This window comes from Streptomyces sp. ADI95-16 (genome assembly GCF_003721495.1).
In the GTDB taxonomy this organism is placed as follows: domain Bacteria; phylum Actinomycetota; class Actinomycetes; order Streptomycetales; family Streptomycetaceae; genus Streptomyces; species Streptomyces goshikiensis.
Genome location: NZ_CP033582.1, coordinates 1 through 54965, shown reverse-complemented (window position 1 = coordinate 54965; position 54965 = coordinate 1). Strand labels below are relative to the sequence as shown.

At 69.3% G+C, this 54965-nt stretch carries 56 protein-coding genes and 4 pseudogenes; 23 read left to right on the top strand and 37 right to left on the bottom strand.

Annotated features, from left to right (window positions below; all coding sequences use genetic code 11):
- The first annotated feature begins 73 nt into the window (after positions 1-73).
- The 3 genes and pseudogenes from EES41_RS37080 to EES41_RS37070 all read left to right on the top strand — a co-directional run bounded on the left by EES41_RS37080 (position 74) and on the right by EES41_RS37070 (position 2900).
- Positions 74-799, top strand: coding sequence for an NUDIX hydrolase (locus EES41_RS37080; RefSeq protein WP_254211850.1), 726 nt, complete (start codon positions 74-76; stop codon positions 797-799).
- 521 nt (positions 800-1320) lie between these two features.
- A pseudogene (locus EES41_RS37075) lies at positions 1321-2156 on the top strand (IS630 family transposase); the annotation flags it as partial.
- Between the two features lie 387 nt (positions 2157-2543).
- On the top strand, positions 2544-2900 hold the full coding sequence (locus tag EES41_RS37070; protein WP_254211849.1) for a hypothetical protein: 357 nt from the start codon (positions 2544-2546) through the stop codon (positions 2898-2900).
- Positions 2901-3014: 114 nt separating this feature from the next.
- Here the strand turns inward: EES41_RS37070 and EES41_RS41860 are convergent, their stop codons facing one another.
- Positions 3015-3485: a hypothetical protein gene (locus tag EES41_RS41860; protein ID WP_164496165.1), complete on the bottom strand. Its 471-nt coding sequence runs from the start codon at positions 3483-3485 to the stop codon at positions 3015-3017.
- A gap of 759 nt (positions 3486-4244) precedes the next feature.
- Here EES41_RS41860 and EES41_RS37060 point away from each other — a divergent pair.
- On the top strand, positions 4245-4466 hold the full coding sequence (locus EES41_RS37060) for a hypothetical protein (protein ID WP_123083385.1): 222 nt from the start codon (positions 4245-4247) through the stop codon (positions 4464-4466).
- Positions 4467-4667: 201 nt separating this feature from the next.
- Here EES41_RS37060 and EES41_RS37055 read toward each other — a convergent pair whose 3' ends face one another.
- The 9 genes from EES41_RS37055 to EES41_RS37020 form a co-directional block, all read right to left on the bottom strand.
- Positions 4668-5558 carry a glycosyltransferase gene (locus EES41_RS37055; RefSeq protein ID WP_164496164.1) on the bottom strand — a complete coding sequence of 297 codons (891 nt, stop codon included), beginning with the start codon at positions 5556-5558 and terminating at the stop codon, positions 4668-4670.
- A 305-nt stretch (positions 5559-5863) separates the two neighbouring features.
- A complete protein-coding gene (locus EES41_RS37050; protein WP_123082966.1) occupies positions 5864-6631 on the bottom strand; it encodes an SDR family oxidoreductase in 768 nt (255 codons plus the stop codon).
- The gene (locus tag EES41_RS37045) at positions 6628-7395 is read right to left on the bottom strand and encodes a 5-deoxy-glucuronate isomerase (RefSeq protein WP_123082965.1); all 768 of its coding nucleotides are present in this window, start codon (positions 7393-7395) and stop codon (positions 6628-6630) included. Before EES41_RS37045 ends, EES41_RS37050 begins: the two co-directional genes overlap by 4 nt.
- Positions 7392-9668 carry a Gfo/Idh/MocA family oxidoreductase gene (locus EES41_RS37040; RefSeq protein ID WP_123082964.1) on the bottom strand — a complete coding sequence of 759 codons (2277 nt, stop codon included), beginning with the start codon at positions 9666-9668 and terminating at the stop codon, positions 7392-7394. The genes EES41_RS37045 and EES41_RS37040 overlap by 4 nt, the downstream gene beginning before the upstream one ends.
- On the bottom strand, positions 9665-10930 hold the full coding sequence (locus tag EES41_RS37035; RefSeq protein ID WP_123082963.1) for a glycosyltransferase family protein: 1266 nt from the start codon (positions 10928-10930) through the stop codon (positions 9665-9667). Before EES41_RS37035 ends, EES41_RS37040 begins: the two co-directional genes overlap by 4 nt.
- Positions 10927-11670 (bottom strand): polysaccharide deacetylase family protein, encoded by a 744-nt coding sequence (locus EES41_RS37030; RefSeq protein ID WP_123082962.1) that lies wholly within the window; start codon positions 11668-11670, stop codon positions 10927-10929. Before EES41_RS37030 ends, EES41_RS37035 begins: the two co-directional genes overlap by 4 nt.
- 42 nt (positions 11671-11712) lie before the next feature.
- Positions 11713-12471, bottom strand: coding sequence for an NAD-dependent epimerase/dehydratase family protein (locus EES41_RS37025; protein WP_367995814.1), 759 nt, complete (start codon positions 12469-12471; stop codon positions 11713-11715).
- Entirely contained in the window at positions 12468-12671 is a 204-nt protein-coding gene (locus tag EES41_RS44285; protein WP_367995813.1) for an NAD-dependent epimerase/dehydratase family protein, read from the bottom strand. Before EES41_RS44285 ends, EES41_RS37025 begins: the two co-directional genes overlap by 4 nt.
- Positions 12668-14008 (bottom strand): nucleotide sugar dehydrogenase, encoded by a 1341-nt coding sequence (locus EES41_RS37020; protein WP_123082961.1) that lies wholly within the window; start codon positions 14006-14008, stop codon positions 12668-12670. The genes EES41_RS44285 and EES41_RS37020 overlap by 4 nt, the downstream gene beginning before the upstream one ends.
- 544 nt (positions 14009-14552) lie before the next feature.
- On the opposite strand from EES41_RS37020, the gene EES41_RS37015 reads away from it, so the two are divergent.
- The 3 genes from EES41_RS37015 to EES41_RS37005 all read left to right on the top strand — a co-directional run bounded on the left by EES41_RS37015 (position 14553) and on the right by EES41_RS37005 (position 16630).
- Entirely contained in the window at positions 14553-15566 is a 1014-nt protein-coding gene (locus EES41_RS37015; protein WP_123082960.1) for an XRE family transcriptional regulator, read from the top strand.
- Between the two features lie 154 nt (positions 15567-15720).
- Complete coding sequence (locus tag EES41_RS43465; RefSeq protein ID WP_008740849.1) at positions 15721-15906, top strand: hypothetical protein; 186 nt, start codon at positions 15721-15723, stop codon at positions 15904-15906.
- A gap of 370 nt (positions 15907-16276) precedes the next feature.
- Positions 16277-16630, top strand: a complete 354-nt coding sequence (locus EES41_RS37005; protein ID WP_123082959.1) for a PRC-barrel domain-containing protein — start codon at positions 16277-16279, stop codon at positions 16628-16630.
- 213 nt (positions 16631-16843) lie between these two features.
- Here EES41_RS37005 and EES41_RS43460 read toward each other — a convergent pair whose 3' ends face one another.
- Genes EES41_RS43460 through EES41_RS37000 form a run of 3 tightly spaced genes read right to left on the bottom strand, consistent with a single transcriptional unit; the run spans position 16844 to position 17560 of the window.
- Positions 16844-17014, bottom strand: coding sequence for a DUF6233 domain-containing protein (locus EES41_RS43460; protein ID WP_302186200.1), 171 nt, complete (start codon positions 17012-17014; stop codon positions 16844-16846).
- 15 nt (positions 17015-17029) lie between these two features.
- A complete protein-coding gene (locus EES41_RS41855; RefSeq protein ID WP_164496163.1) occupies positions 17030-17194 on the bottom strand; it encodes a hypothetical protein in 165 nt (54 codons plus the stop codon).
- Positions 17195-17200: 6 nt separating this feature from the next.
- Positions 17201-17560 carry a hypothetical protein gene (locus EES41_RS37000; protein WP_123082958.1) on the bottom strand — a complete coding sequence of 120 codons (360 nt, stop codon included), beginning with the start codon at positions 17558-17560 and terminating at the stop codon, positions 17201-17203.
- A gap of 403 nt (positions 17561-17963) precedes the next feature.
- On the opposite strand from EES41_RS37000, the gene EES41_RS36995 reads away from it, so the two are divergent.
- Together EES41_RS36995 and EES41_RS36990 are read left to right on the top strand one after the other, a co-directional pair.
- On the top strand, positions 17964-18719 hold the full coding sequence (locus EES41_RS36995; RefSeq protein ID WP_123082957.1) for a dienelactone hydrolase family protein: 756 nt from the start codon (positions 17964-17966) through the stop codon (positions 18717-18719).
- A 789-nt stretch (positions 18720-19508) separates the two neighbouring features.
- Positions 19509-19784 carry an isoamylase early set domain-containing protein gene (locus EES41_RS36990; RefSeq protein WP_123082956.1) on the top strand — a complete coding sequence of 92 codons (276 nt, stop codon included), beginning with the start codon at positions 19509-19511 and terminating at the stop codon, positions 19782-19784.
- Between the two features lie 266 nt (positions 19785-20050).
- Here the strand turns inward: EES41_RS36990 and EES41_RS36980 are convergent, their stop codons facing one another.
- Together EES41_RS36980 and EES41_RS36975 are read right to left on the bottom strand one after the other, a co-directional pair.
- The gene (locus EES41_RS36980; protein ID WP_008735947.1) at positions 20051-20254 is read right to left on the bottom strand and encodes a cold-shock protein; all 204 of its coding nucleotides are present in this window, start codon (positions 20252-20254) and stop codon (positions 20051-20053) included.
- A 250-nt stretch (positions 20255-20504) separates the two neighbouring features.
- The gene (locus EES41_RS36975) at positions 20505-20843 is read right to left on the bottom strand and encodes a MerR family transcriptional regulator (RefSeq protein ID WP_123082955.1); all 339 of its coding nucleotides are present in this window, start codon (positions 20841-20843) and stop codon (positions 20505-20507) included.
- 916 nt (positions 20844-21759) lie between these two features.
- Here EES41_RS36975 and EES41_RS36970 point away from each other — a divergent pair.
- Entirely contained in the window at positions 21760-22152 is a 393-nt protein-coding gene (locus EES41_RS36970; RefSeq protein ID WP_123082954.1) for an ATP-binding protein, read from the top strand.
- Positions 22153-22280: 128 nt separating this feature from the next.
- Entirely contained in the window at positions 22281-22454 is a 174-nt protein-coding gene (locus EES41_RS36965; RefSeq protein WP_123082953.1) for a CsbD family protein, read from the top strand.
- A gap of 72 nt (positions 22455-22526) precedes the next feature.
- On the opposite strand, the gene EES41_RS36960 is transcribed toward EES41_RS36965, so the two are convergent.
- From EES41_RS36960 to EES41_RS36950, 3 genes are all read right to left on the bottom strand, one after another.
- A complete protein-coding gene (locus EES41_RS36960) occupies positions 22527-22973 on the bottom strand; it encodes a DUF2267 domain-containing protein (protein WP_123082952.1) in 447 nt (148 codons plus the stop codon).
- A gap of 51 nt (positions 22974-23024) precedes the next feature.
- Positions 23025-23420, bottom strand: a complete 396-nt coding sequence (locus EES41_RS36955; RefSeq protein ID WP_123082951.1) for a DUF2267 domain-containing protein — start codon at positions 23418-23420, stop codon at positions 23025-23027.
- Positions 23421-23528: 108 nt separating this feature from the next.
- Positions 23529-23963, bottom strand: a complete 435-nt coding sequence (locus tag EES41_RS36950) for an Hsp20/alpha crystallin family protein (protein ID WP_123082950.1) — start codon at positions 23961-23963, stop codon at positions 23529-23531.
- Positions 23964-24091: 128 nt separating this feature from the next.
- Between EES41_RS36950 and EES41_RS36945 the strand changes: the two genes are divergently transcribed.
- Positions 24092-24751, top strand: coding sequence for an HSP18 transcriptional regulator (locus EES41_RS36945; RefSeq protein WP_123082949.1), 660 nt, complete (start codon positions 24092-24094; stop codon positions 24749-24751).
- A 374-nt stretch (positions 24752-25125) separates the two neighbouring features.
- Here the strand turns inward: EES41_RS36945 and EES41_RS36940 are convergent, their stop codons facing one another.
- From EES41_RS36940 to EES41_RS36920, 5 genes and pseudogenes are all read right to left on the bottom strand, one after another.
- Positions 25126-25560: an SRPBCC domain-containing protein gene (locus tag EES41_RS36940; protein ID WP_123082948.1), complete on the bottom strand. Its 435-nt coding sequence runs from the start codon at positions 25558-25560 to the stop codon at positions 25126-25128.
- 63 nt (positions 25561-25623) lie between these two features.
- Positions 25624-26235: a TetR/AcrR family transcriptional regulator gene (locus EES41_RS36935; RefSeq protein ID WP_123082947.1), complete on the bottom strand. Its 612-nt coding sequence runs from the start codon at positions 26233-26235 to the stop codon at positions 25624-25626.
- On the bottom strand, positions 26228-27061 hold the full coding sequence (locus tag EES41_RS36930) for an alpha/beta fold hydrolase (RefSeq protein WP_123082946.1): 834 nt from the start codon (positions 27059-27061) through the stop codon (positions 26228-26230). The genes EES41_RS36935 and EES41_RS36930 overlap by 8 nt, the downstream gene beginning before the upstream one ends.
- Before the next feature lie 160 nt (positions 27062-27221).
- Positions 27222-28266, bottom strand: a pseudogene (locus tag EES41_RS36925) (transposase); the annotation flags it as partial.
- Positions 28267-28470: 204 nt separating this feature from the next.
- Positions 28471-28635 (bottom strand): hypothetical protein, encoded by a 165-nt coding sequence (locus tag EES41_RS36920; protein ID WP_216827321.1) that lies wholly within the window; start codon positions 28633-28635, stop codon positions 28471-28473.
- A gap of 346 nt (positions 28636-28981) precedes the next feature.
- On the opposite strand from EES41_RS36920, the gene EES41_RS36915 reads away from it, so the two are divergent.
- The 3 genes from EES41_RS36915 (at position 28982) to EES41_RS36905 (ending at position 32316) form a co-directional block, all read left to right on the top strand.
- Positions 28982-29650 (top strand): Abi family protein, encoded by a 669-nt coding sequence (locus EES41_RS36915; protein WP_123082945.1) that lies wholly within the window; start codon positions 28982-28984, stop codon positions 29648-29650.
- Positions 29651-29988: 338 nt separating this feature from the next.
- On the top strand, positions 29989-31068 hold the full coding sequence (locus tag EES41_RS36910; protein WP_123082944.1) for a hypothetical protein: 1080 nt from the start codon (positions 29989-29991) through the stop codon (positions 31066-31068).
- Between the two features lie 687 nt (positions 31069-31755).
- Positions 31756-32316, top strand: a complete 561-nt coding sequence (locus EES41_RS36905; protein WP_174261882.1) for a hypothetical protein — start codon at positions 31756-31758, stop codon at positions 32314-32316.
- Positions 32317-32496: 180 nt separating this feature from the next.
- On the opposite strand, the gene EES41_RS36900 is transcribed toward EES41_RS36905, so the two are convergent.
- Both EES41_RS36900 and EES41_RS36895 read right to left on the bottom strand, forming a co-directional pair.
- On the bottom strand, positions 32497-33600 hold the full coding sequence (locus EES41_RS36900) for a serine/threonine-protein kinase (protein WP_164496162.1): 1104 nt from the start codon (positions 33598-33600) through the stop codon (positions 32497-32499).
- Positions 33582-35288 carry a serine/threonine-protein kinase gene (locus EES41_RS36895; protein ID WP_164496161.1) on the bottom strand — a complete coding sequence of 569 codons (1707 nt, stop codon included), beginning with the start codon at positions 35286-35288 and terminating at the stop codon, positions 33582-33584. Before EES41_RS36895 ends, EES41_RS36900 begins: the two co-directional genes overlap by 19 nt.
- A gap of 257 nt (positions 35289-35545) precedes the next feature.
- Between EES41_RS36895 and EES41_RS36890 the strand changes: the two genes are divergently transcribed.
- Entirely contained in the window at positions 35546-36073 is a 528-nt protein-coding gene (locus tag EES41_RS36890) for a hypothetical protein (protein ID WP_254211848.1), read from the top strand.
- An 833-nt stretch (positions 36074-36906) separates the two neighbouring features.
- Here EES41_RS36890 and istB read toward each other — a convergent pair.
- Positions 36907-37701 carry an IS21-like element helper ATPase IstB gene (istB, locus tag EES41_RS36885; RefSeq protein WP_123082940.1) on the bottom strand — a complete coding sequence of 265 codons (795 nt, stop codon included), beginning with the start codon at positions 37699-37701 and terminating at the stop codon, positions 36907-36909.
- Between the two features lie 902 nt (positions 37702-38603).
- Between istB and EES41_RS36875 the strand changes: the two genes are divergently transcribed.
- On the top strand, positions 38604-39212 hold the full coding sequence (locus EES41_RS36875) for a hypothetical protein (protein WP_254211847.1): 609 nt from the start codon (positions 38604-38606) through the stop codon (positions 39210-39212).
- 9 nt (positions 39213-39221) lie between these two features.
- On the opposite strand, the gene EES41_RS36870 is transcribed toward EES41_RS36875, so the two are convergent.
- The 3 genes from EES41_RS36870 to EES41_RS36860 form a co-directional block, all read right to left on the bottom strand.
- The gene (locus tag EES41_RS36870; protein WP_164496160.1) at positions 39222-40253 is read right to left on the bottom strand and encodes a hypothetical protein; all 1032 of its coding nucleotides are present in this window, start codon (positions 40251-40253) and stop codon (positions 39222-39224) included.
- 515 nt (positions 40254-40768) lie between these two features.
- Entirely contained in the window at positions 40769-41089 is a 321-nt protein-coding gene (locus EES41_RS36865) for a helix-turn-helix transcriptional regulator (protein ID WP_123082937.1), read from the bottom strand.
- On the bottom strand, positions 41086-42159 hold the full coding sequence (locus EES41_RS36860) for a tyrosine-type recombinase/integrase (protein ID WP_123082936.1): 1074 nt from the start codon (positions 42157-42159) through the stop codon (positions 41086-41088). Before EES41_RS36860 ends, EES41_RS36865 begins: the two co-directional genes overlap by 4 nt.
- A 364-nt stretch (positions 42160-42523) precedes the next feature.
- Between EES41_RS36860 and EES41_RS36855 the strand changes: the two genes are divergently transcribed.
- Positions 42524-42916, top strand: coding sequence for a CPCC family cysteine-rich protein (locus tag EES41_RS36855; protein WP_123082935.1), 393 nt, complete (start codon positions 42524-42526; stop codon positions 42914-42916).
- A gap of 273 nt (positions 42917-43189) precedes the next feature.
- Here EES41_RS36855 and EES41_RS36850 read toward each other — a convergent pair.
- The 4 genes and pseudogenes from EES41_RS36850 to EES41_RS36835 form a co-directional block, all read right to left on the bottom strand.
- Positions 43190-43725: pseudogene (locus tag EES41_RS36850) on the bottom strand (transposase).
- Positions 43722-44260: pseudogene (locus EES41_RS36845) on the bottom strand (winged helix-turn-helix domain-containing protein). The pseudogenes EES41_RS36850 and EES41_RS36845 overlap by 4 nt, the downstream one beginning before the upstream one ends.
- Positions 44257-46092, bottom strand: a complete 1836-nt coding sequence (locus EES41_RS36840; RefSeq protein WP_123082934.1) for a hypothetical protein — start codon at positions 46090-46092, stop codon at positions 44257-44259. The pseudogene EES41_RS36845 and the gene EES41_RS36840 overlap by 4 nt, the downstream one beginning before the upstream one ends.
- Positions 46093-46198: 106 nt before the next feature.
- Complete coding sequence (locus EES41_RS36835; protein WP_123082933.1) at positions 46199-46447, bottom strand: hypothetical protein; 249 nt, start codon at positions 46445-46447, stop codon at positions 46199-46201.
- Between the two features lie 658 nt (positions 46448-47105).
- Between EES41_RS36835 and EES41_RS36830 the strand changes: the two genes are divergently transcribed.
- From EES41_RS36830 to EES41_RS36820, 3 genes are all read left to right on the top strand, one after another.
- Positions 47106-47498, top strand: coding sequence for a hypothetical protein (locus EES41_RS36830; RefSeq protein ID WP_123082932.1), 393 nt, complete (start codon positions 47106-47108; stop codon positions 47496-47498).
- Between the two features lie 512 nt (positions 47499-48010).
- The gene (locus EES41_RS36825) at positions 48011-49096 is read left to right on the top strand and encodes a lytic polysaccharide monooxygenase auxiliary activity family 9 protein (RefSeq protein ID WP_164496159.1); all 1086 of its coding nucleotides are present in this window, start codon (positions 48011-48013) and stop codon (positions 49094-49096) included.
- A 113-nt stretch (positions 49097-49209) separates the two neighbouring features.
- Positions 49210-49419 carry a hypothetical protein gene (locus EES41_RS36820; RefSeq protein ID WP_123082930.1) on the top strand — a complete coding sequence of 70 codons (210 nt, stop codon included), beginning with the start codon at positions 49210-49212 and terminating at the stop codon, positions 49417-49419.
- 68 nt (positions 49420-49487) lie between these two features.
- Here the strand turns inward: EES41_RS36820 and EES41_RS36815 are convergent, their stop codons facing one another.
- Both EES41_RS36815 and EES41_RS36810 read right to left on the bottom strand, forming a co-directional pair.
- On the bottom strand, positions 49488-49748 hold the full coding sequence (locus tag EES41_RS36815) for a hypothetical protein (RefSeq protein WP_123082929.1): 261 nt from the start codon (positions 49746-49748) through the stop codon (positions 49488-49490).
- A complete protein-coding gene (locus EES41_RS36810; RefSeq protein ID WP_123083383.1) occupies positions 49748-49981 on the bottom strand; it encodes a hypothetical protein in 234 nt (77 codons plus the stop codon). The genes EES41_RS36815 and EES41_RS36810 overlap by 1 nt, the downstream gene beginning before the upstream one ends.
- 325 nt (positions 49982-50306) lie before the next feature.
- On the opposite strand from EES41_RS36810, the gene EES41_RS36805 reads away from it, so the two are divergent.
- On the top strand, positions 50307-50606 hold the full coding sequence (locus EES41_RS36805; protein ID WP_123082928.1) for a hypothetical protein: 300 nt from the start codon (positions 50307-50309) through the stop codon (positions 50604-50606).
- A gap of 456 nt (positions 50607-51062) precedes the next feature.
- On the opposite strand, the gene EES41_RS36800 is transcribed toward EES41_RS36805, so the two are convergent.
- A complete protein-coding gene (locus EES41_RS36800; protein WP_030299464.1) occupies positions 51063-51266 on the bottom strand; it encodes a cold-shock protein in 204 nt (67 codons plus the stop codon).
- Between the two features lie 233 nt (positions 51267-51499).
- On the bottom strand, positions 51500-52450 hold the full coding sequence (locus tag EES41_RS42485; protein ID WP_164496158.1) for a hypothetical protein: 951 nt from the start codon (positions 52448-52450) through the stop codon (positions 51500-51502).
- A gap of 757 nt (positions 52451-53207) precedes the next feature.
- Between EES41_RS42485 and EES41_RS36785 the strand changes: the two genes are divergently transcribed.
- Positions 53208-53666: a hypothetical protein gene (locus EES41_RS36785; protein ID WP_164496157.1), complete on the top strand. Its 459-nt coding sequence runs from the start codon at positions 53208-53210 to the stop codon at positions 53664-53666.
- Positions 53667-54965: the final 1299 nt, after the last annotated feature.

Genomic DNA, 54965 nt, shown 5'->3' with positions numbered 1-54965 from the left:
CTCCATGGGTAGGTTGCGCTCCGGGTACGCCGTACAGAGATGGCACCGCAAGCCCTACCAGAGAGGATGGACTGTGGGCGCTGCAGAACGCCGGGCTCTCCGCCTTGCCGCATATCAGAAGCTGGTGGAGGACAGACCTCACCTTTTCACCAACCCCGACGACGCGCCGTTCCGTATTCTGCTCGACCCGGCCGTTCAGAACCAGGTCGCCGACGCTGCCGCAGCTTCCGCACGCTCCCAGGGGTTGCCGGAAGAGTTCGGTGACATCGGCGTCGTATACCAGGACCGTTACGTGACCGTGGTCCGGGATGCCGTTCTGTTCCCACCTGGAGTACCCGGAGCCCACGTCCGGATCTGCCCCACGTCCGACGGGATCGGAGCCGCTGTCCTGCCGGTCCTCGAAGACCAGCGAACCGTGCTGATCCACCACTTCCGGCACTCCGACCGGCAGTGGCACTGGGAGATCCCGCGAGGCTTCGGAGAGCCAGGGGAGAAGGGAGACAGCACGGCCCGGCGCGAGGTCGAGGAGGAACTCGGCTGTCCAGTGCGCGAACTGGTTCACCTCGGTGCGATGGAGGCCGACAGCGGGATGGCGGCGACCCGGACCGAGCTGTACCTTGCCCGCCTCGACGAGGCTCGGTTCCGCCTCACCCCGTCCGGCGAGGCGACGCGCGAGGGCATCAGCACTGTCCGGGCGGTCGACCGAGTCACGCTGGAGGAGATGCTCGTGCAAGGGCAAATCACGGACTCCTTCACGCTCAGCGCGCTCGCTTTCGCCCGAGTGCGCGGGCGGTTGTGACGGCTCGCTCTGCTGTCCCCTTGCCCAGCCTGCGGAACCTCGCCCGGTCGCGCAGCCTTCCGCGTGGCGACGGCCTGTCGCACAGCGGTCAGGCTCAAGTGCGATCTCACGGGTTCGGAACCGTGGTGTCAGAGACAGCGAATTGTCTGGTGGGCCTGTAGCAGGTGAATGGAGGGTAGGCCGCCCCACCCCTTCAGGAGCACGCTGTGGCGCGTACCGCCGACGCCCGCCTCCCCCTCCGAAGAGGGCCTGCGCCTGCTCGCCTCCTGGGCCGGGACCCACGAGATCGGTCTCTCCGCTCCGCGAGCGTCCGGCTGACCGCTTCCGAGGCTGGCCACACTATGGATGGCAGGAGAGAACCCCCGCTTCTGCCAAAGGACGACGTGGCCCGTCGCCGGGCACCCCAGCGACCACGGAGTGGAAGCAGGAGGCTTGGTGCCCTAGTGCTGTGACCGGGAACGTTCGCCGGGTTGCTCGTGGTGCTGGTTGGAAATGCTCTCCCGGACCAGTGGGGAGGCGGGATGGCGCAACCGGTTCGGGTTCGCGGGCTGACCGAGCAGGAGGGGCAGAAACTCCAGTACATTGTCCGGCGGGGCAGTACCAGCTCGGTGCGGTTCCGGCGGGCGATGCTGTTACTGGCCTCGGCTGGTGGAAGCACGGTCCCGGTCGTAGCCCGGCTGGTCCAGGCGGACGAGGACACCGTCCGCGACGTGATGCACACGTTCAACGAGATCGGGCTCGCATGCCTGAACCCTCGCTGGGCGGGAGGCCGTCCCCGCCTTCTCGATCGTGACGACGAGGAGTTTGTCGTCCAGACGGCCGCCACCCGCCCGTGCTGGGCAAGCCCTTCTCCCGCTGGTCGATCCGAAAGCTCGCCGATCACCTTCGGCGCAACCGTGCCCGCCCCGTCGTCATCGGCCGTGAGGCCCTGCGGTGCTTACTCGCCCGCCGCGGGATCTCCTTCCAGCGCACGAAGACCTGGAAGGAGTCCCCTGATGCGGACTTCGACGTCAAGCTGGCCCGGATCGAGTACGCGATCAATGAGCGGCCGGACCGCACTTTCGCGTTCGACGAGTTCGGACCCCTGGGAATCCGCCCCACCGCCGGCTCCTGCTGGGCCGAGAAGACAAGGCCGGACCGTCTGCCGGCCACCTACCGGCGCACCCACGACATCACCTACTTCCACGGCTGCTACTCCATCGGCGACGATCAGATGTGGGGGATCAACCGGCGCCGCAAGGGCATCGACCACACCTGGGCCGCCCTGAGAACGATCCGGGCGGCCCGCCCGGACGGCGCCCCGGTCTACGTGATCCTCGACAACCTCTCCGCCCACCTGAACTGGAGAATCCGCAGGTGAGCGGCCCGCAACAAGGTGCGGGTGGGTGCCGGCTGATGCCGGTCGAGCAGGGCGCCGACTTCCGCCAGCCGCCCGGCGAGACCGAGCCCGAGCCCGCACCCGCCCCAGCCCGACGTCCGCTCGCCCCCGGCGGCCTCACCTTCTCAGACCCGGACCGCCATATCTGAGCGCTACCACCACGGGTTGCGCCACGTCCAGGACCAGCTCACCACCTAGCCCCACCGCCCGGTGTGCCAGCGCCTCCACCTGGACAGTGGTCGTAGCCGGCCCGGCTCCCGCCTCGGATACCGTGTTCCTCTACGGGGTGCCATAACGGATGTGACGCCCCCCACCGGAGGTAGTCAGCGTATGAGTTCAAAGCGCAGCAAGAATCCAGCCCTGCCCGTGCTTGACGACGCATTCCGACTCGCGTCGGTCAAGGACGCCGAAGAGTCCACCCGTGACTTGGCCGCGCGGCTGGCCACCACCGAGCTGCGCCGCGTTTCCCACCCGGGCCGGGTCACCTGGGAGCCCACCGATCAGGCCGAGCCCGTACCGGTCCCGCCGACTGTGGTCGACGGTGACGGGGACCTGTGGCTGCGGGACCGGGGCACTGGCACCTGGACCATGCCCGAGTTCAACCCGAAGGAGTTCCCGGCCCGCTGTGGCGAGGTTCTGACGTGGAACCAGCTTGCCCGCGAGTTCGGCCCGCTGACCGCACTGGCCGACGACCGCCGCATCGGCGGCGGCCGGCGTCGCTGACCGCGCAGCCTTCTGGGATGACCGCGCCCCTGAAGCGCCCGTTACGGGTAGCTGGGAGCTCCAGCTCACCGCCGAGCTCGACGATGGCGGCGAGCAGGTGAGCGTGGTGGTCGGTCACGATTTCTCCATGTTGCAGCCGGATACGTCGTCGCTGTCCGTGGGGTCGGGGTGGAAGAAGCGGGTGTAGCGGAGTCCGGTCTCCGGAGTGATGTTGAACACCGCGCATAGGTGCTGCGGGTCAGCGCCGGTGACGGCGGCCTCTTCGAGGATTCGGTCCTCGCGAAGTTGCTGGGTGGTGACCGGGAGGCCGCGCAGCAGCGGCTGCATCCAGCAGGTTGTGACCGGGGCCCGGGTGTGCGCGGTCTGCGAGCTGATGAACAGGTGAGGGTTGCGGGTATGTGGCCAGCGCTGGTGCCGGAGGTGGATGTAGTCGACGGCGGCCTGCCGGGTGAAGGCGTCGAGGGGGTGATCGATGTCGCCGAGCGTGAGCCGGCCGAAGTCGATGGCGGTCAGGGGCAGCGCTCGGGTCTTCCGTCCGGCCGACCCTGCGTTCGAGCCTAGGGCGCTCGCCCGCGACCGCCGCACGGGCGGGAGTGCTCGCAGGTCGCTGAGCGCGGGCCTTCTCCGGTTCTCGGACCATGAGGTCCTCTGGTCTCCTCCAGGAAGCACGAAGCCCTCGGGCGCGGGTCGGAGGGCGGGTACGGAAGGGCGTGTGCGGTGAACTCGGGTTACCGGCGGGCTGGATCGTGCTCGGCGTCCGGTGGTGAGTGAATTGGTGACTCACCGGTGCGTAAGGGCTGGTGAGTGGTGACCGAATCGGTGAGTCACCGGTTGCGTGGCGGCAGGGCCCGGAGAGCGGTGACATTCGCTTCCGATGCGGGGCCGCCTCCCGCCTGACTGGCACCTGAGAAGAGAGTCGGGCCGCTGCTCCCGCCTGCGGGACGTACCGCTGCTCGACCCCCCCCTTTTTGCACGGAAGCCGGTGTCCCGTGTCGGGCGATGGACGCCGGCGACCACAGGGGGTGGAGCGTCGGCTGCGGCCTCCAACGACACCGTGGCCGCTGAGGTCTGCGAGGCGCTGAGGGTGGCGACCGAGCCGCGCATCGTCACTGCTGGGCGCCTACCGGTCATGGAGATTGCCGGGGTGCCGCACGAGCCGATCCGCTGGACCCGGCGCAGCGACCAGTTTGCCGCCTGCCGTTCCGAGCGGGAGCACGAGTACGTCACCGCCGTCGACGACGATGGCGGGCTCCGCTTCCTGCCCGTGGTCTCGGATAGGGCGCGCGTCAGGTTGAACCGGATCGCCCGGATGCCATGTGCTTTGTCCCGTCGCACGCTGGGGGTATGGAGTATGCGCCGATCCTGGTGCACCGGATCTCCCCGACCGGTGGCCGGCGGGTCGTGATCCGGATCTGCGGCGTCGACACCGTCCTCGGGGTGGCGTTCTCTGATGCGGATCTGATCGAGTTCCTGCGGCGCATCGAGATCCCCGACCCAGACGAGCTTGTCCTCGGCGATTCCGAAGTCATCGCTTGGCAGGGCGGGCAGCCACACCAATACGAGTAGGCGCGGTGGACCCGGGCCGGCCGTCATGGGTGGGGTCTCGCTGGGCTTGGCGGGTGTGTACCACGGGGGTGAAAGAAGGAGGGAGAGATGGGGGGTGAGATCGGGGGAGAGGTGGGGGGAGAGATGGGGTGAGTCGGTAATCGCGTCCCAGCCGCATCGTGCCTGGTCAGACCCCAAAGTGCAGCCGGTGACTAGCCGGACTTATAGGTAGGAGGGGGTAGGGGAGCGAAGAACGGCTGAGGGGGTGGAGCGGCTTGAAAGGAGGCGTAAGGGCGGGGGAGGGACTGAGAAGAGAAGGAGGGGACGTGGCGGGGGAGAGGGGGAGGAGGAGTGGGCTGGGTGGAGGTCGGGGCTGAGAGGGGATGACGGGGGAGGGGGACACTGTTCTGGCCGGCGGGCCTGCGGGGTGCCGCCTTGCAGGGGTTGGCGGGGGTGGTCCGTCACGGGGTTGCATACGGCAGCCCGGGGCCGGAGTGCGCATGTAAGCGGCGCGACTGTGGCGGCGTCGTCCGAGATGGGGAGGCCTTCGAAGCGGCTCATGGAGACGAAGGCGCTGGCGCCGGCGAGGACTCGGTCGACGAGGTCGTGGTGCCAGACCGCGCCGAGCCAGGTGACGTTGTCGGCGATGCCGAGGGTGGTGGCGAGGGCACGCAGGGGGATGCTCTGGCCGCCGTCGCCGATGACGACGAGCTGGAGGTCGGGGTGGGTTCGGTTGAGGTGGGCGTGGGCTCGCAGGAGGGCGTCGTGGCCTTTGTGGGGGTAGAGGCTCTGGACGGCGACGACATAGGGACGATGCTTGGCCCAGGGCTGGTGGTGGTCGGGTTGGACGGGGTCGCGGGGTTCGATGGCGTTGGTGAGGGTGGTGACTTTGTGGGCGGGGGCTTGGACGTCGTCGAGGAGGAAGCGGGTGGAGCGGCCGCCGACGGCGACGATGGTGTCCTCGCTGCGGGTCAGCGCGCGGTCGAGGGCGTTCTTGGCCCGGGTGCGCAGGTGGGAGTAGTCGGAGTGGCAGAAGCGGATGACCCGGTGGGCTGAGGTGAGGGCGGGGCGAATGCTGGGGTAAAGGCGGCCGTCGCCGAACTGAAGGAGCACGGTCGTGTCGCGGACGAGGTGGTGCAGGTAGGCGGGCGGCGCGCCTGAGGCGGTTCCTCGGGGCAGTGACGAGGCGGGTGCCGGGAGGCAGTTCGTGGACGAGGGCGTTGTCTCGGCCGGGGTCCAGGACGCAGACGGTGAGGGTGTGGCCGGCGGCGGTCAGGAGGCGGACGTGGGAGAGCAGGACGCGCTCCAAGCCGCCGACGGTGAAGTGGCGCAGGATCAGGACGGTGTGTTTCGGCATGGGGGTTCCTTCGGCGCGGGTCCGGCGGCCGCCCGGGCGGCCGCCGGAGTGGTGTGGGTGGTCAGGCGGTGCGGTGGACCTTGTGCTGGGCGGCCTGGGCGACGGGACGGACCATGAGCAGGTCGATGTCGACGTGGGCGGGGCGGGTGGCGGTCCAGGTGACGATGTCGGCGATGTCGGCGGGGGTCAGGGGGGCGTCGACGCCTCGGTAGACGGCGTCGATGGCGGCCTTGTCGTTGTGGAAGCGGGCGCGCATGAACTCGCCGCCGTCCGCGTAGCCGCGCATCATGCCGGGGGCGATCTCGGTGACGCGGATGGGTGTTCCGCACAGTTCCAGGCGGAGGCTGGAGGCGAGCGCGGTCAGGGCGTGCTTGCTGGCGGCGTACCCGGCGCCCTTCTCGTAGGCGACGTGGCCGACGGTGGAGCCGATGACGACGACGTGCCCGCGGTTGGCCTCCAGGTTGGGCAGCAGGGCCTGGGTCATGCGCAGGACGCCGAGGACGTTGACGTCGTAGGCGCGCTGCCATTCGGCGACGTCGCTGGTGGCGATCGGGTCGGGGCTGGTGGGGATGCCCGCGTTGTTGACGAGGAGGGTGAGCGGCTCGTCGTGGCCGGCGATCGTCTTGGTGAGGGCGGCGACGGAGGCGTCGTCGGTGACGTCGAGCTGGTGACTGGTCAACTTCCCGGGACGCGGAGTTTGGGTGGGCAGGCGGCGGGCGGCGGCGATGACGGTGTACCCGGCGGCGTGCAGGGCGTGGGCGGTGGCCTTGCCGATGCCGGCGCTGGCGCCGGTGACGACGGCGAGGCCGCGCGAGTTGCTGGTGTTCATGCGGAGGGTCCCTTCGGGGTGGTGGTCTCGATCCAGGCGTGGGCGGGGTCGGTGTGGGTGATGAGCTGGGGGTCCTCGCCGGTGGCGGCCCACAGGTAGTGCAGGTCGTGGCCACCAGCGGCGACGAGGGTGTGGTGGCCGTGGTCGACGGCGGCCAGGGCGCGGTCGGTGATGACGGTGGCGGTGGCGTCGGCGACCTGGTGGTCGTCGTCGTAGGCGAGCAGGACGGCGAAGCCTGTCGGCGGGTTCAGATGGAACGCGAATGCCTCCTGCACCGCGGTCTCGTGGGGCGGGTTGCTGGTGTCGTGGCGGTGGGGCGGGTAGGTCGACCAGCGGCCGTCGCGGGCGAGGGTTTCCCCCAGCTGCAGGCGGACCGAGAGCGGCGGGGTGATCAGGGTGGTGACTTCCCGCTCCCAGGAGTCGTGCCCGCGCGCCTCGACCACGGCGCCGGGCCCGCCGAGGAGCACGGGGGCGCTGTCGGTGGGCGGGGTGCCGGGCGGGAGTGGGCTGGAGACGTACGCGATTCGTGCTCCGGTCTCTCCGGCGGTGAACGCCGCAGTGGTCCCGGCGGGCAGGTACCAGCCGCGGGCCGGGCCGCTGAACGGGCTGTCGCGGTTGATCGTCCCTCCGGCGGAGGTGAGGGTGCCGGCCAGCAGGACGAGCGCGTGCTCGCGGCCCGGGTCGGCGCCGGTGGTGTGGGGTTCGTCGGGGGCCAGGGTGGTCAGGGTCAGGGTGAGTCCGTTGGCGGTCGTGCAGGTGGTCATGGGCTGTCTCTCGGGTCGGGGACGGGCAGGCGGTGGCCGGAGGCCGCGGCCTGGGTGAGGGTGGCGCCGGTGGTGACGGCGTGGGCCGCCTCCAGCGCGGTGGCGAACCCGGGGCCGGAGCCGAGGACGGCGGCGGGGAGGGCGGCGAGCATGCGGGCGTCGGCGCCTCCATGGCGGCCCTCCTCCCGCGCCAGGACCTCGGTGGTCTCGGCCCGGGCGGGGTCGGTGAACTGCAGGCGGATCGCGGGGTCGCCGTGGTGTGCGTTGTAGGTGACGGTGGCGCGGCCGCGGGTGCCGTGCAGGGTGCAGGTGTAGCCCGCGGTCGGTGAGCTGGCGGTCAGGGAGTAGTGGACGGGGACGGGCCCGTACTCGACGAGGGCGTGGATGCTGTCGTCGATGTCGGCGTCCGGCGGGACGCCCGGAGTGCCTGCGGGCCAGAACACTCGGCGGGTGCGGGCGGTGACGGCGGTGGGCGCCGTATCGAGCCACCAGGCGAGGAGGTCGAGGTGGTGGACGGCCTTGGTGATCTCCAGGCCGCCGGAGTCGGCGCGGCGCCGGTGCCAGCGGCTGAAGTAGGCCAGTCCGTGGCCCGGGTTGAGGGTGTAGTCGAAGTGGCCGCCGGTCACGGTGCCGATCGCGCCGTCGGTGAGGAGCCGGCGGACCCGGGTGTGGAGCGCGGTGAAGCGCAGGTTGTGCGCGACCAGCACCCGCGCCCGGCCGGCTGCCTGTTGTTCGGCGGCCAGGATGCGGGCCGCGTCCACGACGGTGGTGGTCAGGGGTTTCTCGACGAGGACGCTGACCCCGTGCGCGAGGGCGGTCAGGACGTGGGGGGTGTGGGTGGCGTCGGGGCTCGCGACGATCAGGAGGTCGGGCCGGGTGACGGCGAGGACCTGGTCCAAGGCCTCCGGCCGGGCGGTGAGCACCGGCTGGCCCTGCGGGAGGGCCGCGAGCGCGGTGGTGAGGGCGGTCGGGTCGGGGTCGAGGACGGCGACCGGCCGGGCGCGGGTACCGGTGTTTGGGGGCGGGGTGGCGAGCCAGGGCAGGTAGGTGGTGCGGGCGCGATGTCCGGCGCCGACGAGGACCACCCGCAGGTCAACGGCATGAGCACCGCCCGGGAGCGGAAGGACCCACCTGCCTGAGGCGAGGACGGCGCGGACGCGAAGGCCGGGGTCGAGGAGGACCAGGTCGCCGTCGGCGCCGAGGTGGAGGCTGCCCTTGCGGGGATAGAGCCCGGCCGTACGGGCGGGGGTGGCCGTGGCCATGGTGATCACGTCCTCGACCGGGGCGCCGGTGGCCTTCCACATCCGGCGAAGGCCTTCGGCGAGCGGTGCGGTGGCCCCGCAGAACGCCGTCTCGTCGGCGGTGGTGGCGTAGCCGTCGGGGTGCACGATCCCGGTGGAGGCGCCGGTGGCGAACCGCGCACCTGCGCGAAGTTCGGCGCCGGCGGTGGCGTCGGAGATGAGGCAGATCCGGTCGGCGCCCAGGCAGCGCCACGCGATCCGCAGGAGTTGGTCGGGCAGGTGCTGGCCGTCGGCGATCACCTCGGCGCTCAGGCCGTCGGAGGCGAGGGCGGCTTCGAGGAGCCCGGGCAGCCGGTGGAGGCGGGGGCGGGTGAGGGCGGACTGGCCGCTCCACAGGTGCGCCACATGGGAGAGCCCGCGGATTTGGGCGGCGGCCAGCTCGGCGGGGCTGGCCGCGCTGTGACCGGCGGAGACGACGACATGGTGGGCGGTGAGGTGGGCGGTCAGCGCGTGGGCGCCGGGGAGTTCGGGGGCGAGGGTGACCATGCGGAGCGCGGCTGGGGGCGGGGACAGCTCCTTCAGGACTTCGCCCGGCTGCCGGAGATGGGCGGGGGCGTGCGCTCCGACCATGGCGGGGGCCAGGGCGGGGCCTTCCCAGTGGACCCCGGCCAGGCCCGGTGCCTGACCTGTGGTGATCAGTGCGGCCGCTGTCTCGGTCGCGGCACGCATCCGGTCGGGGGTGTCGCTGGCGAGGGTGGCCAGGACCGTGGTGGTTCCGGCGTGTTGGTGGGTGTCCAGGATCCGGAGCCAGGCGGCCGGGTCCGGATCGCCGAAGTCGTGGCCGGCCGCGCCGTGGACGTGGATGTCGACCAGCCCGGGCGCTGCCCACAACCCGTCCGCGTCCACGACGGTGTGGCCGGGGTGCGGGCAGTGGGCGGCGATCTTGCCCTGGCAGACCGTCACCTCCCGTACCCCGGTGGGCCCGGGCCCACCGGTGACCCGGGCGCCGCGTACGGTCGCACAGCCGGTCATGCCCAGCCCCCCGGCACCGGCAGAGCAATCTCCTCGGCGGCCGGCATCGGCACGGTGGTGCGCATGTGCGCGCAGCTGCTTCCGCCCTCGCCGGGCAGGTGGCGGTCGTAGGAGCCGCCCTGCCACAGCAGGCGGGATGCGTCCGGGCGCAGCGGATCGGTGAACGCCTCGTGAAGGGCCCCGGTGAGGGCTCCGCAGAGCGCGGCGGTGAGCGGGACCTGCCGCAGCAGGCCGCGCTGCTGGAGACGCTCCGCGTGGACCTGCTGCTCGATCTCTCGGATCTGGCGCGGGATGACGACCGCGTTGGCGTCGGCGGCGAGGATCTCGCCGAGCATGTTGGAGCCGGCCGCCCCGAGCACGAGGTCCGCCGCTCGCATCCAGGTCGGCAGGTCCTCCTGATAGGAGGCGATCGTCACGTCGGGGCCGCCCGGCTCCTGCCCCGCCCAGAAGCGGCGCAGTGCTTCGAGTTCGGCGGGCTCAAGGTAGGGGCCGGGGACCAGCAGGGCCCGGTCGAAGCGGGCTCGGTGAGCGGCGAGCGCGGTAGACAGAGCCCGCCACAGGTCTCCCGCGCCCTGTCCGCCGCCCATCGCGGCGACCACGAGTCGCTCGCCGGGGGCGATGCCGAACCGGGCGCGGGCTTCTCCACGGGTCAGGGGATGGGGCTCGGCGAGGTAGCCGGTGTAGTGCATCCGTTCGGCGAAGGCGGCGGGAACGTCGTAGTACTCCTCCAGCCGGAAGACGTCCGGGTGGGTGTGGATGTTGAACTGGCAGTAGTGGTCGCAGATCCACGGACCCCGGCCCGGGCTCCAGTACTTGCGCCAGGTCTTGGCCCGGTCGAAGAGCACCCCGCGCAGCGTGAGCACGCTGTGCTGTGCGGAGCGCTTCTCCAGGGCGGGGACGAGTTCGTCGTCGGTGCCGCGCGGGATGTGGCTGGAGAGCAGGACGTCGGGACGGTAGGCGTCCAGGAACGTGGTGATCAGGTCGGTGCGGACCTGGTGCAGGGTGTCCTCGGTGATGGCCAGGCGCGGGCGGAGGTTCCAGCCGTCGGGGTCGTCACGGTTCACGAAGGAGGGGATCTTGATCAGGTCGACGTCGTCGGGGAGCAGCTCGAAGCCGCGGTAGGCGCCGGTGACGCCGGCGACCGAGTGCGGGCGGGCCGAGCGCAGCAGGTAGGCGGCGACCTTCGCCGAGGACGAGGTGTGGCCGAGGCTGCGGCCGTTGTGCCAGTACAGGGCGATCTTGCGAGGTTCGGGCTGGGTCATCGGGGTCCCTCGATTCGGCGGTGGCCCGCCTGGGTGGCGGCGTGCTGGGCGGTGCGCGGATCCGCGTCGGTGGCGAGCGCGGCACGGAAGGCCTCCAGGTCCCAGTGGGGCGAGACCTGGATGCGCGGCAGGACGTGAGGTCGGCCGGCATTGGGGGCGTGGCGTTCGTCGGTGGCCAGCGCCATCGGGTAGAGGCGGGCGACCACCTCCCGTACGCGCTCGTCGTGCGCGCCGTACGGGTAGGCGAACAGGGCGGGCGGCTCGCCGAGGAGGCTGGTGAGGACTTCGTGGTCGACGGCGGTCTGCCAGGCCAGCGCGGCATCGGAGAGCGGGGGCAGGGCGGGGTGGGTGTAGCTGTGGGATGCGACGTCGCGCCCGGAGTCCCGCCAGCGCAGCACCTGTGCGGCGTCGGCGAAGCGCTGGCTGCTGTGGGGGGTACGGCGCGGCAGGGTGTCCGGGGAGAGGTACCCGCCGCACACCGCCATGGCCGCGGGCAGGCCGCAGGCGTCCAGGACGGGGAGGGCGTCGGTGATCGTGTCCAGGTAGCCGTCGTCGAACGTGATCAGCACGGCGTTCCGTCCCGGGAGGCGGCCGGCGCGCACCGCCCGGTGAAGGTCGGCGACGGTGAGCGCCCGGTAGGGGCCTTCGGCCAGCAGCCGCATCTGCGCGGTGAACGCGGCCAGCGGGATGGACATCGGGCCGGGCAGCCCGCCGAGCCGGTGGTACATGAGGATGTGCATCTCAAGGCTCCCAGTGACGACGGACGGGCTCGGGCGGCAGGGTCAGGGGCGCGGGCGAGTGCGATGCCAGGCGACCGTGGCCTCCAGGCCCTCGCGCAGCCCGACCGGCGCCACTCGGGGGAACAGGGAGCGCAGCAGCGCCGGATCGGCCTGCGAGTGCGGGACGTCGCCCCGCCGCGGACTTGCGGTGCGCATCGGGACCGGGGCGCCGAGGATGTCGCCCAGCAGGGCGGCCACCTCATTCAGCGAGGTGCGCCCGCCCAGCGCCAGGTTCACCGGCCCGTCATGGGCGACGCCGCGTACGGCGGCGTCGGCCAGGACCGCGCACACGCTGTCGACGAAGGTGAAGTCGCGGGTCTGGTTGCCATCCCCGTACCGCGTGAACTTTCCGCCCGTGAGCACGGCGTGGACCATGGCGGGGATCACGGCCGCGTAGGCGTGGCCGGGCAGCTGGCCGGGCCCGTACACGTTGAAGAAGCGCAGCGGCAGTACCGGCAGTGCGAAGGAGCGGGCGTAGGCGGCGAGGTAGCCCTCCCCTGCCAGTTTGGTCACCGCGTACGGGCTTGCCGGCGCGGGCAGCGCGTCTTCGCGCTGCGGCAGTTGCGGGTGGCGCCCGTAGACCGACGATGAGGACGCCGCGATCACCAGCGGGCCACCCGAGCGGCGGGCGGCCTCCAGCACGTTGAGGGTGCCGGTGACGTTGACCGCGTCCGAACGGGCCGGGTCCGCGAGGGAGCGCGGCACCGACGGCACAGCCGCCAGGTGCACGACCACGTCCGCGCCGGCGACCGCGCTGTTCATATCAGGTCGGCGTCCAGGACGCTGCCCTCACGGACCTCCACGTCAGCGGTCAGGCCGGCCAGATTGTCCGGGGTGCCGGTGGAGTAGTCGTCCGCCACCGTGATCCGGCCCGTTTCCGGCCGCTCCATCAGGGTGCGGACGAGGTGGTGGCCGATGAACCCGGCGCCGCCGGTCACCAGCACGCGCAGCCCGGCGCTCACAACGCCTCCACGCTCTCGCCGAGCGGGAGGCGGCCGCGGCAGTCCAGCACGTAGGAGGCGTTCTCGGCGATGAGGTCGTAGTCGAAGGCGGCGTGGTCGGCCAAGAGCACGAGCGCGTCCGCTGCGGCAACCGTCTCCGCATCAGCCTCGGCCGGCCGGTGCCCGGCGAACCCGGGATCCGTACGCCGGGAGGCCGGGACGTGAGGGTCGGCGGCCCAGACCTCGGCGCCGCCGGCGTTCAGCAGTGCGGCGACCGCGGCCGCCGGACTCTCCCGTACGTCACTGGTGTCCGCCTTGTACGCCAGCCCGAGCAGCAGCACCTTCGCCCCGGCCAGCGCGATCCCGCGCCCGGCCAGGGCCTGCTCCAGGCGCGCGACGACGTAGGAGGGCATCGACTCGTTGACCTCGCAGGCCAGGTCCACCAGCGCGAGACGGCGCCCGGAAACCTGGCCGGCGGCCCAGGACAGATACTGCGAATCGACCGGCAGGCAGTGCCCGCCGACCCCCGGGCCGGGCCGGTAGGCGAGGTGCCCGTACGGCTTCGTCCCGGCCGCGGCCACCACGTTCCAGACCGAGACGCCCAGGTCGCGACAGAACGGGGCGAGTTCGTTGACCAGGGCGATGTTCACCGCCCGGGTCGTGTTCTCCAGCAGCTTGGCCAGCTCAGCGGTCTCCACGTCGGCAACCGGCACCACCTCATCCACCAGGTCGCGGTAGAAGCCGATCGCGGCATCACGGGAGGCGGCGTCGATGCCGGCCACCAGCTTCGGCGTGTTCTCCAGCGTCCACACCCGGTTGCCGGGATCGATCCGCTCCGGGCTGTAAGCGAGGTGGAAGTCCCGGCCAGCGGCCAGGCCCGAGCCCGCCTCCAGGATCCGGCCGACCCGACGGGTCGTGCCCGGGTACGTCGTCGACTCCAGGACGACCAGCGCGCCGGGCCGCAGATGGACGGCCAGCGTCCGCGCGGCCGCCTCGACGTGCCCGAGGTCGGGGGTGCGGTCGGCGGCGACCGGGGTCGGGACCGCGATCACCGCGACGTCAAACCCGGCCAGGGCGGCCGTCAGGTGGGTGGGCTCGTAAGCACCTGCGGACAGGAGCCCGGCCAGGTGGTGGTCGGACACGTCCTCCACGGGCGAGGCGCCAGCGGCCAGCGCGCAGGCCCGGCCTTCGTCGATGTCGTAGCCGATGACCTGGTGGCCAAGCCCGGCTGCCCGCAGGGCCAGCGGCAGTCCGACGTAGCCCTGCCTGACAACGGCCACCTTGCGGACAGCCACCTGGCCGGGCGCCTGGGGCGGTGTGGAGGCCGATCCGTTGCGGCCGAGCGTGAGGGTGGTCATACGGGTCTCCGTCCGTAGGCGGCGGGCGTCCCCAGCGGAACGCCCCGCCACCACTGCACCGCAGCCGGCCAGGTGCGGCCACAGGTGCCGACGGTGCGCCAAGTGCGCCTGGTGCCGCACCACTTCACGGTCTGGGCGCGGGGGCGCTGTCGGTGCGGGGGTGTAATCTCACCCGCTATCCAGCGACGGCCCCAGGGCGCGGAGGCATCGTGACGGGAACCCCTGATCGCCAGAACTTTCGCCTGCAGGCGGCCCTCGATGAAGCCGACTGGGGGCCGGAGCAACTCATCCACCACGTCAACGCCCGACGACCGGAAGACCCCACGCGAAAACGGGCTACAAGTGGCTCAAAGGGGCAACTCCGGGAGCCGTGTCCGCCGCTCAGGCCCTCGCCACCCTCACGGCACGGCTTGGCCGGGCCTTGTCACTGGCGGACCTGGGCTGGGACCCTGACTCACGCAGTCAGCACGCCGCCGGACCGCTCGACAGCCCCTACGACTGCCGGCGTGCGGCGGACCTCCTCCTCGCCGCACGGGGAGCGCCGATGCACCGCCGCCGAACGTTCCTCCTGCTGGGCGGCGCAGCCGTCACGGCTCCCGCTCTCGAACTCCTCCTCGACCGTGAAGCCGCCTATGGCGGCCCCCGCAACGGCGGCCCTCTCTCCGAAGGCGTCCTCCAGCAGATTGAGGGCTCCCTGCACGACATCCGCGTCCTGGACGACGCCCAGGGCAGCGAACACGCCCTGACCTGGACCGACGGCATGTGGCGCAGCACCGCTGAAATGATCACCACCACCAGGGGCACCGCGCCCCTGCGGGCCCGCCTCCACACGGCGTTCATCTCGCTCTGCGAGCAGTACGGCTGGATGCTGTTCGACTCCGACCGCCACGAAGCCGCGCAGCGGGTCTACCAGAGCGGGCTCTCCCTGGCCCGGGAGGCCGAACCCGGCCCCGGCACCGCGGACGCCACCGCCAACCTCCTCGCGTCCATGGCCTATCAGTGCTCCCACCTCGGACAACACCACGAGGCCAGCACCCTGATCAGCGTCGCCGGCCGCCACCAGAGCCTGAGCCCCGGTGTCGTCGCGGTCCTTGCCCAGCGGCACATCGTGATCGCGGGACGCAGCAACGACCCGGACGGCGTACGCCGGGCCCGGGCGACCGCATACGAGTACCTCGACCGCCGTACCACCGAAGACCCCTGGTGGACCCGGTGGATCTCCCCCGAGGCAGTCGACTCCGCCACCGGTCGCGCCTGGCTTGCCCTGAAGAGCCCCGTCCGCGCACGCGATCACCTCGCAGGCCGGCTCGCCATCGCAGACGAGAGGTACCCCCGAGATCGGCTCATCGCCACACTCGACCTGATCGACATCCAGCAGCTCGAAGGCGACGTCACCACCGCGCTGACGACTGGCGAGAGCGTCCTCGCCACGGCGAAGAACGTCTCCTCACCCCGCCTGCACCGCCGCCTGTCCAGCATCGCCACGACCCTCAGCAGGGAACACCCCAGCCTCGCCACCACCACCTTCGCCCAGCGTACCGCTGCCGTCCTCGCATAGGTTCCGGAAACAGACGCCCCAGCGGTCTGTCCATGGGATTGAGGCCCCACGAAGTGATCCAGCCCCCGCCATAGAAACGGGCAGCACTACTGCCCGCCTGCACCGATAAGAAACACCTAAATTCCGTGCGCATGTTCGGAACGCGGTCGGGCAGATGGTGCTTCGGAGGTTGATAACTATGGTTCCCCTGCTTCTCGTTCTTCTACTGGCTCTGATTCTTTTCGGCGCGGGTTTCGCGGTGAAAATCCTGTGGTGGGTCGCTATCGCGGTCCTGGTTCTGTGGCTCATCGGATTCGTCGCCCGACCTAAGGGTGGGAGCGGGCGCTGGTACCGCTGGTAGACAGCCGGTCCTGACGCAGCTCAGGCACGGTCCGACGGTGGCCTGCCACCCCCGGTCGAGGGGGGGGCAGGCCACCGTCATGCCTCCAGGCCGGGATCCTTTTGCGTCTACCGGGTGAAATCGGATACCGGGGGTACTCGTAGGATGCCGGGTCGGCTGCCGTGACGCAGCAGGGGACCTGCTCACCTCCAAAGATCGGCGGCCGTCCCGGCCCGAATCTGATCTCGGCTGTGTAGCGGCACAAATGTGGGGCATGCGGAGGTCAGAACGGAACGCAAGTTCCACCATGTACGTAATACGGAAAAACGGAAGACCAGCGGGGAACCTCATTTCCCACTGTGTTCCTGCTTTACCGGAGGAGTTGTTTCGCATGACTGCAAATGTGTGGGGTTACCGTGAGACGTCCGGCCATCTGGCCGGTGCAGATCTGACCGGGTACAAGGTCGAGGCGACAGACGGCTCCATCGGCAAGGTCGACAAGCACTCCGACGACGTCGGCTCCGCGTACATCGTGGTCGACACCGGGCCGTGGATCTTCGGCAAGGAAGTACTCCTGCCGGCCGGCACGGTCAGCCGCGTCGACGCCGACGACAAGAAGATCTTCGTGGACCGGACGAAGGAGCAGATCAAGAATGCTCCCGAGTTCGACAAGGACAAGCACCTCGGCAACGCCGAGTATCACAACCAGGTCGGCGGCTACTACGGCGGCCAGCACCGGGGCTAACGCACGCGGACACCGGTGCCCCGGGGCGGGCCGGCAGCCATGTGGCTGCCGGCCCGCCCCGTTGCTGTGTCTTGAGCTGGTCTCACCACCGACACCCGGCTGTGGGACACCGCCGCCCTGCGCCGCCGAGGCTGGCTGTTCGGAGCTTCCGAACGGTGGGGTGGTGCCCTGATGCCCGCCCCCGATGACCGAAGCCGCCCGGGGCCGTTGCGGTTACCCGTCGAGAAGGCCGAGCTCGCTGTCGGGCCGGCACAGCGGGCAGGCGATGGCCGACGGTACGGTCCGCAGCACCTCCAGCACCGATTCCCGGGTAGCTGGCTTTCCCCGGTTGGTGATCGTGCAGGCGCCGGTGTGGACACGGTCGGGCCGACGAGAGACACCGATGCCGTACTCGATCCATCACCGCGGCGGCTCCGGCGGCGGCCGGCGGCGGGCCCGCTGTTCCTCTGCGGCCCGGACGGCGCCGATTCGCTCGTCGACGCGGGCGAGGGTGAGCTCCAGCCAGCGGCGTATGACCAGGAGCTGGTCCAGGGCCGGAGGCAGGGGCAGAAGGGGGTCCGGCATGGCGGGCTACGCCGCCTCGGTCACGTCGCCGGGCTCCATCGGGCGGGTCTGCTTCTTGAGCTGCATGCGCGCATCCACCACCGCGTCGCGGGCAACCGTCGCCCAGTAGGGGTGGTCGACGACGGCGATCGACAGCTCCCGGATCTCGGCCCGCATCCGGTCGACCGTCTCCTTCTGCTCCTCGCTCCAGCCGGGGCTGTCAGGGACGTCGCCGCGGTGGGAGAACCGCTCGCCCCGCTCCCAGCCGGCTAGGGGCTCCACGCTCCAGGGAAGCTCGGCCAGGTAGGTGCGGTGCTCGGCGTGGGCGCGGTGAAGGCGCTCCTGGAGCTGGAGGAGGTCGTCGGGGAAGGAGCTCGCGTCGGTCACCCTTGAATCGTAATCCTGTTCGAATTTGGATGGGAAGTCGGCGCTCCGCTCGGTGACCCGTTCGGCGGACCGCCTCGGGCCCGTCGGCCAGGTCGGGTGGTGCGGGAGCGGGTAGGTGCCGTGAGCTGGAAGGGGGCCTCTGGAGGAGGTGGTGGTCGTGGCGCGTCCTGTGTGGGCCGGGAATGTGTCGTTCGGGCTGTGGTGTTGACTGAATCAGTTGACGGATAACCGCCGTTCAGACGGCATTTCTGCTTGCTGCGTCCAGAGCGGTTTCCGATGCCGATCTCTGCACCCGCTGTCGGGCTTGCTCGCGCGGAGGACCGATTAGCGGGATACCCGCGCTGTTCTGCCAGCGGCAGAACAGCGGCCGGACCGGGCGCGACGATCACTACAGTCCCGTCTCATGGTGAAGATCACGACGTGCACACTCGAGTACCCGGCCGATGGTTTGACGATGACCGGGCACCTCGCGCTCCCGGCCGGCAGCGACCGCCGGCCCGCGGTGCTGCTCGGACCGGAGGGCATGGGGCTCAGCGACGTCGAGCGTCGCCGGGCCGATGCTCTCGCCGAGCTGGGATACGTAGTACTGGCTTTCGACCTTCACGGCGGGCGTTATCTGGGCGACCCCGAGGAAATGCTCGCCCGCTGTATGCCGCTGCTGTCCGATCCCGACCGGATGCGGGGCATCGGCCGTGCGGCGCTCAACGTGCTGCGCGCCGAGCCGCGGACCCACCCCGACCGGATCGCCGCCATCGGCTACGGCACCGGAGGCGCCATCGCGCTGGAACTCGGGCGCGATGGCGCCAGCCTGCGCGCGATCGGGACGGTCAATGCGACCACCACGGGCCGACCAGGCGAGGCAGCGCGCATTGGCTGTCCGGTGTGGGCCGGCGTCGGGTCGGAGGACCCGATCATGCCGCCCGCGCAACGGGAGGCGTTCACCGCCGAGATGCAGGCCGCGGGCGTCGACTGGCGCCTGACGGTCTACGGCGGCGCCTTGCACGCTTTCCACCACCCACCGGTAGACCATCCCACGGTCCCCGGCGTCGGCCACCACCCACAGCACGCACAGCGAGCCTGGCACGACGTCGTCAGTCTGCTCACCGAGTGCCTGCCCGTGACGGAGGTTCTGGGGGCAATGCCACAGACAGGCCCGTAGTTCAGAGAAGGTCAGCCTGCCGGTGGGCTTGCACACGGCCACCCGCCCCGCCCGGCTATGCCGCAGCCGCTTCGCTTCCAGCTGCTCTGTGGATGCACGGTCGAGTGCCCGTGACGAGGGCCGTCCTCGTCGCCTCGCCGAGCTCCGTCACCGTCCAAGGTTGGTCTCTCTCCTCGCTCGACTGCCTGCGGTGTCGAAAGCGGGGCAGGCGCAAAAGAAGGACGGCAGGCAACGCCCCGCTGGCGCCGCTGGCCGTCTCCGCCCGAGCCCGTGTGCAAGGAGACCCGTCATGCACAACGTCCCACCAGAGCCTGAACTTCCGGCACGCGTGCCGGAGAAGCGCGACGCCCATACCCCTGACCTGCCGCCACTCGGCCCGGACGCACCCGACATCCCGGACTCCGCAGTCGGACAGCCTCGGCGCGAGGGCCCAGCGAATAGCGGGCGTAAGGAGGGCGAGCAGCCCGTAGCCGGCCCGGGCAACGCCAAACCCCAGGAGCCAACCGACTGATCAGCGCCCGACATGCATCCGCCGAGCCGTCCCGGCACCGGCTCCTGACTGAGTGTCCTGCGAGTCCTGGACCGCGACGGAGGGTGCGCACCGCAAGGAACAGCGCCCTCAGCGTCCGCCTGCCCGCGCGCAGACCTGGGACGGATTCGCCGAGCCGCCGAAATGTGCGGCCGAGCGGGGGACAGCTGTAGCGGGTGGCGTAGCGACCCGCTACAGAGACGGGCGCAGCGGGCAGTGATGGCGAAGCCATTCCCCCGCAGGTGAGGAGCTGACCGTCCATGTTGGAGCGCACCCGGAGCAAGAAGCAGACCGAGATCACGTTCGTCCTGCCTGCCGGCCATCCGGCCGGGGAGGTCAGTGTGGTCGGCGACTTCAACGACTGGCGGCCCGGCGCCCACCCGATGGTCGAGCGTCCCGACGGAAGCCGCGCGGTCACGGTCGCCTTCCCGGTGGACCAGCACCACGGGTTCCGCTATCTCGCCGACGGCGGCCACTGGCTCGACGAGGAGGAGGCGGACGGCCACGACGGCCGCAACAGCCTCCTGCACACCTGATCCGCCACGCCGCATCTGCTCTGACCCACCCGAGTACGGCAAGGACAAGCACCGCGGCGACGCCGCCTACCGCGACCAGCTCGGCCAGTACTACGGACACGACCACAGCTGAGCGCAGCCCGCCGGGCTGCGTCTCCCCACCACGCACGGGAGCCGCAGCCCCGCACAGGGGCGGCGCGATCGTCGGGCCGAACTTCCTCGGGCAGTAGAACCGGGTCAGCCCGCACGCGCCGAGCGTTGTCCTGCGATCAGGAAGGTGGTGAAGGTCAGGCCGGGTTGATGTTCTCGGCCTGGGGGCCCTTCTGACCCTGGGTGACGTCGAACGTCACGACCTGGCCCTCCTGGAGCTCACGGAAGCCCGAGGAGTTGATCGCGGAGTAGTGGGCGAAGACGTCCGGGCCGCCGCCGTCCTGGGCGATGAAGCCGAAGCCCTTCTCCGCGTTGAACCACTTCACAGTTCCCGTAGCCATGTCTTTTGCCTTCCAGTCGATGAACGCCTCCCGCTCCATGCGGAAGGCGGAGGTGATCGCCCTGGTTCCTGCGGCACAGCACAGCAAAACACCCACGCCGAACGCGTGGGCAATGGGGAACTTCCGAACCACGACAGCTGACGCAGACGCTACACCCCCACAACGGGCTGTCACCAGAGGGAACGAGCACGCGTCACGGCCCCGGCATGCATGGGTGGGCGTGCCGCCGAGACCGGCGGGCACGCCCACCTCAGGCCGCTGTCCGTGGACGAACCTCGGCCGCTGCGCGACGGTACTCGGCGTTGACGCGCTGGGCTTCCTCGAGCTGGTCTTCGAGGATGACGATCCGGCAGGCCGCCTCCACGGGAGTCCCGTGGTCGACGAGTTCACGCGCTCTGGCGGCGATGCGCAGCTGGTGTCGGGAGTAGCGGCGGTGGCCGCCCTCGGAGCGGAGCGGGGTAATGAGGCGGGCTTCGCCGATGGCGCGGAGGAAGCCCTGGGTGGTGCCGAGCATCTCGGCGGCCCGGCCCATCGTGTAGGCGGGGTAGTCGTCGTCGTCGAGACGGCCGAACGAGTCGTCTGCTGTCATCGCACCTCACTGCGAAACAGGTAGAGGAAAAGGGTCGGAACGCGGGGAGGGGCCCTGGTGCGTACAGCACCAGGGCCCCGAAGGAACTGCTACACCATCTGCCGGCCCTAGTCCTGCGCCGGCCTACTGTTTCCGCCGGCCCGTCCGAACGGGGACAGGCTGTGCGGGGATCGCGGTTGCTTGACCGGAGACCACCTCACTATCGATGTCCTGCGGTACCCGGGCTCAGACTTCCGCCCGGGCGATCCTGATGGCGCCTCAACTCCTCCGTTCTTCCCTCGGTGATCAACTGCTACCAAACGGGAGAGACTGTCAACTGCGGGTTTACTGCGGTTACTCCGGTACTGCTTGTACTGCTGATACTGCGTACTGCTGGTGGCCTGACCCAGCGCCACTCTTCGGCAGCCAGCCCCGTCGCCCATCGTGCATCTGCTCTGGCTTAGAACCCCACTGCCGAACTTCCCGGTGCGCGCGCCCGCAGCCGACGCCTTCACCGAGGTGCTGCTCACTTGCTTCACTGCTGGGTACTGCGCACTGCACTTACGGGTACTGCCACTGCGTTGACTGCGGTACTGCTGACGGCGGCCCCTGATCACTGCGGGCCACCCGGTCCGGTCGTCAGTCCCGTCGCCGTCCTGCAACAACCCTGGCTTCGACACTCCACCACCGCACCGTCCTGCGAACTGCAACTACGGGTACTGCTGCCCGGCAGTTCGTCTCTGCCAGGCCCTGCGGTCTCTCTGTGCTACGAGAGAAACCATAACGACCCCACCACTCAATGTCTACTCCGGCCGACATAGATTTTCGTGTACGTACCCCTGAGGTAATCCGGTGTCGCCGGGTTGAACGGCTGCGGGCGGGGGCACAACGACCGGGCAGGCAGGGCCGGACACCGACAACAAACCCGGAGCGCGCGATGACCACGATGAGCGCCGAGCGCACAGCCCTTCGTTCTCTGTCCGCCGTCGCCGAGGCGCGCCGGGCCGCCCGGGCGTTCCTCGAAGCCCTCGGGCAGCCGGCCATCGGCCGCGACCAGGCCGACACGGTCGTCCTCGTCGTCTCCGAACTCGTAACGAACGCTCTGCGTCACGGTGGCGGCGCCTATGCCCTCCGTCTCGCCGCCCACCCCGGCACGATCGAGGTCGCCGTCGGGGATCCCAGCCCGCGGCTGCCGCGGATGCGGACCCCCGACCTCGTCGACGGGACGGGTGGATTCGGCTGGCACATGGTCAACGACCTCGCCCACCACGTCGTCGTCACGCCCGGGCCCGAAGGCGGCAAGACCGTCCGCGCCCTCCTCCCCCGGTAGCGCTCCGACCCGTACCTGCGGGCCTGGCAAGCCCGGGTAAGCCTGTTGCGGTCGCCCTGTTTACGAGGACTGTCAGCGGCCATACGGGGTCTCGTAAGGCGTTTCCACCCAAGAGGAAGTGAGCAGCTGTGTCTGGTGAGCAGAAGGCCAAGGCGAAGGTCGAGCAGGCCAAGGGCAAGCTCAAGGAGACCGCTGGCCGCCTGACCGGCAACGAGCGGCTGACCGCCGAGGGCCGCGCCGAGCAGGCCAAGGGCGACGCCCGGCAGGCCAAGGAGAAGGTCAAGGACGTCTTCAAGCACTGACCGACATACCTCAGGGCCGGAACCGCAGGAGCGGTTCCGGCCCTGAGGTATGTCCGCGCACTCCGGCCCGGGTCAGGCGGCAGCGGGCTCAGGCCGGCGCAGTTCCGCCTGGCCGAAGAGGAGGGCGTAGCCGCCGGGGAGCCGGCGCAGGATCCGGCCGAGGAGGTCGGGTCCGGCGAGGGGGGTGACGACGGCGAGGACGGCGCCGGTGTCCCAACGGGCGACGGCCGGGGTGGCGCCGGTGCGTGCGGCCAGGTCCTTGACGAAGCCCCAGCCGGTGAGGTGTCGCGTGTCGGGGAGCTGTGCGGTCAGGGTGAGGGCGGCCTCGACGGGGAGGCACTGGGCGAGGTCGACGCGTTCGTCTCCGGTGAGCTGGCGGCCGAGGGCGGCCAGGACGTTGTGGACGGCTTCCGCGGCGCGTTCGCGGGTGGGGTAGGCGCCTTCGTAGCGCACGCGTTCCAGCATCTGGTCGAACGTCATGGCGTGATGGGCCGGGTTCGGTCGAGGCTGGTCGTACATGGCTGTGGTTGCCCTTTCTCTGCGAAGGATCCGGCTTTCGGGGCTGGGTGGTCAGGTGGGCTGGGGGTGGCCGAAGAGGAGGTCGTAGCCGTGCGGGAGCTGGAGGAGGACCTCGCGGGTCAGGACATCGCCCGCGGCGGCGGCCACGGTCGAGAGCACCGCGCCGATGTCCCACAGCACGGTCGTCTCGGTGGCGCCCTCGATCCAGGCCGCGGTCGCGCGGACGAACCGCTCCGGCGAGAGCGGCTCCGCGGCCTGCAACGGGTTCAGGAGGATCAGGGCGTACGTCTCGGGAAGCCGCGCGGCGAGCTGCGCCCGCACGCTGCCGACCAGATGTGCGCCCAGTAGGGCCAGGACGACGCGGGCAACGCGGTCGGCCTCTTGCGGGGTTTCGTACTCGCCTCGCTCCTGGACGTGGGCCAGGAACGACTCCCTGCGCATCGTCATCACGTCACCTCCAGAGCAGGTAAGGAGGAAAAGGGGGTGCGGAGGGCGGGGCGCCGGAGGGGATTCGGCTCTCCCCCCGCCCTCCGTGGCCGGCTGATGCTGGAGGACTCAGCCGGAGATCTGCTTGCGGCCGTCGGCGCCGCCGATGCTGATCTTGCGGGGCTTGGCGCGCTCGGCGATCGGGATCCGCAGGGTCAGGACACCCGCGTCGTAGTCGGCCTCGATGCGTTCGGTGTCGAGGGTGTCGGCCAGAACGACCTGCCGGGAGAAGACACCGAGGGGCCGTTCGGAGAGCTCCATCTGCACGTTGTCCGTCTTCGCGGCGGGCCGGCGCTCGGCCTTGACCTTCAGCATGTTCCGCTCGACGTCGATGTCGATCGCCTCCGGGCTCACGCCGGGGAGGTCGAAGACGATCACGTACTCCTCGCCCTCGCGGTAGGCGTCCATCGGCATCACGGACGGCTTCGACCAGGTCCCGGACGTACCCGACAGCTGCTGGACGATCCGGTCCATCTCGCGGAACGGGTCAGTGCGCATCAACATCGCGAAACACCTCCAGTTGGTTCAGGCAGAAACTGCCAATGCGCTTCAACGTGCATCCGTTGTAGCATGTCATCCAAACGATGACAAGTAGCGAGTCATCCGGAGGATGACAAGTAGCGGAGCGTGTCATGAACGAAGCCAGCCAGTCGGCCGCGCCGGTCCCTTTCCCTGCTGCGGCGACAGCCTTGCGGGCCATCGACCAGGCCGTGCGGGACGCGCAGCGATCCTCTGCGGGAATGCCCCCGACCGAGTCGGCCGGCGCGGGCCCGCACCCGGCGCTGGCCGCGCTGTTGATGCTGCGCGAGGTCCGTGAACAGCTCGCCGGCTGGGAGAGCGGCCTGATCGAAACCGCCCGGGAGCAGGGCGCGAGCTGGGCCGAGCTCGCCGGACCCCTCGGTGTTGCCAGCCGCCAAGCTGCCGAACGCCGCTACCTGCGCCTGCGCCCCGGAACCCCCGGGAGTACCGGTGAAGAGCGAGTCCAGGCCACCCGCGACATCCGCGCCGCCGACCGAACCGTCACCGCCTGGGCCCGCGGCAACGCAGCCGACCTCCGCCGCGTCGCCGGACAGATCACTTCCCTCGCCAACCTCCCCGCCAGCGCCCAGGACGCCGTCAGCGACCTGAACCGGGCCCTCGCCGACAACGACGCAGCCCGCCTCCTCCAGCCCCTGACCGACACCCGGCCCCACCTGCGCCCCGAGAACTCGGCCCTCGCCGATCGCATCGACGCCCTAGCCCGGCATGCCGACCGGCTCCGCCAGGACACCCACGACCAGCGCACCGCCTGACCCGGATAGGGCCAGGGGCGCTTTGGACACGGCTGGTGCGCGCCGACCATGGCCGATGCCGGGTGGCTGTGCGGAGTTGGGCAGGCTTGCAGGCTCCTGCTGGGGCTGCTGACCGTCAACGCCAGATGATCATCGATACCGAGGGCGGCGTTGCCGCCGCGTTCGATGAGGCGACGGGCTTGGAGCGCGCCCAGGCCCATGCCCATCTCGGTGCCAGGGTCGTGGCCAGGCCGATGTTCTCCCGCGTCATCAGTGCGAGTTCGTCGTCGTTGCACCCGTTGGCATACGCCAGCAGCGTCGCATTCTGTAGCAGGCCTTCATCGACCCGGAAGGCTAGGGATGAGATGTGTTGTTGTCCGTCTTGCTGGGTGCGGTCACCGTGTGCGCTTGGTGAGGCCTTCCACCCGCTGCTTGAGGCCCTTGTTGAATGCGGCGTACCCGTCGTGTTTGGGCGTTGGTATCAGCCGCCGGGTCAGGGTGACCAGGGCGCCGGAGAACTCCTCGTGGTTGGTCAGGCGGGTGGTGCCGTCGGGGTTGGGGGACAGGACGAAGGAGTGCTTGCCGAGAAACAGCCGCTTCGTGCCGAGCGTGCCGGTCCACTGCAATTTCTGGCCGGGAGTTGCGACGGTGACCGTGGGTCTGAAGGTCATACCCGGCATGCGCATGGTGAGCTTGCTTCCCACCTGGGCGGTTCCCTCGGCTGAGGTGAAGTTGCTCCACTCGCCGTAGGTGCCGAAGTCGGTGAGGACGTTCCACACCGCTTCCGGGGCGGCGTCGATGTCGATGACGGCGGTGAGTACCGAGTCCATGACGGTTTCCGCTTCTGGTGTGTGTTGAGGCGATGGGCTGACGGCGGCGGGTGAGGGTGTGGTCTACCGGTGATGGCCGGCGGGGTCTGTGACGGCGGTGGAATCCGTGACCGTGGTGGCGCGAAGGCCGCGGTCGACGAGGTCGATGAGGTATTCGAAGCTCTCGCCGAGGTCGGTGGACCACTGGAATCCGCCGGACGCCTGCAGGCTGGCGAAGCCGTGGAAGACGCTGCGCACCGCCCGCAGTGCGTGGGTCATCTCCTGCGGGTCGATGTCGTATCCGCGCAGGACCGCTTCGAAGGGTCCGATCCCCCGCCGGGAGGCGAGCATGATCGGGTCGTCGGGGCCCGTCGGCGTGAGGCCGAGGGTGGCCGCGTAGCGGCCGGGGTGGGTGAGCACGAAGTCGCGCAGTGCGCCGGCTGCGGCGGCCAGGGCGTCACGCCCGGCGCGACCCTGGATGGCTGTGCCGATCGCGTCGGCGGCCTCGTCGAAGGCGAGCGCTGCCATGCGCCGGTGGAGGTCGTCCTGGCTGGTGATGTGCTTGTAGAGCGACGGGGCGCGCACCCCGAGCCGTTCGGCCAGCCGGCTCATGGTCAGTTCGCTGAAGCCGATCTCGTCGGCGAGGTCTGCGGCGGCGGCGGCGATGGTGGCCGCGTCCAGGCCTGCCCTAGGCATCGACGCCGGCCAGGAAGGTCAGGACCGCGGTGAGGGTCTGCTGGGGGAACTGGACGTGCGGGTAGTGGCCCGCTCCTTCGATCATCTCCAGCCGGCCCAGCCCGGGCGGCAGGTCAGCGACGATCGCCTCGCCCTCGGCCTGCGGCGAGGCCCAGTCGGGGTCGAGGGTGCCCTGCACGATCAGGACCGGGCAGGTGACGTTGCCCAGCTGCTCACCGGCGTCGGCGGGGGAGATCTTACCCATCGCCTGGAGGGCCTTCATCCGGCCGGGTTCCTCCAGCGTCGCGGTGATCTGCTGCAGACGCGTGTTCCAGTCCGCGGGCTTGGGGCCGGGGTAGGCGGCGTCCAGGTACTTGGCCCACTGCCGGGTGCTGCCGAGGATGGCCATGCCCATGAGATGGGTCGTGCCGCGGCGGTAGCCGGCCACCCTGAAGTCGCCGAGCCGGATCTGCTGCTTGCGGGTGAAGGGTGTGAGCTCGACCAGCGCGGTGACGAGGTCCGGGGCCTTGGCCGCGGCGATGGTGGCCGCGCCGCCGGCGATGGAGTGGCCGACGAGTATCGCCGGCCCGCCGAGGTGTTTCACCAGGGCGATCAGATCCCCCGCGAGGGCGGTGCGGGTGTAGGACGCCCACCCGACACTGGATTCGCCGTGGCCGCGCAGGTCCACCGCGGCAACTCGGTACCCGGCCTTGACCAGGGCGGGCGTGAAGAACCGGTACGCCTCGCGGCTGTCTCCCATGCCGTGGGCGACAACCACCAGCGGGCCGGCGACGCCGCTCACCTCGTACGCGATGGTCCCACCGTCGACGCTCAGGAACTCGGTCACAACTACCTCCATATGGTCCGCCAGCCCGGCGGCTAATTTCATTAACTAAAAGCTATCAACGTTAGCCAGGAAGTCAACCCCGGTCATGGAACTGGAACTGCAAGCAAGACCGCCCCCAGCACAGGGAGAGGGCCGGCCATGCCCTCCCTCAGCTTGTTCTTTATGGTCTGACCTGGTCGCGTTCGGCGATGGTCTCGGGTCGTCTGACGGTCTTGCCCACGTCGTAGCGGGTGGCGGGGTGCCGGTTCTTCGAGCCGAGCGGCCTGCCGGGGCCGGGCCGGTTGGGTTTCGGCGCACGAGCGGGACAGGGCAGGTTCGGGCGGAGGTTCCTGAACCCTCGGCGGACCCGGGCGGGAGTGAGACGGCCGGGCTCGGCTGGCTTCTCCCAGGGGCGGCGTAGGTCCGCGGCGAGGGGCCGGACAAGGCGAAGTTGGGTGTGGGCGGCGACGACCAACCAGGTCCAGCGCTCCGCGGCCTGAGGTGTTCGGAGCTTCGGGCGGGTCCAGCCGAGCGTCTGCTTGATCATGCGAAAGGTGTGCTCAAGATCGAATCTGCGGAGGAACACCTGCCAGCGGACATCGACGTCGTCGCCGGTCAGGCCGGTGGCGGACGACCACAGCCAGACGGGCAGTGGGTCGTGGCCGCCGGGCAGCCGGTCGACCTCCAGGCGGATCAGGGTGCCCTCGATGACCGGGAGTTTGCCGGTGTGGTCGATCCATGCGGAGCGGGTGGTCAGGCGGGGGTGGATACGGTCCCAGGCCATCACGCGGGCAGTGCCGTACCGGTCCGGTGACCTGCACGGTCACGGCATCGGGATCGCCCCAGGTCTCCGGCTTGGCGAAGCGGAATTCCTTGCCGCGCTTGGGTGGGCGCCCGCCCTGCGGTGGTGAGATCCACGGCACTGGGACCGGCTTGCGCATCACGCGGTCCGTGCGCATCCGTCCAAGGACCTCGACGGGCAGTCCGGCCAGGAGGTGGGCCATGCGCGGGGCGTCGTAGCCGGCGTCGCAGACGATCAGGATATCGCGGTCACCGACGCGCCACCGGCCCATGTCGATCAGGTCCTTGACCGCCCGGCGGACCTGGGCGGCGGTGACTTCAGCGACGTCGTCGGCCGGTCCCAGCCGGAGGGCGTCCAGTATCTGACACCACGAGGTCCGGCCCGATTCCAGGGCAGCGACGAAGGAATAGGGCCAGCCGGGGACGACCTGGAGCCCAAGCGTCCGATCAGCTCCCCGCCTGCATCGGCCCTCCGAGCTGCACCGGCAGATCAGCGCCGGCCAGACGATGGCTGGTCTGGCCTGCGCTCCCGTCGCGGCGCTGGGCACGGGCCACGCCGAGCAGCGCCGGGTGGCCGTCACGGACCGCCGCAGTTCGACGAGCCGAAGGCCAGGCGCCTGAGCTTCTGCTCAGTCCGCGGCCCGGCGTTCGTCGTCCAGGTGGCCCATGGCATAGCCGTGTTCATCTGGATGGCGGGCCAGGCGCGCCATCACCCACGCGGTCCGGGCGTCCATCCCTTCGCCGAAGTCGGCGGCCAGGCGCCGCGCCTGCCACGTCGTGCGCGGGGCGAGCACTCACCGTGCCAGCGAGAAACGGACGCGGCCGGTGCCGGACGTCGTCCGGCCTACCCCACTGCGCAGGTCCCTGGAAGCGGGCTCGGGGATGTTCAGGTCGGTCACGATCGCGAGTCTGGCGACGGCCACGCCGCCGCGACGGCCATCGGGCCGGCGATCACTGGAAGGGCGCCGCCGTAACGCCGTCGTTGACGCCAGGGGGAGGCGTAGCGGCAAAACTGAGGGCCCCACCAGTTGGTGGGGCCCTCAAAGTCTGAACCCTGGGGGTATGGCCTGCCCACTTTCGAGGGCTACCAGGGACGATTCCAGGGTCTTCGTCACCCAGTGTACCTACGATGACCCCACTATGCACAGCACGCCGCCCCAGATCATCACGCCGCCCGGCGACAAGGCCGTCATCGAGCTGATCACCCCCGACAGGCTGAACCCCTACCTGGGCGTGTGCGGCGGTGATGACGGCGCCGCGCTCGCGCTGTACCGGTGGAACAGCGATCTCGCAGCAGCGTTCTTCGAGCCGCTGGGCCACCTGGAAATCATGCTGCGCAACGCGGTCGATGCCCGTCTCGTTGCCCGCCAGCAGCGCCGGGGGCGCTCCATGGAGTGGTACGACGACACAGCCCTCCCGCTCAGCGGCAAGGCCCGCACTGACATCGTTCAGGCGCAGCAGCGCGCCGGCCGGGGAGGTACGATCACCCCGCGCGGGAAGATCATTGCGGAGCTGAGCTTCGGGTTCTGGCGCTTCCTGCTGGCCCGCCAGTACAAGACCAGCCTCTGGCCTGACCTGGCAGGAGCCTTCTCTCACGCTCCCAACCGTGCCCTGACCACGGTGGAGGACCCGGTCAAGCGCCTGCACAAGTTCCGCAACCGCATCGCCCACCACGAGGGCATCTGGCACCTGCCGCTTGAGGCCCGCCGTGACGACATTCAGACCGTACTCGGCTTCATAGCTCCCGCCGCCGCGGTCTGGGTGGCCGAAGCCTCGCGCATCGACGACGTCCTTGCCCGCCGCCCCTGAACCTTGCGCGGTCGCATCACGCTGCTCTCACCAGCGGGCGCTGCTCCCGCCCGCTCGGGTCGTGCCGGCGCGTCGCAGAGCTCCGAGGGGCACGTGACCCGCGGCTGCGGGCTGCTCAGGACAGGGTGGTCGGCGTGCGGGGCGGTGGGACGGCCCGGAGTAGCTCCCACAAGGGGCGTGAGCCGAACGCCCGTTCTCCGAGCCTGCGCATACAGCAAACGTTCTGGCCAGGAGCCTTAGCGGATTCAGACAATCTCCGGAAGTTGGATGCTCGTTGCCCACTCACGGACACACTGCGTAAAGCAACCGTCTGACTACAGGTTCTATGGGGGGCCGCTGTGCGCAGGGACGACGTCGTAGCGATCATTTTGGACTCGAAGAACGAGGTGAACAAGTCAGTCGAGGCTCTGGGGCACCGCGTCAACGACCTCGACCAGGAACTCCGGTCTGCGTTCACGGCAGAGTTCGCGGCTCTCCGCACGGGGGGTCTGGCCACGTTGCAGACGTTGCAGCAGGAGACGCGCAGCGGTGCCCATGCGGCGGCCAAACGGGCAGGGGACGTGGCGGGAACCGTCGGTGATCTCGGCAAGGCCGTGGACGGGCTGCGGGGTGAGCTCGACGGGCTGCGCGAGGAAGTCCGGGAAGTGTTGGCCCTGCTCCGCACCCCGGCCCTCGTCACAGAGGCGGATGTACCGACCGTGGTGACGAGTGAGGCCGGGCCTCCAGCTCCGGCACAGGAGGCTCTGGGCAACGAGGAGCAGGTCGCACACGCCGAGGAGGCTGGCGACGGCACCGGGCCGGCGGAAACCGACCCGGCCCTGGACACGGTGCCCGGTATGGCCGAGGGCGCTCTGGTGCCGGATCTTGTATCCGGCACCGACGAGGGCACCCCGGCCGGCGGTGCCACGACAAGCCCAGCGATGGGAGCTTCCGGTGATGACGCTGGAGAGGAGGCGGCACCTGCGGCCGCGCAATCGTTGCTGGAGAAGGAGTCGATGACCAGTACCAGTGAAACCCGCGAGCCCTACCCGATCAGCAGGGCCGGACGCATCTGGGCCATCATGCGTGCCGGAAGGATCGCCACGGCAACGTACGTATGCCACCGCGATGCCTGGGAATTCATCGCCGCCCAGGTAGGGACCCACCCGCACTTCCGGGTTCCAGAACTCCACGAGCGTGACGGGTTGGTCTCCGCGGTAATTTCCGGCCGCTCGCTGGTAGCCGTGCTGCTGACCCTCTACCGCGTCGCCGAAGCCCCTCTGCTCGGAGAAGGCGTGGATGAACTGGTTGCCTACGCTGACTGGGCCATGGCCTGCCAGCTCTACCAGGCGACTGCGGTCGCTCTCGCCAACACCGCCGCTGTCGAAGGGGAGCAGCTCGTGATCACCGTCGATAACAGGATCCCCGCCGTGCGCTAGCCCTGACGCCCACCGCGCTTGTACTCACGCTAGGGCGGCGAGCACCCGGCGGAAGCCGCCCGCCGCAGCTCCCGGGTGCGCACCGGAACGTGGCGGTTAAGGGCTGCCGATCGGCTCTGGACGTTGGCCACAGTGTTCAAGCGGTGCGGTCGAGGAGCCCGGGCGCGGCTGCCGTGGCCTGGCGTGGAAGGGGGGTGAGGCCGGCCTTCTCGGCGCGGGCCCGAGCCAGGGCGCGGGCTTCTGCGGTTCCCCTGCCCCGATCCCGTTCCGTCTGCTCGCAAAGGCGCTGGGCCTCGGCCTGGCCATGAGCGAAGGCGCCCCCGGGCTCGAGGATCCGGGTGCGGATTTGCTCCCGTCCGGCTTGGGCGATACAGGCGTCCACGGGGCCGCTGCGACGGTGGACGCGGTGCTGGGCGATGGCCTCCCGGTAGCCCGCGGGCTGCTCGTAGGGCTCCGCCCGGGGGAGTCGGGTCCGGGTCCGAGGCCGTGCTGCGGAGTGTGTCGGCCGGGCGCAGCACGGCGCCGTCGGCGCCCCCTGAGACCGCCGCCTGAGATCGCGGCCGCCCTCTCTGGCTATACCCCCTTCGGGAGCTGGCTGATCATCTCGCTGACACGGCCTCAGCCCCCGTGGCAGGGTCGGCGGTGATCGGTTACGGCAGACGGCAGGGGGCTCCCGTGGAAGCACGGATGTGGAACGGCTTGGTCGGCGTGGTGAAGGAGACGTACACCGCGGGGCTGGGTGAGGGGGTCGTGCCGGGGCCGCTCATGATGCCGCTGGTGCGCGGCGAGCTGGTCGGGCTGATCTGGGTCCGCCCGCTCCATGTCGGCCAGGACGCGCTCGCCGGGATCGCGGAGCTCGCGAACATCGCCGCGGCGGCCGGCGCGGACGAGGTCGTCCTCGCGTGGGAGACCCACGACGTCGCCACCGCCTGCGAACTGCCCATCGTCGGCCCGGCACCGTGCCTGAACATGGTGCTCGCCACCGCGGCCGGGCACGTCCTGCACCAGTTCCCCTACGCCGAGCAGCTCCTGTCCCGCAGCCCCGAGGGCTGGGCGTCGGTCGCCCCCGACTGGAGGCCGGCTCCCGTACCGCAGCCAGGGGGTGGGCTGGTGCCGCCGATCCAGACCGCAGTGAACTACTCCTTCACCCCGATCAAGCTGGACCACCCGGACCCGTTCGGCGTCACCGTCGTCCTGATGGAAGAAGACGGCTACCGCATCAGCCTGACCGAAGCGTTCGCCCGCTGATCCCATGGCACGCAACCAGTACCCCGCCGACCATGCACAAGTGCGGCCGAAGGGCGCCGAGCAGAAGCGGGGCCACTCCGGCTCCACAGAGGCGTGGTCGCGTACGCCTCCCGAGCCTCATCCCAGTCGAGGCCGCGGGGGGCGAAAGCGCTCCCGCGCGCCCAGCCGCATACGGAAGGACTACGGGGAGAGAGCGATCACGATGACCGCGACAACGGTGATGAGTGTGAGCAGGCCTGCGGCCCCGAGGACGATCAGCATGGTGAGGTTGGAGATCAAACTGCCGGCGGCTTTCCAGCCCTCTGGCGTCAGTCCGGCGATCCGCTGCGTTCGTTCGTGGCCGGGTGCCGGCGGATCGGGGGCGTGCTGGTCCCTGAGCTCTTCCCCTTCGTTCTCGTAGTCGGATATCAGGGCGATCCAGCTGTCAGGCGGCTCGGCTGCGTCTGTTCGGGACGACCGGTGCGCGGTTCCACGCTCGGCCAGTACGCGCAATTCTGCCGGGGTGGGCCGGTCGGCCGCATCGGGGGCCAGGCATGCTGCTGCGAGCGGACGGAGGGGGGCGGGAAGGTCTCTGAGGTCGACCGCTGCGCGGGACACGAGTGCCAGAAGGCGCACCGGGTCGCCGGTATCGGGGTACGGAGGATGACCGGCTGCCAGAGTGCAGAGTGTGGCGCCCAGGGCCCAGATGTCGCAAGCGGCTGTGGCGGGTTCCCCGCGTGCTTGTTCGGGAGCGATGTAGGCGACGGTGCCGAGCGTGACACGGGTGCGGGTCAGGTCGGAGGCGTGAGAGATGCCGAAGTCGATGAGCCGTATCCCCTGGGAGGTCAGCAGGATGTTATGCGGTTTGAGGTCGCGGTGGATCACGCCGGTGGAGTGCAGTTCTTCCAGGGCGGTGGCGCAGTCGGCGACGATGCGGGCGATGGCGGCGGGATGAGCGGTTCCGCAGCGTGCCACAAGATCACCCAGGGAAGGTGCCGCGACGTACTCCGTCGCGAGCCAGGGCAGCGGGGCCTGCGGATCCGCGTCGAACACGCGAGCTGTCCGGAGTCCGGCTGCGCGTCTGGCCATCTTGACTTCGCGGGCGAAGCGGACTCGGTCCCCATCGGTCGTCAGGCCTTCGACCAGAAGGGTTTTGACGGCATAGAGGCCTTCGGTCCCGTTCCGGTTCGCGAGGTAGACGCGGCCCATGCCACCTGCGCCGATGCGTCCGAGAAGCCGGTACGGGCCCAGCGAGGTGGGGTCTCCTCGGTAAAGCGGACGCAGGATCAGGTGGTCGTCAGGCACAATATCCGTCCCCGGTCGGGAAACCTGTATCGGACCTGCGTCTGTGGCGGGCAGGTCGTATCGGACAGTCCGTACTTCAGCACGCGCAGTACTGCGAGGGTGTCCGGGGCCGTATCCGAGCACTGGACGGTCGTGGCGAAGACGGGCTCGTTCCTGAGCGGCGTGACCTCGGTGAGGGCTGCGGGGTCGGGCTGGGCGCCGATCACGCACTCGCCTGGGTGGAAGAGCCGTTCGAGGCAGAGACTGATGGTGGCTGCGCGGCTGGACCGGGTCCAGGCGACCCCGGCGTAGGGGGCTCCACAGCGGTCCGGTATTGCCTGGCTGGTGGAGGCAACGACGCGCCAGTGCGCACCGGGTGCAGCGCAGTCCGTGGTTTCGGGTGAAGTGGCGAGCCAGCGGCCTGCGGGATCGAGGCCGGTCTGGATGCAGTCGCCGGTCCTGATTTCGGCGAAGGCCCGGTCGACCGGCCCGGGCTGTTCGGCCTGCCTGTTCTGGTAGTAGCCGTAGGCCAGTGCGCCGCCCAGTAACAAGAGTGCGAAAGCCATCAGCCCTTGTACGGCCCGCACGAAGACACTCTCACCACGGCTCCGCGCTCCTGTGGGGCGGTCACCAGGTTGCGGCGTCTTGTCCTCAGGGGAGGTGGGCAGGTGTGCCGTCCGCTCTGCGGCGGCCTCTGCGGAGTGGGCCGCTGAGCGCCCGGGGGACAATGGGCTTCCCGACGGTTTCGCGGACTGCTCGGGCGCGGTGCCGACTGCGCGCGGATCGGCTGCGAGCTCGCGGCCCTGGCGTGCGTACGCCTCGATGATCGCGGTCCAGGGACGGGGCAGCCAGCCTTCCGGACCCGCCAGTGTGGGCATCTCCGCCAGTTCGGCGGTGAGGCTGTCCAGCAGGTCCTCTGCTGTCGGCCGATTCCCGGGCCTCAGGGCGAGGCACTCCCGCACCACTGGTGCGAGTTCGCCGGGCAGGCCCGTGAGGTCGAGGTTCGCCTCCGCCACGTACGTGAGCAGTGCCAGCATCTCCATACCGCCCGGGTACGGGGCGCGGCCGACGACGAGGTGGAAGAGGGTCGCACCCAGGGAATAGATGTCCGACGCCGCTGTTGAAGGCTCGCCACGTGCCTGCTCTGGTGAGGTGAAGGCCACTGTCCCCAACGTCAGCTGCGTGCGTGTCAGGTCAGCCGCGTGTGAGATGCCGAAGTCGATCAGCCGTGGTCCGCTCAGAGGCAGCAGCAGATTCTGCGGCTTCACGTCCCGATGCACGATTCCGTGTCGATGGAGCTCTGCGACCGCTTCCACAGCTCCGCGGGTCACCCGCAGGGCCGCTGTGCCGGCCAGCGTGCCGGCTTCTGAGACCAGTTCCGCCAACGAGGGCGCCGGAATGTATTCGGTGGCCAGCCAAGGCCGTTCAGCTTCGGCATCCGCTCCCAGCACGCGTGCGGTGCGTAAGCCTTCCGCCCGCCGGGCCACTTTCACTTCACGGGCGAAGCGCCTGCGGTCGACAGCACTGACTTCAGCCTGCGCCAGGGGAGACTTGATGGCCACCAGCATGCCGTCGGTGAGTGACCGGCCCAGGTAGACCCGCCCCATGCCACCGGCTGCCAGACGACCGATCAACGGGAATCGGCCGAGCCGGGCCGGATCATCGTCCTCCAACGGCTGGATGTCCGCTCCGCTCGACAACTCCCCCACCCCGGGTTCCTTTCGGCGACCACGTGTCATGAGCACGGAAGTGAAATTCTATCCACGGACGGGCCAGAAACTGGTGGCGTTCACCTACAACGGGGGGCGCCGCACCGCTGCAGAGCGGGACGAAGGGCTGCAACTCCCGAACAGAGTGGCGACCGCGTGGCCATGCCGCAGATGTCGAGGGTCGAGCTGTATGCGGCGATCCGGCGGGACCACCACAGCGGCATGAAGATCCGGGCCCCGCTGCGATCGTTGGACGCATGCTCTCTCTGACGATGAATGACACCGCCGCCGAACTGCTCGGGGTACTCAACGGCCTGGAAGCCGTTGAGCCGCCCGGCGGCCTTGCACCAAGCCTCCGTGAGTATGTCGCACAGGGCGTTGTTCGTCGGGGGAATGTGCTGACCTGGGCTTCCTCGGTGGGAAACGCCGCAGATACGCCCTCCTTCTTCAACGACCTCACAGCCTGGGAGTGCTCCGACAGTTCCTTCCATCTGGAGGACTTCGTCCCGGTCGATGTTGTCACCGTTGATGACGCGCCGGTGATCAGCAGCGACGACCAGCGGATACTTCTCATGCACGGCGTCGCATTCGTACTGGAGTTCAGCCGACTGGTCTACGCTCTCAAACCGACCAGCCCCGTGCGCTGCATCGTGGGGGCGAATGACACCAATGCGACCTTCAGGTTCCACCAGATCAGGCCTGGCGAATCGTGGAACATGCCCAACCTCGATAGTTACCGTCTCGACAAGATGATCGTGGCCGATATCGCGCCGGCCACGACCTGACGGATCGGCGCCGGATCGGTTCGCGGCTGCGGACCATCGACGAGTACTTCCAGGTCGAGCGGCCGCTGCTGATGTCCTGCCGGAGGAGCCTGCGTCATTCTCGACATCAGCGGCGTGCTTGATCGAAGCCATCCCCGCGTGCGCGGGGGAGCAGAGCCTCCCCGGTCGAGGGCGGCTTCGCGGATGGGGTTCATCCCCGCGTTGGCTGCGTAGGTTTCAAGCGAGAGCACATGTTGATGGGGTCCGACATCACTCGTGGTCCGGAGAGTGCAGGGATATCGGTGAGAAGTAAGAGCACGTGACGCGGCACGGGCTCGCAGTGATCGCGTGCGGGGATTGTGCGGACCGTGGCAAGATGACGGCATGTTGATCCGAAAGGCCGATGCCGCGTAGGCGTCCGAAGGGGTTGCGCGCGGAGCGTTGGCGGCCCAGAAGAGGTGTCCCGGTTCGCCGGATCCGCGGTGTGTCCGCGGCGACTCGCCTAGCGATCCGGAAGTTGGAAGAAGACCGCCTGTGGCCTGGGGCTGTGGCCGCTGCCCTGGCCGAGTGCCGATCGTATTTGGGGCAGCCAGGGCGCGTTTTGCCGGATCCGGTGATCGGCTGCGACTGCTGTGACCCTTTGGTGGCACGAGACCGTCTGGAGGACGTGCTGCTGTGGCTGCCCCGTGGTGCTCGGGCAGACCTCGGCAGGCTCTTGGCCGGGTTGGACGCTGAGTTCGACCGCAGGGCCGTCTCCCTCAGCTCTCACCTCATGCTGGCAACCCCGTTCAGTGCTTGCGGGTATTGGCGCCGGCGATTCATGGAGAACTGAGGGCCGGGTGGTCTCTCGCCGCTCAGCTGGCGGCCTGCTGCTCAGCGCGGGCGCGGGTGGTGGCGAGGCAGTAGGAGTCGGTGCCAGTCTCGATGATGTTGCCGCCGAAGGTGAGGCGGTCGACGATGGCCGCGCAGAGGCGGGGGTCGGTGAAGGTCTTGGTCCAGCCGGAGAACGACTTGTTCGAAGCGATGGCGACGCTGTTCTTCTCCTCGCGTTCGGTCAGGACCTGGAAGAGCAGTTCGGCGCCGCGGCGGTCGAGTTCCATGTAGCCGAGCTCGTCGATGCACAAAAGATCAACGCGGCCGTAGCGGGCGATGGTCTTGGTCAGCTGCTTCTCGTCGGCGGCCTCGACAAGCTCGTTGACCAGCTTGGTCGCCAGGACGTACTTGACCCGGAAGCCGGCCATCGCGGCCTCGGTGCCCAGCGCGATCAGCAGGTGCGACTTGCCGGTTCCCGAGTCGCCGCTGAGGCAGAGTGGCAGTCCCTTCTTGATCCATTCGCACTTGGCGAGGGTGTGGACCATGGCCGGGTCGATGTTGGGGTTGGCGTCGAAGTCGAACTTGCGCAGTGACTTGTCACGGGGGAAGCCGGCGGCCTTGATACGCCGCTCGGACCGGCGCCGGGCTCGGTCGTCGCACTCGGCCAGGAGGAGCTCGGAGAGGAAGCCGAGGTAGGACATCTGCCCGCGGCCAGCGGTTTCGGCGAGCTCGGGGAACTGGGACCGGATGCTGGGCAGCCTCAGCATTCGGTATGCCTGGTCGATCGCTGCCGTGGCGGCCTGTTCGGCGAGTCCTCGCTGGCGGGGGATGGACACGCTGTTCTCCTTCAGGAGGTGGGGCGGTCGCGGCGGAGCCACAGGAGCTGGTCGTAGTGGGCGACGGAGGGCAGAGGCCGTTTGTCGGGCGGCAGGCGGGCCCGGACGGCAGCCGGCAGCGGGGCGATGCTGGTCCGGTTTCCTGCTGATGGTTCTGGAGCCTCGGCAGGGGCGGTGTCGGCGGCTGTTACCTTGCGGGCTTCAAGAGCGACGGCGTCCGCCGTCAGCGCCCCAGTTCTTAGGGCGGCTGCGAGTCCGGTGACCAGGGGTTCGTGGGGCAGGTGGCGGCCGAGGAGGAGGACCTTGATGAGCGCGCGCGGGTGCCGTCCCGCTCGCCGTGGGCCTTGACGGCAGCGTCCCACCAGGCGCCATGGACGGGAGTGAACCGGCCTGCGGAGCGGGCCTGGTCGAGTGCGGTCGCTCCCGGGCTTGCGCACGAGAGCTTCCAGGTAGTGGTCCAGTTCAAGGCGGGTGCCGCCTTTGGCGATCAGCCGTTCGTGTCGGGCAACTTAGTCCCGGCCGTCGTAGACCACCAGCTTGGAGGCGTGCAGCATTGCGCGGACGTTGCGGCCGATCAGCCGGACAGGCACCGAGTAGCGGTTGGTGCGGACCGATCTGGCCCTCGACGCCGCCCTTCTCGTGGGCGCCGCGGATTCCGGGCTGGCAGTAGAGGGCTTCCAAGCCGATCCTCCGTGAGTTCAGGAAATCTGAAGGCTTCGTAGCGTGAACTCAGGGGCTCCACGGCGGCTCTGCTGCATGAAGGGGTCGGGTTGCCCAGCTGAGAGCGGTTGTGTGCGTCGGCCCATGATCGCGATCCGTCGGCATTTGCGGGAGAATGTGGGGTGCCTACTTCCAGATCGCTTGCATCCTCTGACGAGATACGTGCGTATCTCGTCGATGAGTTGAATCTCGCCCTGCGTCGTCCCGGAATGTTCGGGAAGGAGCCGGAGCTGGCCTTGCGCATGCTGATGGACCACCTGCTGTTCGTGGAGTGTCAGCCCGAGGCCTTGGCCGAGCAGCAGCGCGTCTGGGAAGAGCGCGGCGCCTGGTCCAGTACCGGTGTCGCGGGCGTGTTCCGCGATCTGATCCCGGACCGCTATTACGAGTACGGCATTGCCTCGGTGTATGCCGAGTTCGCGCACCAACGCGGCTGGCTCAAGCCCGACCGCGCACTGGACCGTAACGAGTACGCAGTCCTGCAGGGCGCGGTCCGCCAGTGGGCGGGCGAAGACCGTGTGTGGGCGGACGTCGTCGCCGCGTTCGGTACCCCGTCGATGTTGTTCGGCAGCAACAACCTCTACTACGGCAAGACCCTCGGCTACCTGACTGAGAACCCGGAGGACCCGATGGTGTCCTTCCATCTCTGGAACGGCAGTGCTCCGGGAGGCGAGCAGTCATGGCCACCTGAGCACGAAGAACCGCTCCTGCTTGCGGTGCGGTTCGGAGCGGGGCCCTTCCGCCAAACCGTTACCTTCACGCCGGAGGGCCGGCGACGGCTCCCTGTGGCGTAGAACTCGGGATCAGCGGGTGTTCGGTGCCTGCTGCTCTGATTCCGATTCGGTCACTGCGCTGGTGTAGCGGAGGCTGGCCTTGGCGCTGAGCGAGAAGACGTGCGCGAGGTGGAGGGGGTCAGCGCCGTTTGCGAGGGCCTCCTCGAGGATGCGGTCCTGTCGTAGCCGGTCGACGCCTACGGGTAGGTCCTTGACCAGCTTGTTCATCCAGAAGGTGCCCACTGCTGTCATGGTGGTGGCTGTGTTCCGGCTGATGAGCAGGTGTGGGTTGGTGCTGTTCGGCCAGCGCCGGTGGCGGTAGGCGACGTAATCGGAGATCGCCACGCTGGTGTAATCGTCGAGCGGACGGTGCAGGCCCTGGGGATCGAGTCGGCGTCCAGGTAGATCCACCTGATCCAGCATCATCGCGCGGATCTGGCGGGCGGGCAGCGCATGGATGCCGGACAAGGCCACGACCACGCGAAGGGCCGGATTCTGCAGTGCGGCAATCGCGACGGACTTTACCTCGTCCGCGGTGAGTGATGCGGGGATCTTGATCGCCACCTTGCCGCCTTTGATGCCTCGCATCGGGTTGGCGAAGATCAGGCGTTCGGCCTTGAGCGTGCTAAACAGCGAACGCAGGGCACTGGCGTCGTATGCGCGATAGGGCCGGTCGGCGAGCCAGCTGGTGATGTCGTCTCGGGTGGCCTGCCGCAGGGTTGCGTACTCGCCGGCGCACTCGGTCAGGAACGGCAGGATGCTCCTCAGGTTCGTGACGACCGTCGCGTGGGCACGTGGCCTTCGGCGCGGGGTCCCGTGTCTCAGGACGTCGATCCATGCGTCCAGTTCGGTACGTACATCTGAGGCAAGGAAGGAGAGGTGCTCCTCGCACCATGCGTCGAGCGCGTCAGGCCGGTCGTCGAGGAAGATGTCGAGTTCCTCGAAAACCTCCAGGACATGATTGGCCGGCACTGCGGTGTGGGTGAGCTGCGCGATAGTCGAGGCTCGGATTTGCTCCCCTGGCCGGTGAACCGTGCAGAGAATCCGGATGCCACGTCGCACTGAGCCGAGAGTGCGAGGCGGCCAGCCGCGGAGTTCCGCGATCTGGGCGGCCCGGGAGCTCAAAGACGCGAATAGTTGAGGGTCGAGCGGTGGGGACTTGCTGCTGACTCCGCAAAGCTCGCGCGGCACCTCGAACAACAACAGTTCCGTCCAGCGTGCAGGAACACGGTGCGGCCGCGGTGACCTCGGTTCCGAGGGAACAGGCTGAGGCTGGAGGCCGCCGCGCGGTCGCAGGGTGCCGATGATGAAGAGCTGGTGTCCTGTGCGGGCGGCTACTGTCAGGTCGACGCGGGATTTGTTGTCCGGGCCGGTAATCAGGCTGGCCTGGCGGCGGCAGAGGCGGCAGATTCCATCGATCGCGGCGACCTCGCGTGTGCAGACGTCGCAGTGGCGGCTGGTGGCTTTCGAGGTGAAGCCCCAGCATGCTTTGCAGCGAGGGCGGTCGATCCAGCCCCACCCGAAGCAGTCCCGGCAGCTGCGGGTGGCCCAGGGTCGTGATCGCCGGACGGGCGTGCTCATAGCGGCGGCCCCGAGCGACCCGGTCGGCGCTGGTGCGTGATCGGGCTGCCGCCGACGACCTGCTTCTCCGCCTCCGGTGCCGAGTTCTCCTGCCGAACGTTGGCCTTCTCTGAGACGAGAAGCTCGGCTGTCGTGCAGTCCAGCACCTCGCAGATGATGTCGAGGTCAGCGAGGCGGACGGTCAGTGGCCGTCCGGACCACAGGTGGGACATCTTGCCAGCGGAGATCACCAATCCGGCGTCCGCCAGCATCCGTTGAAGCTCGGATGCCTTCCAGATGTCGCGCTGTGCGGCGACCATCCGCAGGTTCCACTTCATCGGCGTGTCCCTCCGAATCGGGCCGTGGCCCGTTGTCCCGCGCGGATCCAGGCATCTTCGACGTGGGACTTCTCGACGTGTACGTAGATCATGGTCGTGCTGAGCCATTCGTGTCCGAGGATCTCTTGGATGGCAACGACGTCCATGCCGTTGCGGTAGAGATCGGAAGCGGCGAAGTGCCGCAGCACATGCGGTGTGAGCTGGCCGACCTGGTGCGGCAGGTGCCGTGCGACCGCCTCGGCGAGCCCGGTCCGCAGAGCGTCGTCGGTCACGGCCCTGCTGGAGCCGTCGCCGTATCTGCGTTCCGAGGGAAACAGCGGGGCACGGGGGTCGTTGACCTTGTCGTCGAACTCCCAGCGCGGCCCGGTGACCCACCATTCCAGCAGGTCACGGGAGCCGTTGATGAGCGGGACGAGCCGTTCCTTCTTGCCGCGGCCCTGGCTGCCCTTGCCCTTGAGGAGGACCTTGCCGAACCGCCCCAGGTCCCAGCGAACGTCGCCGATCCGCAGCAGGCACAGTTCCGAGATCCGTGGACCGATCAGGCTGGCCAGCCGGGAGGCGGTGTAGTTCCTGGCGGCCGGAGCGTACTTGCGTGCCTCCTCCATGTCGCAGCGCCAGCCGCCGAAGAGCGCGGTGACCTCGGCCTCTGGCGGCGGGATCCGCAGCCTCGCGGAGGTGCCACCGCGGGGCCGGTTCATCTCGTCCAGTGGGGACTCGACGACGAAGCCGGTGGCGGCGTGGATGCCGGCCTTGTGCCGGAGTTCGAGGAACTCGAAGAACACGGCGAAGGCCGCGGCCTGGCGGACCTTGGTGCCCGAGGCTGAGTCGCGGCGGTGCCGCCCGAAGTACCGGTCGAGGTCGTGGGCCTCCATCTCCCACAGAGGCCGGCCGAACCATTCCCGCAGGCCGAGGACGGGGCCGATGTCACCGCGGATGGTGTCGTCGAGCACTCCGGCAGAGGCCCGGGCAAGGACGAACTCAGCCAGCAGGTCCTGCTCGAAGGCCGCGACCTCCTCGGAAGTCTCCAGCCGGAACTCCGGCCGCAGATCGCGCACGACGGCCAGTGCCATCCCGTTCCTCCCCTTCAGCTATCCGACGACTCCGCCATGACAGCTGAGAAGACTTCAGGATTTCCGAGAAATGAGTAGCAATCACCCGATCGTGTCCAGGAGACCGGAAGGGCCAGATCACGCAGCCATCGAGGTCTCTGACGCAGTCGAAAGGGTGCGGGAACCCACGGGAACATGGACATAGTGGGAGCGGAACGCCGTCCAGCGTTCGGCCTCGACGCGATGCCGGGAGAAGCCCAGCACCTGGGCGACCGCGGCCCTAAGGTTGTCCTAGCGGACCTTCCCGGTCGGCACCCCTCTAATATGCGGGTCTCGATGTCAAGCCCGGGAAACCCGCTGGAGCTTCACGTAGGCGTCCGGCAGGATGTCGGACGTGATCCTGAAGTATCCCTGCGTGTGCTGCGGCCACCTGACGATGGACGACGGACCCGGGTCATATCAGATCTGCCCGGTCTGTTTCTGGGAGGACGACGACATCCAGCTGCGCTGGCCGGACTACTCAGCTGGCGCCAACAGGCCTTCCCTGATCGAGGCCCAGCAGAACTTCCAGGAATGCGGAGCATGCGACGAACGGTCCATGGAACACGTCAGGCATCCCGAGGACGACGAGCCGCTGGACCCGAGCTGGCGCCCCATCGACACCGACCGCGACCGCTTCGAGCCCAAGGCCGTGCAGCTAGCCGCCTGGCCTGACGACCGCACTGTCCTTTACTGGTGGCGATATCGAAGCACCGGATTCTGGCGTCCCGCCCAGTGACGTCGTCACCCGGCCTGTTCGTCGAGTCGGTGAAGGAGCCCGTCGAAAATCTGCTCGCGTGCGACCTGCCCCTTGTGTCGGAGGTCAGTTGTCCCTCACTGCTCTCATTCGGCTGGGCTGGCCGATCATCTCGCTGACACGGCATCACCCTAAGTGGCAGGGTCGGCGGTGATCGGTTACGGCAGACGGCAGGGGGCTCCCGTGGAAGCACGGATGTGGAACGGCTTGGTCGGCGTGGTGAAGGAGGCGTACACCGCGGGGTTACTGAGGTTTTCAGGGTGGGGTCGGTGGGTTGATAGCCAGGCCTGTGGCGGTGAGGCAGCCGTCGATCAGGTGTGGCCGGAGCTGGATCCTGCGTAACTCGCGGCGGAGCTTGCGGTCGAGGTCGTCGGGTGTATCGAAAGCGGTGTTGGCCATCGCTCTGCGCACGAGTGACCAGACGGCCTCGACGGGATTCAGGTCGGGTGCATACGGCGGGAGCCGGACGGTGGTGAGCCAGTCGTGCTCGGCCTCGTACTGTTTCAGCCCGGCGGTCAGGTGGGTGTTGAGATTGTCCCAGACCGCCACGATCGGTCCGCCGAGCTGGATGTGGGCCCTCACCAACAGGTCGCGGTAGTCCTTCCAGGAGAAGCTTTTGCGGGCGCCCTTGAGCAGGAGATGGGTGCGGGGCCGGTGGATGAGACGGCTCCTTTCGCCGGGTTTGTAGCAGCACAGGGCGCGACCGAGGTCCGGCGGCGGGACCTGCCCCGGACGCGGATGACGGGGGTGTGTCCGCGCCGACCCCAGGTGCGGGCGCGAGGCGGCGTCATCGAGAATCCGGCTTCGTCCTCGAAGACGATCCAGGCATCGGACGCCGCCGCGAGCCTTTTACCCGGGGCCACACCTCCTTCTTCCAGAGCTCCACCGCGTGCTCGTCGCGTTCGAGAGCACGGCGGGCAGGTGCCTGCCAGGACCAGCCGTGCCGTTTCAGCAGTCGCCACACCGTCGCCACCGACAGTCTCAGCCGCAGACGACGGCGGATCACCGTCTGGACCCGGGCCAAGGTCCAACGCTGATCGTCGAAGCCGTGCGCTGTCGGACCCTTGCCAGTTCTTCCTCGAGTACGGCGAACTGGGCATCGGTGACGGTCGGGGAGTTCGCCGGGCCCGCGGAGTACAAGGCCTCCATGCCGCCCTCGCGCCAGGCCCGGCGCCAGCGTTCCACCGACCGCACACTCACCCGCAGATCCTTCGCGATCACCGCGGTCTTCTCACCCGCCGCGAACCGCTTGCCGGCCTGAAGCCGGATCCCCTCACGAAACGCCTGACGCTCAGCGGTCAGGCCCCCACCCTCCGGATACCTCACCCCACCGGCATACCGCAGGAATCATCAACCGTCACTACCCGACGACAACCCGAAATCCTCAGTAGCTGGACTCCATCGGGCGGGTTCGGGGTGGTGCAGGCCACGATGCGGCCGTCTGCGTTCCGGTGGTCAAAGGCGATCGTGTTGTCCCAGGCGCTGAGTGCGGGGGCGCTGTGGACGCTGGCGGTCTTGACGAGTTGGGCATCGTTCCAGCCGCCCCTGCAGGGGGAGAGGTAGACCTGGCCGGCGCCGTTGTGCGCGGACCACAGGACGCCGTCGAACTCGGCCAGGGAGGGGCCGTATTCGGAGGTCCAGGCGGTAGTGATCTTCTGCTCAGGGATCCACTCCTGGCCGTCGAACCAAGTGTGGTAGAGGTGGCGGTCCCCTCCGGTGTACATGCAGTGCAGCTGGTCGTTGTGGACGGCGAGGGCGGACGGCTGGTCGCTCGCGGCACCCTGGAGGGTGAGCGGGGCGGTCCAGGCCGCTCCGTCGTAGCGGCACCACACGATCCTGTTGTCACCTGGCCGGGAGAAGACGGTGTACAGGTCGCCGCGGTAGGAGGCGATGGCGGGTCTGGTCGTGGTCTTCCAGCCCAGCGGGATCGGCGCACTCCATGCGGCCGCAGACCATTCTGACGGGTTGCCCTCGGCGCGGCTGGTGATCTCGATGTGGCCGGTGGGCCACTTCGGGCGTTCGCCGGTGTAGCGGACGCGGAGTTTGTGGTGGCCGTCCCCGTTGAAGTTCCATTCCAGGTCGGGCTTGTGGTGCAGGACGGCCATGTCGTTGCGGGTGAGGACGAAGGTGCGGCTGCAGGAGAGGTCGTCCTTGTTGCGCAGGGCGTCCATGAGCCCGATGAACACCTTGGCGACCTCGTAGGCGATCGCCACCTCCAGCGGGATGGGATCCGCGATGACCGCGACGGGGTTGTTCAGGAGCCTGTCGATCTGGGTGACCGCGGTGTTCAGGGAGAACTGCAGCTGGTCGTACCACTTGGAGTTGCTCTGGTCGGCTTCCCACACCTGGATGTTGGTGATCATGAGATCGCTGGTGGACTGCTTGTCCAGGAACACCTTCCTGGACGCGGAGAAGTTGCGGGTCTGGTTCTTCTTGACTGCGCCGAACTCCTCGGAGACGAAGCTCTCCCCTCCGTCGTCGCCGCCGACGCTGGAGGCGGCGGTGAAGTAGATCTCGTCTCTGCCGCCACCCTGGTCCCCAACCGCGCGAACGACGTGGAAGTTCTCCATCTCCATCTTCACCCGCCAGGACTCGGCGGCCGGCTTGGCGCCGGCCGCCGCGGCGCGGGTGGCGCCGGCACTGTCGGGGTAGCGGGCCACGCCCGTGACCGCGAAGCCCCGCTCGCCCATCGCCTCCACGAACGCCGGATCCTCCTCGATCCGGCCCGCGGCGATGTCCTCGGCGGTCAGCAGCGACAGGTTCGGCGCCTCGAACGCCTCCTTCGTCAGCTGCGGCATCACCTGCTCCAGGTCCACCATCGAGTACCCGGTCGAAGACGGACGCTTGGTGATCTCCTCCGGCACGATCAGCGTGCCCGGCGCCGCAGTCCGCACCGTCGCCCGGTACGCGGCCCCCCACTCCTTCACCTCCGCCGCCTCGATCACCGTGCCGAGCGCGTCCACGAGCAACCGCTCCAGGTCGGTCAGGGTCTTGGCCTCCCGCACCCGGTCGGCACCGTGCAAGGCCACCCCCAGCAGCAGATTCCCGTAGGTCCCCGACGACGACAGCGCCGCCCCCACGCGGCCGCTCGAACTCTTCCCGGTCAGCAGCGCTTTCAGCCGCTCGATCCGCTCCTGCGACGACTGCGTATCCGCCATGGTCAACTGCCCCTTTCCAAGCGCCCCGGCGCACCGGGCGCGCACTGATAAACGAGTTTGGGCCTCTGCCTGACCGGCTTCCGCGCCGGCAGAGGGGGAGAGCTTTCTAAATCGCCCGACAGTTGACCTTCCGGGCCTCGCCACGGGCGGCGGCCCCGGCCGTGCCGTGGGAGCCGTTGGCTGTGGCCAGGACGAAGGCCGGCAGTGGGACGGCCGGTGTCGGCAGGGGACCGACCAGGCCCATGCCAGCCATGCCCGTGTCGCCGTCCTCGTTGAGCACCCCGGGCCGCAGATAGCGGCTGGCCGAGAGTCCTGCGATCAAGGCGAGCGAGGCGGAGACGATGAGGAGGGTCACGTGTGGATGCCTTCGAGGGGCTGGAATGCGGTCCGGAAAGGCGGCCCATGGGGTGGTCGGCTCCGGGCGGGTCGATGCCGGTGGCAGCCGGTGCTGGAGGGGCAGTTGAGGAATTTCCTGGACCGGAATCCGCAGTTCTACGACGAGGTCTACGGCGGCATCCACCACCTCCCCGTCCTGCTCTGCGGGCGAGCCTTCTCCCGGCACATGAGGGTATGCCGGCGGAAGGGGGCAAGTGGTGAGGGAGGTCCCGGGGATGGTGCTCGGGCCCGCCGGTGGCGCCGATGCTGGCGCAAGGCGGCCGAGTCTGTGCCGGGCCTGGCCGCGCTGCGCGCGGGTGTGGCCTGTGAGCAGAAGTTCGGCGGCCGCCGGGTGTGGTCGTTCAGTGCGTGTGTCTGAATCTGGAAGCCCTGGTACGCGCTGGGGGCCCGTGACCCTGCTGACAGGGTCTTCGCGTCGCCGTTCCTGGGATCACGTGCGTGTTCGTGCTGCTTTGAGTGCGCCAGGCGTGCGCTGAGGGCGCTCGTCGTTCGCTGGCGGGCTGCAGCACCCTTCCAACCAGTGGTTTGCTGGTTACTGTATGAACTCGACCGATGACTATAGGTGATCCTGGTTCCCGCCGCGGTCCATGGGGGATGCGGCGGAGAAGGGGAGCAGTATGCGTACTCGTATCATCGCCCTCGTCGTGGCGGCAGTGGCGTCGGTGTCGGTCGTGGCCGGTACCGCCTCGGCGGCCCCGGCGGATCTGAACGCGCCCTATGCCCGGGCGGCCGCCCGGGTCGCCGCCAACGGAACGCTCCTGGCGACGAAGAACGTCGCGTCGGTGGAGCGGTTCAACGGGCAGCCCACGGGCTATTACTGCGTGCGGGTGTCCGACGCCACCATCGATCTGCGCAACGCGGCGGTGGTGGCCACGGTCAACAACTTCCGGGCCATGATCACCGCCATTCCGAACAGCAACTGCAACGGCCAGACCCGCACCATCACGGTCGTGACGTCCAACTACAACAACGACCTGGCGGACGTTCCGTTCACTGTCGCCGTTCTGTAGCCGCGGCCCGGAGGCCCCCGGCCCGGTAGAGCGGCTCCCGTTCATCGGGCGTCGGTGGGGGTCGACCAGGACGGGCGGATGGTGACGTCGGCCCGCGTCCCGCCGTACGGCGGGAAGGGCCCTTGCTCCGTTGCCGGGGGGTTGGGGCAGGGGCTGTGCACAAGGCCCTGGCAGACCGGCGTCGCGATCAGCCTTGCCCGCCTCGATGCCCGCCTCCCTGACACGCGCAGGGCCCGATTGGCCAACGGGATCCGTCCGGTGCGGTGCGAGGGGCCTGTTCCGTGTCCCATACGAACCCCGCTGCGGCGAGCCGGCGGCCCGGCGAAGCCACCTCGATCACAGGTCTCGGCAGGTCGGACCCGCCGTGCTGGTTCGGGGTGGCTGCGATTCGTCTGTCGGGTTGGGCCCGGATGATCTACAGTGACTTTCTGTCACGGCCCATAACTGTCGGTTGTGTGTGCTGCTCCGTGGTGATGGCCTCAGGGATGGATTCGATCTAGAGAGGGGACACTGTGAGCGATTCCCAGCTGGCTGCTCCGTCCGACCTTCGCGGGGACATCAGGTATCGCGATGACGGCAAGTACACGATGTACGGGATCAGTCTGCGATGGCAGATCGGGGAGAACGCCCCCGATCAGGGGGCCTGGCCGCCTCCGGGGGACTGGGAGGAGGGCAACGCGCCCTATCCGCGCCTGTACGAGGTGTGGATCGACGGCGAGCTGCGGCAGACGGTCTTCCTCCACTGGTCTCCCTGGAACTGGATGCAGTCCAACTCCCACTGGGTGGATCTGGGTGACGAGGAGCCGGCAGGGCAGCTCCATGTGAAGATTCGCGCCAAGGCGGGCGATCAGTTCACGCCGTTCACCAATGTCGTCACGATCGGCTCGGGGCGGACCGGCTCCGAGAAGTGGGCGGCGCGCCAGCCTCGCCAGAAAGCCCCCGAGGCCACCCAGGCGGACCCGCGGCACGGCACGGCCAACCATCCGCGCAGCCGGGCCGGCGCCGCGATCCGGGACCAGGACCCCTCGCCGATCTGTGTCGAGGCGCTCCGCCTCAACACCAGTGCCGACTGGCACGAAGTGGTGCCGGGGGCTGCCAGGATGCTCGCCGACTATCCGTGGAACGATGCTCAGAAGTACCTTGAGTACCGCAAGTTCTTCGAGGAAGGCACCCTCGCGTCCGCGGGGAGCCCGGCGTTCCGCGGTCTGGATCTGGCACCGGACGACACGCTCGGAGACTGGCCCCTGACGGAGCTGGACTCGTCGGCTCCCACCCAGACCTTCACCTACGACTACATGGCGTATCACTGGGGCGAGAGCTGGTCCCACCGGTGGTTCATCACCCGTCCCGACTGGAATCCCTCCGACGGCTTGAGCTGGAAGGACCTGGAGCCGATTCCATTCCTGGTCGAGGTGCACGGTGCGCCGCAGGAAGAGGGATCCGCCAGCTGGGAGTTCGCGTCCCTCCCGCGCCGGACCGGGCGGGCGGCGATCGTGGACATCTGGGGCGGCCACGGAGGGCCGGACACCCCGAACGGCGAGAACGGTGGTAAGACGGGCGAATTCTTCCTGTCCACGTGCGACGTGATGCTGCGGTAGCCGAGCCTCCGCGCCGCCTGACCGGCCACCCCCGCAGGCGGTCGACCAGGCGGCCGGGGCACCGGAGCAGCACCGGATTCGCGCCCGAACGGCTGGCTGCACTCCTGGTCGAGATGGCCGAGCAGCTGACCACCACGGCCGCAGACGCCCCGCTGGCTGCGCTGCGGGCTGCCGGTGTGCTGGAGCGGATCGCCGCCCGGGTCGGCCGGGAGGCCGCCGACGCGCTGTGCGACGACGGTATGTCTGCCGATGCGGTGGCCACCGGGCTCGGGATCACCCGCTCCCAGGCCTTGGTCCTGCTCCTGACCGCTCAGGGCGGGTAACGGCATGCACCGCAGCGTCCGCGCTCGGCGGGGCGTCCGCGTCTGGAGACGTGATCGCGGTTGTCCTGTCAGGTTTCGATGTAGGCGACCACGACGACGGTGCGCAGTGCGGTGACGTAGTACAGGACGCGGACGTCCTCGATCTCGTCGGCGTACTGGCGCAGCTCGGGGCCGGTGCCGTCTGCGGGGATGGGCTCGCCGATCTCGTGGTCGACGGAGATGGCGACCAGGGCGCGGTCCAGGGCGTGGATTGCGCGCTCGGTGGTGAGGTCTTCGAGTTGCTTGGCGGCGGAGTCGCTGAACGCGATCCTGGCGCGTCGTGGGGCCATCAGGCGACGGCCGGGCGCTGGGCGGCGAGCCGCGCGAGGTGGGCCTCGCGCAGTTCTTCCCAGGGCGTGCACTCCTCCACCGGGGGCAGGCCGTTGGTGGCGATGTCCTCCAGGACGGCGGCGAGCCGGTCTGCGTTCTCGCGGGTCCTGGCGGCGTAGGCGCGGACCGCGTCGGCGGCCGCGGGCTCCAACTGCTGCCGCACGGTGCTGGCGGGGGCCGGTTGTTGGCTCATCAGGTGCTCCTGGTCGGTCATTCGGCGTCTAGTGACCACGGTATCGCCGGGACGGTCCTCCGGACCCGGGCACGGACCAACCGGGCCCCGGCGGGGATGTGGCAGGGGAGGCTTCCGCTTTGCCGGGGCGCTTTCGGTGCGGGCAGCGTCGAGGTCGTGGCGGTGGGTCGGGGCGGCATCGTCCAAACCAGATTTCCGGTCATACCTGACTTAAAAGACGCTTACCGTTATGTCGCTGAGAGTACTTGAATCGACACGCATTGCAGTAGTGGGTCGGGGGCGTGGGACGACGCGTCCTCGGACGGCACAAGCGAGGAGTAACGCCATGAGCATGACCCAGAGCGGCAAGCTGACCCTCAGTTCGACCAACTCGACCGAGACGGTGGGCGGCCAGACCGGCACCTTCACCCAGGTCAACTTCCCGACTCCGTTCCCGGCCGGCTCGGATGTCATCGTCCAGACCACCGTGCAGACGTTCAACGGGCCGGAGACCCCCGGTGTGAGGCTGCACAATGTCAGCCCCACGGGCTTCCTCATCCGCCTCAACGAGATCTACGGGGGCGGCATCTCCGCCGACGGCAAGCACTCCGCCGAGACCATCGGCTGGACCGCTTACACCGTCTGACACCGACGGATCGACTCGCGGCGGGGCCTCGGCGGAGAACGCCGGGGCCCCGCCGGCGTTGACGCTGAGGAAGGCACGGCGGTCCGGGGCGCGCGCAACGATGTGGGGTCTGTTCGGCGGCCTCGGCTGTCCTGGGCACAGCGACGGCTGGCTTGTCGGGACGTGGCTGGGTTGCGGGTTGGCCGTTGACGCTCGCGGTGTTGGCCGTGCCGGTGTGGCCGGTGGTTCCCGCGGTGCCGGAGCCGTTGGCGATGGCGCCGGGGCCGCGGCCGGGTGCGCCGCCGTTGCCGGCGCTTCCGCCGGTCTGGGCATCCCGGGCCGCCCGTGACCGGCGCGCCCGCGCCCGGGCGACCGGCACGCGAAAGGCCGCCCTGAAGCTGGGGCCCTGTTGGCGAATCCTGGGCTGGCTCTGCTCCATCGGCCATCGGGTGGAGCAGAGCGCAGACAGAACATGGGCTACAAGGGGCGGACCATTTCCGCTTGGGGACCCTTCTGGCCCTGGGTGACCTCGAACTCCACTCGCTGGTTCTCCTCCAAGCTCCTGTATCCATTGGTCTGGATGGCTGCGAAGTGCACGAACACGTCTGCGCCGCCATCGTCCTGGCTGATGAAGCCATATCCCTTGTCGGCGTTGAACCACTTCACAGTGCCTGTTGCCATCGGTCTCGTCCTTCGTTCGGTGCCACGGCGCGATCTGGACAGCCCTGGCCGCAGCCCAATCGAGCAGGCTCCGGCACTTGATCTTTTCCTCCCGCCACGGCGAAATCCGCCATCCTCCCTGGCCCTCACCCGTGGGGATGAACTTCACCGCGTCACGGGGAAGGAGCGCGGCAGGCGCCGAGCGGGGCGTGGGGAGCGCCGGTGGTGGAGCGGGTGCAGGTGTCCGGGGCCGGTTACCAGCTCACGATCACGTATCCGTCGTGGCCGCTTTTGCCGTCGTTGCGCTTGTTGCCGCCGGGGCCGCCTGTGGCGCCTTGTCCGGCGGTCTTGGGGACGTCGGCGGGCAGGTTTGCGAGGGTGCCGCGTTTCCCGGCCTGGCCGGCGTCCAGGTTCTTGGCGTCGCCGGCCATGTCACTGATGACGCCCGTGCCCGTCGAGGTGATTCCGACGGTGTCGTCGCACTTGTATCCGCCTCCGCCTCCGCCGTGTCCGCCGATCTCGCCGGGGGTGTCGCCGCGTCCGGCCGGGCCGCCGCGACCGGCGTGGGCCCGGCCTTCGGCGCCGCTGCCGCTGCCGCCTCCGGTGCCGCCCGAGCCGCCGGGCCTGGCTCCGACACGGGACTGGAAGCCGCCTCCGCCGCCCCCGCCGCCCGCGATGCCGAGCAGGCTGGCGTGCGAGGAGTCACCGGAGGTGGGAAGGGAGTAGAGGGCCGACTTGCCGCCTCCTCCTCCGCCGCCCGCGCCGCCTCCGTCGTTCGTGTTGCCCGGAGTGCCCATGTCGCCGCCCCCGTCGCCGCCGGCGCCGCCCGTTCCGTGGTACTGACGGCCTTGGACGCCCTTGGGACCGCCGCCGCCCCCGCCGCCGACCCGCACACCGATCTTCTTCGACCCGGATGTGATGGTGATGGTGCACTTCGCGGCACCGGCACCGCCGCCACCCCCTCCGCCGCCACCGGTGCCGTACTGCTCGGAATACCAGCCCCCGCCCCCGCCGCCTCCTCCGCCACCGACCAGGACGACGGTGAACTTCTCTAATTTGCCGGGGAGGTTGAACTCGAACCAGCCCGGCTTGTCGAAGACACGACGCCCTGTCTCTGCCTGTGCCGGCGCGGCGCCGATTCCGCTGGCCAACAGGGCCGCCGTGAGGACCGCCCCGGCCACCTTCCACTGCTGCGACTTCGCCATGATGCCCAATCCGTGAGGTGCCACCTGCACCGTTATGATCACGCGGAAGTCCCCGTGCCGAGACCGCGAGCGCCCGGCTTCACACGAACGGGGCGGGCGGGCGCCCTGTACCTTCCGCGGCCCGCTCCACCGGCGCCGGACACCGCGCCGCGTCGGTGGCTTTCGGCGCGGGAGGGCGGACCGGGAGCGGTCGGCGCGGCTGCTGAAGGCGATCGGCAAGGCCGACGAGGTCGCCGAGGCCCTCACCGGGAAACCGGGTGGGCTCTCGGAGTTCGAGCGGATCGTGCTCCACGGTGTCGCCAGGGTTCCGGGCCGGGAGTACCCGCCTGCCGGCCACGGCTACCCGCGCCCGTGAACGCAATCGCGGATTTCAGTCCCGTCAGTCCCGTCAGCCCCCTCGGTTCGCAGGGATGGTGGGCGTTCGCTGCTGCCGGGCGCCCATCCGTCTGTGACCCTGCGGGGTCGGGGATGTCGTCGATGTCCTGGAGGCCGGCGACCGTCCCGTTGGGTCCTTTGCCGTCTTGCCGGGGCCTTTGGGGAAGCTGCTCAGGCGCGGGTGGGGGTGTACTCGTACCGGGCCGGTGAACTCGGGGATGGCGCGGCGCAGGTACGCCTCCCGTACGGCCTCGGGTTTCTGAAGGCCCTGGGGCTCCTCGGGCGGCACGCCTGGTGGTGGGCGCTCAGGCGGACCGGGGGTTCGGCGGGCTCATCGGGCAAGCTGGGCGTTACCCGACACGCTCAAGATCGTTTATTGGGCATGAACACCACCAAGCGCCTACTCGCCGCTGTCACCCTTGCCGCAGCAGCTCTGTCCGTAGCGGGCACCGCCCAGGCTGATGTGATCGACGCCGCCGATGCGGTCATCCAGACCAGGAACGGCGCTGAAAGCGTCAACGAGGCGAACGGCCTGATCGACCACTCCTTCAACAGGGACCGCGGCCCGAAGCGTTTCCTCACGGAGGACATCACTAGGGTCGAGCCTCAGGAGGTGGTGGAGATCGAGGCCAGGCCTGTCATCGTGGAGGAAGCACCCCGGCCGGTCATCGTCCGCGAAGTGGACTTCGACAAGAATGTCCGCGTGCTGCACGAAGACTTCGACAGGGACCTTGTTGTCGCCGAACGTGGCGAGCAGGACGAGCTCGTGGAAGAGCTCGTGTCCGACTTTCTCGGCGACGACGATGGCGAACTCATCAGGGTTGATAACGAGAACGACTAGCGGCTTTCTTTCCCGGAAGTGCCTGTCACGGGTGGGCCGAGCTCAGTGTGGTTGCACGGCTCCGTATCTTGGCGGGCGCGATAGTCGGCCAAACGGGCCAACTATGATGCTCAGTGCCTGTTTCTAACCGACAACACCAGGCTTGTCCGCCCTCGGGTGTCAGTGGTGCGGCGTCAGTTTGTCAGAGGTGCGGCGTCAGAGTGTCAGGTGTCGTCGGTCAGTGAAGCTGAGTAGTCGCCATGCCCCTGACCTGCGGTGTTTGTGGGTCAGGGGCATGACTGTGCAGGTTGCTTGGGTACTGCGCAATTTCAGCGATCCTCGACAAGCATGCTGGCCTTCTGTTCTGCGGCAGTCAGCCACCGGTCCAGTTTGTATCCAGTGGTGTGTTTGAAGCATTCGAGCCGCGGGAGGATCGTCTGGCACCCCCACGCCGGGTCCCGCGGTGCTGACCGTGTGGACTGGGTGTGGGGGGCGGGGTGGACGTTGGCTGAGGATGTGCGGGTCAGGGGTCTTCAGTAGTGGGGCATTCCTCGTAGCTTTCGGGGAAACCGTCGGTGATGACGGCTCCGATTGATTCTTTTAGGTCGCAGCCTGCGTTTTTCCATTGGATGGCGCCCAGAGCCCAAATGATCAGCGCGATTACTATGAGATAGCTCGTCACGCGACTGGGATCCCATCCGTTCCCGTTCCTGTTCCCGCTTTCGGGTGGGGGCGGGTCTGTGGTGGGCCGGGGCGGGGGTTGCCAGGGGTGTTTGGTGTCCGGTGGACGCCATCCGGGTTCGTCGTCTGCCATGGATCCATTGTTGATTTCCGGTGCCGGCATGACTACCGATGTACGGGGCTGGATCTGGATAATGTTGAACGGGTGGCCAGAATGCATTGTTGACGGGTTGTGGAATGGGATCGTCCAGGCTTGCGGAGAGCGGGCTGTCTGTGACCGGGCCCAGGACGACCCGAGCTAAGCAGTTCCCGAGAGCTCCGCAGGTCAGGATTCGGGCCGCGACACGAACCCCGCCGCCCTGCTGGCTGCCCGCGTAGCGGGCTGGTCCTGGAGGCAGAGCCGGAAGGACCCGGGGCAGGGGAGCGGAGCGGACCGGCCCAACGGTCCGAAGGACCGGACCCCGTGAAACGGGGTCATCCGGGCCCGCGGAGCGGGCCGTTCGGGGTGGAGCGCAGCGGAACCCCGAACCTTGTCCGAAGCGAAGTGTAGGACACCGGACCGAAGGGCCGACCCTGGCTCGGCGAAGCCGAGCCCCGCCGAGCGCAGCGAGGCGAGACTCCTCCGCAGCGAAGCGGAGG

Bases quoted from the DNA above. Each gene is read 5' to 3' on its own strand.
- EES41_RS37035 (WP_123082963.1), bottom strand. From the start codon at position 10,930: ATGACCCAGCCCGAACCTCGCAAGATCGCCCTGTACTGGCACAACGGC.
- EES41_RS37040 (WP_123082964.1), bottom strand. From the start codon at position 9,668: ATGACCGGCTGTGCGACCGTACGCGGCGCCCGGGTCACCGGTGGGCCC.
- EES41_RS36975 (WP_123082955.1), bottom strand. From the start codon at position 20,843: ATGACAGCAGACGACTCGTTCGGCCGTCTCGACGACGACGACTACCCC.
- EES41_RS37025 (WP_367995814.1), bottom strand. From the start codon at position 12,471: ATGAACAGCGCGGTCGCCGGCGCGGACGTGGTCGTGCACCTGGCGGCT.
- EES41_RS36905 (WP_174261882.1), top strand. From the start codon at position 31,756: ATGTGGAACGGCTTGGTCGGCGTGGTGAAGGAGACGTACACCGCGGGG.
- EES41_RS36805 (WP_123082928.1), top strand. From the start codon at position 50,307: ATGAGCATGACCCAGAGCGGCAAGCTGACCCTCAGTTCGACCAACTCG.
- EES41_RS36990 (WP_123082956.1), top strand. From the start codon at position 19,509: ATGTTGGAGCGCACCCGGAGCAAGAAGCAGACCGAGATCACGTTCGTC.
- EES41_RS37045 (WP_123082965.1), bottom strand. From the start codon at position 7,395: ATGACCACCTGCACGACCGCCAACGGACTCACCCTGACCCTGACCACC.
- EES41_RS36855 (WP_123082935.1), top strand. From the start codon at position 42,524: ATGTCGGACGTGATCCTGAAGTATCCCTGCGTGTGCTGCGGCCACCTG.
- EES41_RS37060 (WP_123083385.1), top strand. From the start codon at position 4,245: ATGGAGTATGCGCCGATCCTGGTGCACCGGATCTCCCCGACCGGTGGC.
- EES41_RS36970 (WP_123082954.1), top strand. From the start codon at position 21,760: ATGACCACGATGAGCGCCGAGCGCACAGCCCTTCGTTCTCTGTCCGCC.
- EES41_RS36815 (WP_123082929.1), bottom strand. From the start codon at position 49,748: ATGGCCCCACGACGCGCCAGGATCGCGTTCAGCGACTCCGCCGCCAAG.
- EES41_RS36935 (WP_123082947.1), bottom strand. From the start codon at position 26,235: ATGCCTAGGGCAGGCCTGGACGCGGCCACCATCGCCGCCGCCGCCGCA.
- EES41_RS37050 (WP_123082966.1), bottom strand. From the start codon at position 6,631: ATGAACACCAGCAACTCGCGCGGCCTCGCCGTCGTCACCGGCGCCAGC.
- EES41_RS37015 (WP_123082960.1), top strand. From the start codon at position 14,553: ATGCACCGCCGCCGAACGTTCCTCCTGCTGGGCGGCGCAGCCGTCACG.
- EES41_RS43465 (WP_008740849.1), top strand. From the start codon at position 15,721: ATGGTGCTTCGGAGGTTGATAACTATGGTTCCCCTGCTTCTCGTTCTT.
- EES41_RS36800 (WP_030299464.1), bottom strand. From the start codon at position 51,266: ATGGCAACAGGCACTGTGAAGTGGTTCAACGCCGACAAGGGATATGGC.
- EES41_RS36865 (WP_123082937.1), bottom strand. From the start codon at position 41,089: ATGAAGTGGAACCTGCGGATGGTCGCCGCACAGCGCGACATCTGGAAG.
- EES41_RS36950 (WP_123082950.1), bottom strand. From the start codon at position 23,963: ATGTTGATGCGCACTGACCCGTTCCGCGAGATGGACCGGATCGTCCAG.
- EES41_RS36995 (WP_123082957.1), top strand. From the start codon at position 17,964: ATGGTGAAGATCACGACGTGCACACTCGAGTACCCGGCCGATGGTTTG.
- EES41_RS36955 (WP_123082951.1), bottom strand. From the start codon at position 23,420: ATGACGATGCGCAGGGAGTCGTTCCTGGCCCACGTCCAGGAGCGAGGC.
- EES41_RS36945 (WP_123082949.1), top strand. From the start codon at position 24,092: ATGAACGAAGCCAGCCAGTCGGCCGCGCCGGTCCCTTTCCCTGCTGCG.
- EES41_RS37005 (WP_123082959.1), top strand. From the start codon at position 16,277: ATGACTGCAAATGTGTGGGGTTACCGTGAGACGTCCGGCCATCTGGCC.
- EES41_RS36810 (WP_123083383.1), bottom strand. From the start codon at position 49,981: ATGAGCCAACAACCGGCCCCCGCCAGCACCGTGCGGCAGCAGTTGGAG.
- EES41_RS36960 (WP_123082952.1), bottom strand. From the start codon at position 22,973: ATGTACGACCAGCCTCGACCGAACCCGGCCCATCACGCCATGACGTTC.
- EES41_RS36820 (WP_123082930.1), top strand. From the start codon at position 49,210: ATGGCCGAGCAGCTGACCACCACGGCCGCAGACGCCCCGCTGGCTGCG.
- EES41_RS36940 (WP_123082948.1), bottom strand. From the start codon at position 25,560: ATGGACTCGGTACTCACCGCCGTCATCGACATCGACGCCGCCCCGGAA.
- EES41_RS42485 (WP_164496158.1), bottom strand. From the start codon at position 52,450: ATGGCGAAGTCGCAGCAGTGGAAGGTGGCCGGGGCGGTCCTCACGGCG.
- EES41_RS37030 (WP_123082962.1), bottom strand. From the start codon at position 11,670: ATGCACATCCTCATGTACCACCGGCTCGGCGGGCTGCCCGGCCCGATG.
- EES41_RS36980 (WP_008735947.1), bottom strand. From the start codon at position 20,254: ATGGCTACGGGAACTGTGAAGTGGTTCAACGCGGAGAAGGGCTTCGGC.
- EES41_RS36830 (WP_123082932.1), top strand. From the start codon at position 47,106: ATGCGTACTCGTATCATCGCCCTCGTCGTGGCGGCAGTGGCGTCGGTG.
- EES41_RS41855 (WP_164496163.1), bottom strand. From the start codon at position 17,194: ATGCCGGACCCCCTTCTGCCCCTGCCTCCGGCCCTGGACCAGCTCCTG.
- EES41_RS37020 (WP_123082961.1), bottom strand. From the start codon at position 14,008: ATGACCACCCTCACGCTCGGCCGCAACGGATCGGCCTCCACACCGCCC.
- EES41_RS36890 (WP_254211848.1), top strand. From the start codon at position 35,546: ATGCTCTCTCTGACGATGAATGACACCGCCGCCGAACTGCTCGGGGTA.
- EES41_RS36840 (WP_123082934.1), bottom strand. From the start codon at position 46,092: ATGGCGGATACGCAGTCGTCGCAGGAGCGGATCGAGCGGCTGAAAGCG.
- EES41_RS36785 (WP_164496157.1), top strand. From the start codon at position 53,208: ATGAACACCACCAAGCGCCTACTCGCCGCTGTCACCCTTGCCGCAGCA.
- EES41_RS36915 (WP_123082945.1), top strand. From the start codon at position 28,982: ATGCACAGCACGCCGCCCCAGATCATCACGCCGCCCGGCGACAAGGCC.
- EES41_RS36860 (WP_123082936.1), bottom strand. From the start codon at position 42,159: ATGGCACTGGCCGTCGTGCGCGATCTGCGGCCGGAGTTCCGGCTGGAG.